Raw genomic sequence first — 57,671 nt, 5'->3', positions numbered from 1 at the left:
GGCGTGAGGCCTGGCGCCTCAAATGCGCGGCGCCCGAGAAGCTCTACGATGAAATGGCGAGCATGGCGGTGAAGATGCGCGCCAAGGGGCGCTCGTCTCAATAGGGCTGGATTGAGGAGCCGTCTGTAAGGCTTTTTACCTTGCGGTGTAGGGTCGGTCTATTTAAGACGGGTCTGATTGATAAGCGCCAAGGCCCGGAGCAGGCTCGGATTTTCCCTCGGTCTGGAGGATCGGAGCATGCTTGTAATGGGACGCGAAGTCGGCGAGGTGATCACCATCGGCGACAACATCCGCATCAAGGTGATGGCCGTCGAAGGCGGGGTGGTGCGCTTCGGCATCAGCGCTCCGCGTCAGGTGGCGGTGCACCGGGCGGAAATCCACAAGCGCATCAAGGATCAGGCGCTCGAACAGGAGCCGGCGTCCGGTCACTCGGCCTGATCGAGCAGCTCAGCGGGCACGTCGTGGCGTGCGAGCAACTGGCACTGCTGGCTTTCCATATCGAAGAGAATGAACGCCTGGCCTTTGGCCAAGGCCTGACGCACCCGTAGTACCCGGGTTTCCAGTGGCGTGTCGTCGCCATTGTCGGTGCCGTCACGGGTGACGAAATCTTCGATCAAGCGGGTGAGGGTGTCGGCTTCGAGTTGATCGTAGGGAATGAGCATGGTCACTGTCGGCTGAAAAGGGGATGGCTGCATGCTACTGGAAAGTCGCGTGTCGCAGTAATCGGCGGGTGATGCGAACAGGGCCGGCCGAGGCCGCCCCCGCAGGAGCGGCCCGGTTCGCCTGGGGTCAGAGTTTGTTGCCGAGCAAGCTGTCCACAGCGGGTACTGGAGTGTCGCTGCCCATCTGCGTGTCGTGCTCCAGTTGATGACTGAAACGCTCGAGCGAGGCATTGGCCGGCTGCGAGTCGCTGGCGAACACCGGTGGGCTCAGCAGGTAGGCCGACAACAGTCGGGTCAGCGCCGCCAGACTGTCGATGTGGGTGCGTTCGTAGCCATGGGTGGCATCGCAGCCGAAGGCGACCAGCGCGGTGCGGATGTCGTGCCCTGCGGTCACGGCCGAATGGGCATCGCTGAAATAGTAGCGGAACAGGTCGCGGCGCACGGGCAACTCGTTGTCCCCGGCCAGCTTCAATAGGTGGCGCGACAGGTGATAGTCGTAGGGCCCGGAGGAATCCTGCATGGCCACGCTCACCGCATGCTCGCTGGACGCTTGCCCCGGCGCTACCGGCGCGATATCGATACCGACGAACTCGCTCACATCCCAAGGCAAGGCGCCCGCGGCGCCCGAGCCGGTCTCTTCGGTGATGGTGAACAGCGGGTGGCAGTCGATCAGTGGCTGCTGGCCGCTTTCCACCACCGCCTTGAGTGCCGCCAGCAATGCTGCGACGCCGGCCTTGTCGTCCAGATGACGGGCGCTGATATGGCCACTGTCGGTGAACTCCGGCAGCGGATCGAACGCGACGAAGTCGCCGATACCGATACCCAACGCCTCGCAATCGGCGCGAGTGGTGCAGTAGGCGTCCAAGCGCACTTCGACGTGCTCCCAACTGACAGGCATCTGGTCGATCGCGGTATTGAAGGCGTGCCCGCTGGCCATCAAGGGCAGCACGCTGCCGCGAAACACACCGGTGTCGGTGAATACGCTGACCCGGCTGCCTTCGGCGAAGCGGCTGGACCAGTGGCCGACTGCCGAGAGTGCCAGGCGGCCGTTGTCTTGCACTTGGCGCACGCTGGCGCCGATGGTGTCCAGGTGCGCGGACACGGCGCGGTCGGGCGAGCTCTGGCGACCTTTGAGGGTGGCGCGGATGGTGCCGCGGCGGGTCAGCTCGAACGGAATGCCCAGTTCGTCCAGGCGTTCGGCGACGTAGCGCACGATGGTGTCGGTGAACCCGGTGGGGCTGGGAATGGCGAGCATCTCCAGCAGGACTTTCTTCAGGTAGTCCAAGTCAGGTTCGGGGAGGCGTTTGGACATGGGTACTCCTTGGTGTGTGCGATCGGTTCAGCGCGGCTGAGGCGCAGCGGCGCGATGCCGCTGCTACACGTTGTGGTGTATCCGCGATGAACCGCCATTGATTCAGGTCAGGGCCTGACTGTGCGGGAACAGCAGATCCACGAATCGCTCCGCAGTGGGCTGTGGTTCGTGGTTGGCGAGCCCGGCGCGTTCGTTGGCCTCGATGATGACGTAGTCCGGCTGCTGTGCATCGCGGACCATGAAGTCCAGGCCCACGACCGGGATTTCCAGGGCTCTGGCAGCACGCACGGCCGCGTCCGCCAGCACCGGGTGCAGACGCTCGGTGACGTCCTCCAGCGTGCCACCGGTGTGCAGGTTGGCGGTGCGGCGCACTGCCAGGCGCTGCCCGGCCGGCAGCACATCGGCCAGGCCCAGGCCTGCCGCACGCACCGTGCGTTCGGTTTCCTCGTCCATGGGAATGCGGCTCTCGCCGCCGGTGGCGGCCTGACGCCTGCGGCTCTGCGCCTCGATCAGCGCCTGGATGCTTTGCGTCCCATCGCCGATGATCTCGGCGGGATGGCGAATGGCTGCGGCCACCACCTCGAACCCAATCACCAGGATGCGCAGATCGAGTCCGGCGTGGAAGCTCTCCAACAACACTCGGCTGTCGAACTGACGCGCCTGTTCGACAGCCTGGGAAACCTCGTCGAACGCGCGCAAGTCGACGGCCACGCCCTGGCCCTGCTCACCGTCCACCGGCTTGACCACGAGTGAGCCGTGCTCTTCGAGAAACGCCAGGTTGTCGTCGGCACTGCCTGCCAGTTGCTGGGCGGGCACTTGCAGGCCCGCCGCGTGCAACACCTGGCGGGTCAGGCGTTTGTCCTGGCACAAGGTCATGGTCACCGCGCTGGTGAGGTCGCTCAGCGACTCGCGACAGCGCACCCGACGTCCACCCAGGCTCAGGGTGAACAGACCGGCGTTGGCGTCGTCTACCTGCACCTCGATGCCCCGGCGCAGTGCTTCGTTGACGATGATCTTGGCGTAGGGATTGAGCCCCACTTCAGGGCCTGGGCCGAGGAACAGCGCCTGGTTGATGCCGTTCTTGCGCTTGACGGCGAAGGTCGGCAGGTTGCGAAAGCCAAGCTTGTCGTAAAGCCGTTTGGCCTGGCGGTTGTCGTGCATCACGGACAAGTCCAGGTAGGCCAGGCCACGGCTCATGAAGTGCTCCACCAAGTGTCGCACCAGCACTTCGCCGACACCTGGGCGGCTGCACTGCGGTGAGACCGCCAGGCACCAGAGGCTACTGCCGTGTTCAGGGTCATCGAACGCCTTGCTGTGGTTCAGGCCCATGACGCTGCCGATCACCGCACCGGAGTCTTCGTCCTCGGCGATCCAATAGACCGGGCCGCCGAGATGGCGCGGGGTGAGCAGTTCGGGCACCACCGGCATCATGCCGCGCGCTTGGTACAGCGCATTGATCGCTTGCCAGTCCGCGTCGTTCTGCGCCCGACGGATACGAAAGCCGCGAAACACACGCTGGGCCGGGCGGTAGTCGCTGAACCACAGGCGCAAGGTGTCGGACGGGTCGAGAAACAACTGCTGCGGTGCCTGGGCCAACAACTGGTGAGGCGCCGCAACGTACAGGGCGATGTCGCGCTCGCCGGCTTGCTCTTCCAGCAGCGCCTGGGCCAGTTGCGCCGGGTCCGGGTAGGTGTGGCCGATCAGCAGCCTGCCCCAACCGCAGTGCACGGCGCGTGGCTGATCGTGCGGTTCGCTGCCATCTCCAGCCAGACGCGCCTGCAGGCGCTCGTAGGAGGGCGCCTGACCGCGCAGCAAGCGCTGTTCATAGGCACTTTGGGGTTTCATCGGATCAGATTCCTTGTTCGCTGAGCCACAGGTTCAGGGCTGCCAACTGCCACAGCTTCGAGCCGCGCAGTGGCGTGAGCTGACCCTGGGGGTTGCTCAGCAGGCGATCGAGCATCGCGGGGTTGAACAGGCCACGATCCTGGCTCGAGTCGGTGAGCAGTTCGCGTACCCAATTCAATGTGGCGCCTTCCAGGTGCTTGAGGCCCGGGACCGGGAAATAGCCCTTCTTGCGGTCGATCACTTCGTGCGGAATGACCCGCCGCGCGGCCTGCTTGAGCACCTGCTTACCGCCGTCTGGCAGCTTGAAGCGCGCCGGCACGCGCGCAGAGAGTTCCACCAGGCGGTAGTCGAGGAACGGCGTGCGCGCCTCCAGGCCCCAGGCCATGGTCATGTTGTCGACGCGCTTGACCGGATCGTCGACCAGCATCACCGTGCTGTCCAGGCGCAAGGCCTTGTCCACAGCATCCGGCGCGCCCGGGCGGGCGAAATGTTCACGGACGAAATCACCGGCCGCGTCGTTGTCCAGCAGCCAGGGCGCCTGCACCGTTTCGCGGTACTCGTCATGACTGCGGTCGAAGAAGGCATTGCGGTAGGCGCCGAAAGCGTCGCTGGCGCCATCGACCTGGGGATACCAGTGATAGCCGGCGAACAGCTCGTCGGCGCCCTGGCCGCTCTGTACCACCTTGCAGTGCTTGGCCACTTCCCGCGAGAGCAGGTAGAAGGCGATGCAGTCGTGGCTGACCATCGGCTCGCTCATGGCGCGGAAGGCGGCTGGCAGTTGATCGATGATCTCGTGCTCGGCAATGCGCAACTGGTGATGACGGGTGCCGTAGTGCCGGGCGATCAGGTCCGAATACTGGAATTCGTCGCCGCGCTCGCCGCCGGCGTCTTCGAAACCGATGGAGAAGGTCGACAGGTCCTCTACGCCCACTTCGCGCAGCAGGCCGACCAGCAAGCTCGAATCGACACCGCCGGAGAGCAGCACCCCGACATCGACTGCGGCGCGCTGGCGAATGGCGACCGCTTCGCGGGTGGCATCCAGTACGCGGGTGGTCCAGCCTTCCAGGTCGAGTTCGCGTTCATCGGGCTTGGGGCCGTACTGCAGTTGCCACCAGGTCTGGCGCTCTACCTCGCCGTGCCGGTCGACGCGCATCCAAGTGCCCGGTTCGAGCTTCTGCACGTTGGCCAGGAGGGTGCGCGGTGCTGGGACCACGGCATGGAAATTCAGGTAATGGTTGAGGGCCACTGGATCGAGCATCGGATCGATGTCGCCGCCTTTGAGCAGCGCGGGCAGCGTCGAGGCGAAGCGCAGGCGCTCGCCGTTGCGCGACAGGTACAGCGGTTTGACGCCCAGGCGATCGCGGGCCAGGAACAGGCGCTGGTTGTCGCGCTCCCAGATGGCCAGGGCGAACATGCCGTTGAGCTTGGGCAGCAGCGCCGCGCCCCAGGCGTGGTAACCCTTGAGCAGCACCTCGGTGTCGCCGTCGGACCAGAAGCTGTAACCCAGGTCCTGCAGTTCCTGGCGCAGTTCAGGGAAGTTGTAGATGGCGCCGTTGAACGCCAGCGACAGGCCCAGGGTGTTGTCGACCATCGGCTGCGCCGAGCCGTCGGACAGGTCCATGATCTTCAGTCGTCGGTGACCGAGGGCGATAGGCCCCTGACTGTGGAAGCCCCAGGCATCGGGGCCACGGGGCGCCAGATGGTGGGTGATGCGCTCCACCGCGGCGAGGTCCGCCGGGCGAGGGGCTTGGTCGAGGGGGGTGAAACGCAACTCTCCTGCTAATCCGCACATAAGTCCTTACCGGTTTTGCCGTTGGGGAAAAGTGCCCTCCCATGGGGCACCTTAAGGAACTGACCCAGGTGAATTAGCAGAGTTTTAGATCGATCCGTTATAAGCGACGAGTGGCGTTCGGCACTGAGGGCGGTTACTTCCCACGAATGAGCTTGCGCAAGGCGAAGCGGTTCGGGTGGCACGCTTCGGCCACAGCGCGCGGTAGCGGCAGGGGTTCACCGCTGGCCCAGGCGGCGATCAGCTCGCCGCTCAGGGGCGCGGTGATCAAGCCGCGAGAGCCATGGCCGGTGTTGACGTACAGGCCATCCAGCCAGGGGCAGTCGATGGCGGGGACCTGGCGAGCGTCCTTGGCCAGCACGGCATAGGTGTCGGCGAACGCGCCGGGATCGGCCAGGGGGCCGACGATCGGCAAGTAGTCGGGGCTGGTACAACGGAAGGCGGCACGCCCTTGCAAGCGGGTCGGATCCAGCTCGGCGGCGCCCAGGCGTTGCGCCAGGTCTGGGGAAATCGCCTGCAGCAGTGCCAGGTTGCTGGCGTGTTCGGCGGCCGTGGGGGCGAGGTCCTGGCTGTGGAAGTCGAAACTGGCGCCGAGGGTATGTTCGCCGTGACGCGCCGGGGCCACGTAGCCATCGGCACAGACCACGGTACTCAAGGATTGGCTGCGCGGGGTGAGCGGCACCCGGGTGATCTGTCCGCGAATGCGCTTGAGTGGCAGTTCGGCGCAGGCTGGGAACTGACGCACCTCGGCGGCACCGGCCAAGACCACCAGCGGTGCGCTGGCCAGCAACTGCTCGCCGTCCCAGGCCTGCCACAGGTCCGCGTCCCGGCGCAGTTCCAGCACGCTGCGGTGGGTCAGCAGGCGGATGCGTGGGTGCTGCAATTGCGCCTGGCACAACGCCGGCGGGTGCACCCAGCCGCCCTCGGGATAGAACAGGCCGCCACTGGCCAGGTCGATGCCCGCGATGGCCTGGGCCTGTTCGCGCTCGACCCCATGCAGCAAGCGGCTGTCGAAGGCGGCTGCAAGCTTGCCCTGACGCACGCGCTCCTTGGCATCGAAGGCCAGTTGCAGCACGCCACAGTCGTCCCAGTCGCGACCGCGTTGCAGCCGCTCGAGCCAGCGTCGGGTGTAACCGAAACCGGAAAGGATCATCTGCGACAGGGCTGTGCCATGGGCCGAGAGCTTGAGGTACAGCACGCCCTGCGGATTGCCGGACGCCTCGCGGGCTGGAGCGTCATGGCGCTCCAGCACCTCGACCTGCCAACCCCGCGCCGCCAGGCTGGCGGCACTGGCGCAGCCCGCCAGCCCAGCGCCGATCACCAGGGCTTGCCGAGGTCCTCGGACCGCAGCAGGACGGGCATACCAGGGCGCGGAGGGGGGCGCGGCGTGCGGATGGTCGGGCGTCCCGACGAACTCGCCGCCCATCACCTCCCATTTCTTGCCCAGCCCCGGCACCTTGCGCATGGCGAACCCGGCCGCCAGCAGACTGCGGCGTACCCACCCCGTGGTGGTGAAGGTGCCCAAAGTGGTACCCGGGTGTGAGAGGCGGGCCAGTTGTGCGAACAGCTCGGGCGTCCACATGTCCGGGTTCTTCGCCGGGGCGAAGCCATCGAGGAACCAGGCATCGACGCGCGCATCGAGCAGCGGTAGCTGCTGCAGGGCATCGCCGACCAACAAGGTCAGGGTGACGCGACCCTGATCGAAGCTGAACTGCTGAAAGCCCGGATGAATGGCCACGTACTGTGCCAGCAATGCGTCGCTGTAGGCCGACAGCTCCGGCCATAGCGCGGCGGCGCGGGCCAGGTCGGCGCGGGTCAGCGGATATTTCTCGACGCTGACGAAATGCAGGCGCGCTTCGGCCTGGGCAGTCTGATCGAACAACTGCCAGGCACAGAAGAAATTCATGCCGGTGCCGAAACCGGTCTCGCCGATCACCAGGCAGTCGTGCGCGCCCAATGCGCCAAAGCGCTGAGCCAGGTGGTTGCGTTCCAGGAACACGTACACCGTTTCATGCACGCCTTCGTTCTTGGAAAAGTAGACGTCGTCGTACTGCCGCGAATGGGGGCGGCCTTGCGCATCCCAGTCGATCTGGGCGTGCTGGAGAGGGGCGTTATCGGACATGGCCTCTGAGCGCTGCAAGCAGCGCGCTTCAAACTGCGGGAAAGCGCCAATAGTGGCACGCCGCGCTTTTTCTTGCAGCTTGCCGCTCGCAGCTTGTAGCTTAGGCCGGTCCAGTGAAGGAGCCCTCCATGTTCGAATCCGCGGAAATCGGTCACAGCATCGACAAGCACACCTATGACGCCGAGGTGCCCGCACTGCGCGAGGCCCTGCTCGAGGCGCAGTTCGAGCTCAAGCAGCAGGCGCGGCTGTCGGTCATCGTGTTGATCAATGGCATCGAGGGCGCTGGCAAGGGCGAGACGGTCAAGCTGCTCAACGAGTGGATGGATCCGCGGATGATCGAGGTGCGCACCTTCGACCAGCAGACCGACGAGGAGCTGGCCCGGCCCCCGGCCTGGCGCTACTGGCGTGCGCTGCCGCCCAAGGGGCGGATGGGCGTGTTCTTCGGCAACTGGTATAGCCAGATGATCCAGGGCCGGGTCCACGGTCAGTTCAAGGATGCGGTGCTCGACCAGGCCATCAATGGTGCCGAGCGTCTGGAGCAGATGCTCTGCGACGAAGGCACGGTGATCATCAAGTTCTGGTTCCACCTGTCCAAGAAACAGATGAAGGCCCGACTCAAGACCCTGCGCGACGATCCGCTGCACAGTTGGCGCATCAGCCCGCTGGATTGGCAGCAGTCGCAGACCTACGACCGCTTCGTGCGCTTCGGCGAGCGTGTGTTGCGCCGCACCAGCCGCGACTACGCGCCCTGGCATGTGATCGAAGGTGTCGACCCCAATTACCGTGCACTGGCCGTCGGGCGCATCCTGCTGGAAAGCCTGCAGGCGGCGCTGGCCAACGCCAAGAACACGCGCCAGGCCAACGTCGCGCCGCTGGGCCGCAGCATCGACCACATGAGCCTGCTGGGTGCGCTGGACCTGACCCGACGCCTGGACAAGCAGGACTACCAGGAGCAGCTGGTGGCCGAGCAGGCGCGTCTGGCCGGCCTGCTACGCCACAAGCGCATGCGCGAACACGCCTTGGTGGCCGTGTTCGAGGGCAATGACGCGGCAGGCAAGGGCGGTGCCATCCGCCGTGTCGCCGCCGCCCTGGATCCGCGCCAGTACCGCATCGTGCCGATCGCCGCACCCACCGAGGAGGAGCGCGCCCAGCCCTATCTGTGGCGCTTCTGGCGACACGTGCCGGCGCGCGGCAAGTTCACCGTTTTCGACCGTTCCTGGTATGGACGGGTGCTGGTGGAGCGCGTCGAAGGCTTCTGCAGCCCGGCCGACTGGATGCGCGCGTACGGCGAGATCAACGATTTCGAAGAGCAGTTGAGCAACGCCGGCGTGGTGGTGGTGAAGTTCTGGCTGGCAATCGATCAGCAGACGCAACTGGAGCGCTTCGAGGAACGCGAGCAGATCCCGTTCAAGCGCTACAAGATCACCGAAGAGGACTGGCGCAACCGCGACAAGTGGGATGTGTATGCCGAGGCGGTGGGTGACATGGTCGACCGCACCAGCACCGAGATCGCGCCCTGGACGTTGGTGGAAGCCAACGACAAGCGCTGGGCTCGGGTCAAGGTGCTGCGCACACTCAACGAAGCCCTGGAGGCTGCGTTCGCCAAGCACAAGAAATAGCGGCGAGCTTCAAGTTCCAAGCTTCAAGCGGCAAGTTCCAAGCTTCAAGCTATTGCCTGGCGTTGAGTGGCGGTGCACGCTGTGCCGCTTGCCGCTTGCCGCTTGCCGCTTGCCGCTTGCCGCTTGCCGCTTGCCGCTTGCCGCTTGCCGCTTGCCGCTGCTCCCTTATCGAGGACGCTATGCACACTTCTTCCGGGCGCTGGGTCCGCGGTTTTTCGCTGGCGCTGCTGACCGCGCTGCTCTGGGGCATTCTGCCGATCAAACTCAAGCAGGTCCTGCTGGTCATGGACCCGGTCACGGTCACCTGGTATCGCTTGCTCGTGTCTGGCGGGCTGTTGTTCGCCTGGCTGGCGGCCAGCCGGCGTTTGCCGGTGTTTCGGGGGCTGGGGCGCAAGCGGCTTGGGCTGGTGGTGGTGGCCGTTTGTGGGCTGATGGGCAATTACGTGTTGTACCTGGTCGGGCTCAAGCTGCTCAGTCCCGGCACGGCGCAACTGGTGGTGCAGTTGGGGCCGGTGCTGCTGCTGGTGGCCAGCGTTTTCGTCTTCAAAGAGCGTTTCAGTGTCGGCCAAGGGCTCGGTCTGCTAGTGCTGCTGGTCGGGTTCGGGCTGTTCTTCAACCAACGCCTGGAAGAGTTGCTGACATCGCTGGGTGCCTACACCACGGGGGTACTGACCATCCTCCTGGCCACCAGCATCTGGGTGTTCTATGCCCTGAGCCAGAAGCAACTGCTGACGGTCTGGCATTCGCAACAGGTGATGATGGTCATCTACCTGAGCTGCGCGGCGTTGCTGACGCCTTGGGTACAGCCTCTGGAAGCCTTGCAGTTGACGCCGGTGCAGGGCTGGCTGCTGCTGGCCTGCTGCTTGAACACCCTGGTGGCCTACGGTGCCTTCGCCGAGGCCCTGGCGCACTGGGAGGCTTCGCGGGTCAGTGCGACCTTGGCGCTGACGCCGCTGGTGACCTTCGTGGCGGTGGCTGGAGCGGCCTGGGTATGGCCTGACTACGTGCATGCCGAGGACATCAATGCGCTGGGTTACTTCGGCGCGGTGACCGTGGTCGTGGGGTCCGCGCTGGTGGCGTTGGGGCCGTCGTTGGTGGCAGGGTGGCGGGCCCGAGGGCGACGCCGACCGTCGTCCTGATCGCAGGCAACCGCACGATCCGGACGACGTCGACAGCGGATCAGCCCTTGCCGCCCGGTGCCAGCATGTTCTCCGGCCGTACCCACTGGTCGAACTCTTCATTGCTCAGGTACTGCAACTCCAGCGCCGCTTCGCGCAAGGTCTTGCCTTCGCTGTAGGCCTTCTTGGCGATTTCCGCCGACTTGTCATAGCCGATGTGCGGATTGAGCGCGGTCACCAGCATCAGCCCACGTTCGAGGTGCGCCGCCATCTGCTCGGCGTCCGGCTCGATACCGGCCACGCAGTGCTGCTGGAAGTTGCGGCAGCCGTCGGCCAGCAGTTCGATCGACTGCAGCAGGTTGTGGATGATCACCGGCTTGAACACGTTCAACTGCAGGTGCCCCTGGCTGGCGGCGAAACCGATGGTGGCGTCGTTGCCCAGCACTTGGCAGGCGAGCATCGACAGCGCTTCGCACTGAGTCGGATTGACCTTGCCTGGCATGATCGAGCTGCCTGGCTCGTTGGCCGGCAGACGGACCTCAGCGAGCCCCGCGCGTGGCCCGGAGCCGAGCAGGCGCAGGTCATTGGCGATCTTCATCAATGCCACGGCCAGCGTCTTCAGGGCGCCCGCCAGGCTGGTCAGCGGCTCGTGGCCGGCGAGGGCGGCGAATTTGTTCGGCGCGGTGACGAAGGGCAGGCCGGACAGCGCCGCCAGCTCGGCGGCGATGGCTTCTGCAAAGCCTTGGGGGGCATTCAGGCCGGTGCCCACGGCGGTGCCGCCCTGGGCCAGCTCGCAGACCGCCGGCAGGGTGGCGCGGATTGCGCGCTGGGCGTAGTCGAGCTGGGCGACGAAGGCCGACACTTCCTGGCCGAAGGTGATCGGCGTGGCGTCCATCATGTGCGTACGGCCAGTCTTGACCAGTTGCGAATGGCGCGCCGAGAGCTCCGCCAGTCCCGACGACAGTTCGGCGATGGCCGGCAGCAGTTGCGTCTGCACGGCCTGGGCGGCAGCGATGCTCATGGCGGTGGGGAAACAGTCGTTGGAGCTCTGCGAGCGGTTGACGTGGTCGTTCGGGTGCACCGGCAGCTTGCCGCCGCGGCCCTTGCCCGCCAGCTCGTTGGCCCGCCCGGCGATCACTTCGTTGACATTCATGTTGCTCTGGGTGCCGCTGCCGGTCTGCCACACGACCAAGGGGAACTGATCGTCGTGCTTGCCCGCCAGCACTTCGTCGGCCGCCTGCTCGATCAGCCGCGCGAGGTCGGCTGGCAGGTCGCCGTTGCGGTCATTGACCCGCGCCGCCGCTTTCTTGATCAGTGCCAGGGCATGCAGCACGGGCAAGGGCATGCGCTGCTGGCCGATGGCGAAGTTGACCCGCGAGCGCTGAGTCTGCGCGCCCCAGTAGGCCTGTTCAGGAACTTCGACCGGGCCCAGGCTGTCTGTCTCGATACGGCTCATGCTGCGTTCACTCCTTTGTAGAACGAAATCGCAGTTTAGGTCCTGTTTCGTCCGAGCGGTTCAATCGCTCGTCCTGCCACTTGAGCACAACGCCCGCTGCGGCGCAGAATGCTCGACTCCGAGGTATCCGCCTCACCCTTTCATGAAGGAATTGCAATGACCCGTCTTCGTGTCCTCTTTGCCGCCGTCGCCCTGGCCTGTGCCAGTGGCCAGGTCCTCGCCGCCACTCCAAGCCACAACGCCGCCGCCGAGAAGTTCCTGAGCCTGGCCAGTGCCGACAAGCTGGGCACTCCGGTCTACATGCAGGTTCAGCAGATGTTCGCCCAGCGCTTCGCCCAGACCAAAGCGCCGGACTCCAAGAAGCCGGTGCTGGCCAGCTACCAGGCCAAGGCCAATGCTGCGCTGGACAGCGCCATCGGCTGGAAGAAGCTCAAGCCGCAGATGGTCAATCTGTACACCGCGACCTTCACCGAGCAAGAGCTCAAGGACCTGGTCAAGTTCTACGAGTCGCCGCTGGGCAAGAAAGTCCTGCAGGAAATGCCGAAAGTCACCCAGCAATCGGCCCAGCTGACCCAGCAGAGCCTCGAGCCTGCCGTGCCGGTGGTCAACAAACTGCTGGACGACATGACCAAGGAGCTGGACCCGAACGCCGGCAAGGCCGCCGCGCCAGCGAAGAAGTGAGCCTGACGCGATGAGCATGCAGCAACGCATCGAACGCCAGTTGGCCGAGCTCGGCGACCTGCACTTGCAGGTGCTGAACGAGAGTCACATGCACAGTCGTGGGCAGGAGACGCATTACAAGGCGGTGCTGGTCAGCGAGCAGTTCGCTGGCTTGAACAGCGTCAAACGTCACCAGAAGGTCTACGCCACCATGGGTGAGCTGATGGGTGAAATCCATGCCCTGGCCATTCACACCTACACGCCGCAAGAGTGGGCGCAAGTGGGCGTGGCGCCGGCCTCTCCGCTGTGTGCAGGCGGCGGGCACTGAAACCTGCTTGTCGTTCTGGTAGAATCCGCGTCATCCGAGGGCCGCTTTGCGGCCCTCTGCTTTTTGTCAAACCCGGTCCGCCCCTTACGAGGGTGACCACCAGGAGAACATGAGTCATGTCCCAACCGATCGTCGTGGCGGCGCTGTACAAGTTCGTCACCCTGAATGACTTCGTCGAACTGCGTGAGCCCCTGCTCAAGGCCATGCTCGACAACGGCGTCAAAGGCACCTTGCTGCTGGCCCACGAAGGCATCAACGGCACCGTTTCGGCCACCCGCGAAGGCATCGATGGCCTGCTGGCCTGGCTGCGCAGCGATGCGCGCCTGGTGGATGTCGACCACAAGGAGTCCTACTGCGACGAGCAGCCGTTCTACCGCACCAAGGTCAAGCTCAAGAAAGAGATCGTCACCCTGGGCGTACCGGGTGTTGACCCGAACCGCCAGGTCGGCACTTACGTCGAGCCCAAGGACTGGAACGCGCTGATCAGCGACCCTGAAGTGCTGCTGATCGACACCCGCAACGACTATGAAGTGGCCATCGGCACGTTCAAGGGCGCCATCGACCCGAAGACCGAGACCTTCCGCGAGTTTCCCGAGTACATCAAGGCCAACTTCGACCCGAGCAAGCACAAGAAAGTGGCGATGTTCTGCACCGGTGGCATCCGTTGCGAGAAAGCCTCCAGCTATATGCTCGGCGAGGGTTTTGAAGAGGTCTATCATTTGAAAGGCGGCGTCCTGAAGTACTTCGAAGAAGTGCCTCAGGAGCAGAGCCTGTGGGATGGCGACTGCTTCGTCTTCGACAATCGGGTCACCGTGCGCCATGACCTGTCCGAGGGCGAGTACGACCAGTGCCACGCCTGCCGCCACCCGATCGACGCCAAGGATCGTGAGTCCGAACATTATTCGCCAGGGGTGAGCTGCCCGCACTGCTGGGACAGCCTCAGCGAGAAGACTCGGCGCAGTGCCATCGACCGGCAGAAGCAGATCGAGCTGGCCAAGGCGCGCAACTTGCCGCATCCGATCGGGCACAACTACAAAGCCGAGGTTTAAGGCATGACGGCACGCCTGCTCTACGTGATGGACCCGATGTGTTCCTGGTGCTGGGGCTTCGCGCCCGTGGCCCAGGCGCTGATCGCCCAGGCGCAGGACGCTGGGGTGCAGACGCAGTTGGTGGTCGGGGGGCTGCGCAGTGGCAGTAGCGCCCTGGATAGCGCGACCCGCCAGTACATCCTCGAGCATTGGCAAGCGGTGGCCGAGGCGACCGGTCAGCCGTTCCGCTTCGATGGCGCCATGCCCGACGGGTTCGTCTACGACACCGAGCCGGCCTGCCGTGCGCTGGTCGCCGCGCGTGGATTGCACGGCGCAGATGTCTGGACGCTGCTCGAACTGATTCAGCGCGCATTCTACGAACAGGCGCTGGATGTGACCCGTGCCCCGCAATTGGTGGATTTGGCCGAGCAGGCCGGCTACGCGCGCGAGGCCTTCGCGGCAGCGTTCTCCAGTGCCGATACCCGTGCCCAGACGGCGGCCGACTTTTCCTGGGTGCAGGACCTGGGCATCGCCGGCTTTCCGACGCTGCTGGCCGAACGCAAGGGACAACTGGCGCTGCTGACCAACGGCTACCAGCCGCTGGACAAGCTCGAACCGTTGCTGGGTCGCTGGCTGCAGCAGGCCGCCTGTGCTTGATCTTCCAGGGTCGCCAGACCCTGTGCCGGGGAAGCCCGGCGGTGCGTCGGATCGACTGAGCTGGGCGGAAATCCGTCGCCTGGCGCTGCATCACCGCAAGGCGCTGTGGACTGCCAACCTGGTGGCCGTCCTCGCCGCCGCCTGCAGCGTGCCGATTCCGCTGCTGTTGCCGCTGCTGGTCGACGAAGTGCTCCTGGGCCATGGCGATACCGCACTGAAGTGGATGAACCACTGGCTACCGACTTCCTGGCAGGTCGCAGGCGGCTACATCGGTCTGATGCTGCTGGCCACGTTCAGCTTGCGCCTGGCCTCGCTGGCGTTTGGCGTGATCCAGGCGCGGCAGTTCGCGCGGTTGGCCAAGGATATCGTCTACCGGCTGCGCGTGCGCCTGATCGAGCGCCTCAAGCGCATCTCGCTCAAGGAATATGAGAGCCTGGGCAGCGGCACGGTCACCACGCACCTGGTCACGGACTTGGACACGCTGGACAAGTTCGTCGGCGAAACCCTGAGCCGCTTCCTAGTGGCCATGCTGACTTTGACGGGAACCGCCGCCATCCTGCTGTGGATGCACTGGAAGCTGGCGCTGCTGATTCTGCTATTCAACCCGCTGGTGATCTATTTCACCGTGCAATTGGGTAAGCGGGTCAAGCACCTGAAGAAGCTGGAGAACGACAGTACGGGGCGTTTCACTCAGGCCTTGAGCGAGACCCTCGACGCCATCCAGGAAATCCGCGCCAGCAACCGCCAGGGCTATTTTTTAGGCCGCCTCGGCCTGCGCGCGCGGGAAGTGCGTGACTATGCGGTGGCCTCGCAGTGGAAGAGCGATGCCAGCGGCCGCGCCAGCGGCTTGCTGTTTCAGTTCGGTATCGACATCTTCCGCGCGGCCGCCATGCTCACGGTGCTGTTCTCGGATCTGTCCATCGGGCAGATGCTGGCGGTGTTCAGCTACCTGTGGTTCATGATCGGTCCGGTGGAGCAGTTGCTCAATCTGCAATATGCCTACTACGCCGCCGGTGGCGCGCTGAGCCGGCTGAACGAGCTATTGGCGCGTGAGGACGAGCCGGATTATCCCAGTGCCTGCGATCCGTTCAGCGGTCAGCAGACCGTGGGGATCGAGGTGCGCGACCTGCAGTTTTCCTATGCCGACGAGCCCGTGCTCGAGCACTTGAACCTGTCGATCGCGCCAGGCGAGAAGGTCGCCATCGTCGGTGCCAGCGGTGGCGGCAAGAGCACCTTGGTGCAGTTGTTGCTCGGGCTCTACAGCGCCCAGGCCGGGACCATCCGCTTCGGTGGCGCCAGTCTGCAGGAGATCGGCCTGGAAACCCTGCGCGAGCAGGTGGCTGTGGTGCTGCAGCATCCCTCGCTGTTCAACGACAGCGTGCGCGCCAACCTGACCATGGGGCGCGAATGCAGTGACGAGGCCTGTTGGCAGGCGCTGCGCATTGCGCAACTCGACGCCACCATCGCCGCTTTGCCGCAAGGGCTGGACGCCGTGGTCGGTCGTTCCGGGGTGCGCCTTTCCGGCGGTCAGCGCCAGCGTCTGGCGATTGCGCGCATGGTGCTGGCCGAGCCGAAGGTGGTGATTCTCGACGAAGCCACCTCGGCCCTCGATGCGGCGACCGAGTACAACCTGCATCAGGCCCTGGCACGGTTCCTCAGTGGTCGCACCACCCTGATCATTGCCCACCGCCTGTCGGCGGTGAAGCAGGCCGATCGCGTGCTGGTGTTCGACGGCGGTCGCGTGGCCGAGGACGGTGACCACCAGCAACTGATCGCCGAAGGCGGCCTGTACGCCAAGTTGTACGGCCACCTGCAGCAGACCTGAACGGCACCAAACCTACCCCCGTGATCGTGCGCGGTGCGTGTCTTGTGGCTTGTGGCTGGCCAATGGCCTACGCTGTGCTGGTCTGGGGCAATTAGTGCCATCTGTGCGGTGGGCAGGGACTACATGAAGGGAAATCGGACGCTCGAAGCGCCAAGGCTGCTGGGGATCATCTGGCCCTTCGTCGCTGTAGTGGTTTTCCAAGTGCTCTTGGGCAGCCTCAGTTTGTATTCGCTCTCGGCCATGCGTGCTTACGTGGCGGGCGAGAGCCTGTGGTCCAAGGCGCAGAAGGACGCCATCTATTTTCTCAGCCTGTACGCGCAAAACCGTGACGAGCAGGTGTTCCAGCGTTATCACCAGGCCATCGCCATCCCTCAGGGTGACCGTCAGTTGCGAGTCGCCCTCGATCAGCCCGTGCCGGATATAGAGGCTGCCCGTACCGGCATTCTGCAGGGCGGCAATCATCCCGATGACGTCAACCGGATCATCTGGTTCTACAAGAACTTCCGCCACATCAGCTACATGGAACGGGCCATCGACTACTGGAACACCGGTGACGACTACCTGCGACAGTTGGATGGGGTCGCGCGCGAGATGCACGCCGGTTTCACCCAAGGCAGCGCCAGTGAGGCCGAAGTGGCGCAATGGAAAGCACGCATCGTGACCATCAACGAGGGCGTCACGCCTGCTGCCAAGGCGTTCAGCAACGCGTTGGGGGAGGGGTCGCGGATGCTGCTGCGGGTGTTGATGGTCACCAACCTGCTCACCGCACTGTTTCTCATTACCCTGGCCTGGCGTCGTTCGGCACGCTTACTGTCGCAACGCCAGGCCTTTGCCAGTGCTCTGCAGATCGAGCGCGAGCGGGCGCAGACCACGCTCGAATCGATCGGCGATGCCGTGATTACCACCGATGTGGACGGCTGCATCCTCTACATGAACCCGGCCGCCGAGCAACTGACCCACTGGCAAGCCAGTCAAGGCCAGGGCTTGCCGCTGGCGGCACTGTTCAGCTTGCTCGACGAAAGCGCGGAGCAGGACAGTCGCACCTTGGTCGAGCAGGTGCTCAGCGGCAGTTTGAAGGGCGGCGCCGAACATGCGCGGCTGATCCAGCGCCTGGATGGCAGTACGGTTTCGGTCAACCTGGTCGGCTCGCCCATCCACACCGATGGGCAAATAAGCGGCATCGTGCTCGCCTTGCACGACATGACGCAGGAGCGGCAGTACATCGCCAATCTCTCGTGGCAGGCGACCCACGACGCCCTGACCGGGCTGGCCAACCGCCGCGAGTTCGAGTATCGCCTGGAACAGGCGCTCAACGCTCTGGCCCGCCAGTCCGGGCGCCACTCGTTGATGTTCCTCGACCTGGATCAATTCAAGCTGGTCAACGATACCTGCGGCCATGCGGCGGGCGACGAATTGCTGCGGCACATCTGCGCGGTCCTGCAGTCGGGGCTGCGTGAAGGCGACACCTTGGCCCGGCTGGGCGGCGATGAGTTCGGGGTGCTGCTGGAGAATTGCCGTCCTGAGCAGGCCGAGCGCATCGCCGAGCACCTGCGTCAGACTGTGCAGAGCCTGCATTTCGTCTGGAAAGAGCGGCCCTTCGTCACCACCGTGAGCATCGGCCTGGTGCACTTGGGCCAGTTGGCTGGCACGCTCGAGGCCTCGTTGCGCGCTGCCGACATGGCCTGCTACATGGCCAAGGAAAAGGGGCGAAACCGGGTTCAGGTGTACCACGCCGACGACAGCGAACTGTCCCTGCGTTTTGGCGAGATGGCCTGGATCCAGCGCCTGCATGTGGCCTTGGAGGAAAACCGCTTCTGCCTGTATGCCCAGGAGATCGTTCCCCTCAAATCTGGCGAGGACGCCGGACATCTGGAGATTCTGCTACGTCTGCACGACGAAAGCGGTCGGACTATTCTGCCCGACAGCTTCATTCCCGCCGCGGAGCGCTACGGTCTGATGTCGGCACTCGATCGCTGGGTGGTGCGCAATGTATTCCAGGTCATTCGTCAGGCGCTGGACGCCGGCAGCGACCAACCGTTGGCCATGTGCGCGATCAACCTCTCGGGTATCAGTATCGGCGACGACAAGTTTCTGGAGTGTCTGCAACGGCTGTTCGACGAGTTCCGCATTCCACCCCAGATGATTTGTTTCGAAATAACGGAAACCAGCGCTATCGCCAATTTGGGAAGCGCCATTCGCTTCATCAATGAATTGAAAGGTTTGGGCTGCAAGTTCTCTCTGGACGACTTCTGCGCCGGAATGTCGTCATTCGCCTATTTGAAACATTTGCCGGTAGACTTCCTCAAGATCGACGGAAGTTTCGTCAAGGACATGCTGGACGACCCCATCAATCGGGCCATGGTCGAGGTGATCAACCATATCGGTCATGTGATGGGCAAGAAAACCATCGCCGAGTTCGTCGAAACGCCACAGATCGAGCAGGCGCTGCAGGAAATTGGCGTCGACTACGCCCAGGGTTATCTGATCGAACGGCCACAGGTGTTCACCTGTGGCTGTCTGCAGCGGCAACGGATTGCAGCAAGGCCCCCAGTTCAGCGGGCGCCGGGGGCCTTCCGCTGACCACGCCAGTGCCCCGCATCATCACAAGGAATCAAGGAGCTGAGAGTGATAGACGCATTCGTAAGGATCGGACCACTGATGGACCCCAAGAGCTATCCTGCCTGGGCCCAGCGGATGATCGAGCAATGTTTCGAGAGCAAGCGTCGTGTGGTGGAGCACGAAATCTACCAGCGCTTGAGCGAAGGCACCTTGAGCAAGCAGACGATTCGTCAGTACCTGATCGGTGGCTGGCCAGTGGTCGAGCAGTTTTCCCTCTACATGGCGCACAACCTCACCAAGACCCGCTATGGCCGCCATCAAGGCGAAGACATGGCGCGTCGCTGGCTGATGCGCAACATTCGCGTCGAGCTCAATCATGCCGACCATTGGGTGAAATGGTGCAAGGCTCACGATGTCAGTCTCCACGACCTGCAGGGGCAGGACGTTCCGCCCGAGCTGAGCTTCCTGAACGACTGGTGCTGGCGCGTGTGCAGCACCGAGTCGCTGGCGATCGCCATGGCGGCGACCAACTACGCCATCGAGGGCGCCACCGGCGAATGGTCAGCGCTGGTCTATCCCGACACGCCCTATGCCCGCGGATTCATCGAGCGCGGTGACAAGGCGGCGATGCGCTGGCTCAAGCTGCATGCCCAGTACGACGACGAGCATCCTTGGGAAGCGTTGGAAATCATCTGCACGTTGGTGGGCGAACGTCCTTCGCAGGCGTTGCAGGACGAGTTGCGCAAAGCGATCTGCAAGAGTTACGACTGCATGTACCTGTTCCTGGAGCGTTGCCTGGCGATGGAGCCAGCCCAGCGCCAGGCCGTGCACAAACCGGCGTTGGCGTCGGGGGTGTAGATCGAGAGGCGCGCTGTGCACGGCGCCCCATCCTGGGCTCACTGGGCGTTGAAGGCCTGCCCGTTGACGCCCGTGCTGTCCGGCCCCATGAGGTACAGATAGACCGGCATGATCTGCTCGGGCAACGGGTTGTCCTGCGGATTCTCGCTCGGATAAGCCAGCGCACGCATCGCCGTGCGCGTGGCGCCGGGGTTGATGCTATTGGCGCGCACCGGCGCCACGCCTTCCAGTTCATCGGCCAGCGTCTGCATCAATCCTTCGGTGGCGAACTTCGACACGCCATAGGCGCCCCAATAGGCCCGGCCCTTGCGACCCACGCTCGAGGACGTGAACACCACCGATGCGTCCTCGGAGAGCTTGAGCAGCGGCAGCAAGGTGCTGGTGAGCATGAACGTAGCATTGACGTTGATGTGCATGACGCGCATGAAGTTGTCGCCGGACAATTGCTCCAGCGGGGTGCGCGGCCCGATGATCGAGGCGTTGTTGAGCAGCCCGTCAAGGCGCCCGAACTGCTCTTCCACCATCACGGCCAGCTCGTCGTATTGGTGCGGCAGGGCGGTTTCCAGGTTGAACGGAATGACCACCGGTTGCGGATGGCCGGCAGCCTCGATCTGGTCGTAGACCTCGTTGAGGTTGGCCTCGGTCTTGCCCAGCAACAGTACCGTGGCACCCAGCGCGGCATAGGCCTTGGCCGCTGCGGCGCCGATGCCGCGACCGGCACCGGTGACCAGAATGACACGGCCTTTGAGCAGGTCGGCACGTGGGGTGTAGTCGAACATGATGTGATCCCTGTCTGTGCCCCGGTAGTAGGGGCGTTGTCCGTCTTCTCAGCAACCGCACAGGGCGCTGTCGATCACCTTGCGCAGGTCCAGCGGATGGTCCACGACCACGTCCGCGCCCCAGTTGTTGGGGTTGTCCTCGGGGTGGATATAGCCATAGCGCACGGCGGCGGTCCGTGTGCCTGCATCGCGGCCAGATTCGATGTCGCGCAAATCGTCACCGACGAACAGCACGCTGGCCGGGTCCAGGCCAAGGGTCTTGCACGCCAGGATCAGCGGCTCTGGGTCAGGCTTGCTGCGGGTGACATGGTCGGGGCAGATCAACAGGGCCGAACGTTCGGCCAAGCCGAGTTGCTGCATGATCGGCTCGGCGAAGCGCACCGGTTTGTTGGTGACCACGCCCCACAGCAAGTTGCCTTTCTCGATGTCGCCCAGCAGCGTGTCCATGCCGTCGAACAGCTTGCTGTGTACCGCGCAATCACGCTGATAGCGCTCGAGAAACTCCAGGCGCAGGGCCTCGAAACCTTCTGCTTCGGGGTCCATGGCAAAGGTGGCGGCGACCATGGCCCGGGCGCCGCCGGAGATCACGCCTCGGATCAGTTCGTCGTCCACCGCCGGCAGGTCGCGCTCGGCGAGCATGGTCTGGCAGATGGCGATGAAGTCCGGTGCAGTGTCCAGCAAGGTGCCGTCCATGTCGAAGAGAACTGCTCGCAGGCGCATGTTCATTCCTCGCGCAGGGTCTGGATCATGTAGTTGACGTCGACGTCGCTGGCCAGTTTGTAGTGTTTGGTCAGCGGGTTATAGGTCAGGCCGATGATGTCCTTGACCTCCAGCCCGACCACACGGCACCAGGCGCCGAGCTCGGAAGGGCGGATGAACTTCTTGAAGTCATGGGTGCCGCGCGGCAGCATCTTGAGGATGTACTCGGCGCCGACGATCGCTAGCAGATAGGCCTTCGGGTTGCGGTTGATGGTCGAAAAGAACACCTGGCCGCCGGGTTTGACCAAACGCTGGCAGGCACGGATCACCGACGAAGGGTCTGGCACGTGCTCGAGCATTTCAAGGCAGGTGACCACATCGAACCGACCGGGCATCTCTTCGGCCAGCGCTTCGGCGGTGATCTGCCGGTAGTCCACTTCGACGCCGGACTCGAGCTGGTGCAGGCGCGCCACCGCCAGCGGTGCTTCGCCCATGTCGATCCCGGTGACCGTCGCGCCGCGCTGGGCCATGGCTTCGCTGAGAATGCCGCCGCCGCAGCCGACATCCAGTACGGTTTTTCCGGCGAGGCTGGCGCGCTCGTCGATCCAGTTGACCCGCAGCGGGTTGATTTCGTGCAGGGGCTTGAACTCGCTCTCGCGGTCCCACCAGCGGTGGGCCAGGGCCTCGAACTTGGCGATTTCGGCGCGGTCGACGTTGCTCATTGAACAGATCCTCTGAAAGCTTCGATAAAAGGTGTCTCAGGCGAGCAGCCTTGGCTGCCCGCCAGTCATGCTTGGCCGTCGCGAATACGCGCGCCCCACTCGCGGGCGCTGGCGATCAGCGCGGCCTCGTCCATTTGAGTCAGTCGGTGGTTCTCGACCAGGCGCTGGCCCGCCACCCAGACATCGCGCACGCAGTCGCGGCCCGTGGCGTAGATCAACTGTGAAACAGGATCATGCACCGGTTGCTGAGCCAGGCCCGAGAGGTCGAACACAGTGATGTCCGCTGCCTTGCCGACTTCCAGCGAGCCGATGCAGGCCTCCAGCCCCAGCGCCCGGGCGCCGTTGAGCGTGGCCATGCGCAAGGCGCGGTGGGCATCCAGGGCAGTGGCCGAACCGGCAATGGCTTTGGCCAGCAGGGCTGCGGTGCGGGCTTCGCCAAGCAGGTCGAGGGCATTGTTGCTGGCGGCGCCATCGGTACCCAGGGCGACGTTGACGCCGGCCTGCCACAGGCGCTCGACCGGACAGAAACCGCTGGCCAGTTTGAGATTGGAGTGTGGGCAATGCACCACGCTGGTGTTGCTTTCTACCAGCAGGGCCAGGTCGTCTTCGCTGACCTGGGTCATGTGCACGGCCTGCAGGCGCGGGCCAAGCAGGCCCAGACGGGCCAGGCGCGTCAGCGGGCGCTCGCCGTGTTCGGCTTCGCCACGTTGCACTTCATCGGCTGTTTCGTGGATGTGCATGTGCAACGGCGCATCCAGTTGGTCAGCGATGACGCGAATGTTTTCCAGGTTTTCGTCGTTGAGCGTATAAGGCGCGTGAGGGCCGAGGGCGAGGGTGATGCGCGGGTGATGGCGCACGTCGCCGAACAGCGCGATGGCCTGATGCAGGGCTTCGTCGGGGCTGCGCGCGCCGGGAACGGCGAAGTCCATCAAGGGCACGGCCACTTGCGCGCGCATACCACTGCGATGCACGCGGTCACAGGCTTCGCGCGGGAAAAAATACATGTCGGCGAAGCAGGTGATGCCGCCCTTGAGCTGTTCGGCAATGGCCAGGTCGGTGCCGTCTCGCACGAAAGCCTCATCGACCCAGCGCGCTTCAGCGGGCCAGATATGCGCGTGCAGCCAGGTCATCAGCGGCAGGTCGTCGGCCAGGCCGCGAAACAGGCTCATGGCAGCATGGCCGTGGGCATTGATCCACCCAGGGGTCAGCACGCAGTCGGGCAGTTCGAGCACCTCCCGTGCCTGCGGTGCCCGCTCGCGCGGCCCCAACCAGGCGATCAGACCATCGCGAATGCCAAGCGCGTGCCCCTCCAGCACCACCCCGGCCGGTTCCACAGGCACCAGCCAGGTGGGAACGAGCAGCAGGTCAACGGGCAAAGAGGCTGGCGGCATGCGCAGGGTCCGGGGTTTCTGACGATTTAACGCGCAGTATACCCGAGCGCTCGCGGCCTGGGCTCGCTATAATCGTCCGCTTTTGATCAGTCAACGGCGGGGAGAGGCGATGCGCGAGCGACTTATGGCGGCAGAGAAGGTGACCGGCATCCAGTGGCGTGATGGCACCTTGCACCTGCTCGACCAGCGTCTGCTGCCTGCCCGCGAGCAATGGCTGGAGTGTGCCGACGTCGCCTCCGTCGTGCAGGCGATTCGCGCCATGGCCGTGCGTGGGGCGGCGGCCATTGGTATCGCTGCAGCCTATGGGCTAGTTCTTGCCCTGCGCGAGCGCTTGGGCGAGGACGATTGGGAGCAGGCGCTGGAGGAGGATTTTCTCGAGCTGGCTGAAGCGCGTCCTACCGCTGCCAATCTTTTCTGGGCGCTGAACCGCATGCGTGAGCGCCTGCAGCGCCTGAGTCCCGAAGATGATCTGTTAGGGCTGATGGAGGCCGAGGCGGTGGCCATCCACGAAAGCGATCGTGAAGCCAACCTGACCATGGCCCAGCACGGCATCGAGCAGATCCGCCGCCATCAGGGTAGCGAGCAGACCTTGCTCACCTACGGCAATGCCGGCGCCCTGGCCAGTGGTGGCTTCGGTACGGCCCTGGGGGTGATCCATGCCGCCTACCTGGAAGGCATGGTCGAGCGGGTGTATGCCGGCGAAACCCGGCCGTGGCTGCAAGGCTCGCGGCTCACGGCCTGGGAGTTGGCGCATGAGGGCATCCCGGTCACCGTATGTGCCGACTCGGCGCTGGCACATCTGATGAAGACCAAAGGCATCACCTGGGTGGTGGTCGGCGCCGATTGCATCGCCGCCAATGGCGATGTGGCGAGCAAGATCGGTACCTATCAGATGGCGGTCGCGGCCATGCATCACGGCGTGCGCTTCATGGTCGTGGCATCGAGCACCAGCATCGACCTGAATTTGCCCAGTGGCGAAGACATTCCTCTGGAAGAGCGCGAGGCGGATGAGCTGCTTGAAGTGGCCGGCAAGCGAGTGGCGGCCGAGGTCGAAGTGTTCAATACCGTCTTCGATGTGACGCCCGCGGACCTGATCGACGTGATCGTGACCGAAAAGGGTATTGTCGAGCGTCCCGACACGGCCAAGATCGCCCAACTGATGTGTCGCAAACGCCTGCATTGAGTGCTGGAACGCCTGGCAGATCGGCACAGAATTACGCCCCAGTGGCATCCTGCCCTCTCTCCCACCGCGCAGCCGTTTGTGATACCATCCGGCAGTTTCCAAGGGTGCTGTTTGCGGTGCCCTTCATTGCGCAGATCCTGGGCTCAACTCATTGATTTGTCGTATGTCGCCCCTGCGTCGAACGCGGTGGCGGCGAGCTTCGTTCGTCCACCGATGGACATCACGAAGTTTCACCAGAAAAAGGAATCAGGCTTCTCATGGGCGAACTGGCCAAAGAAATCCTCCCGGTCAATATCGAAGACGAACTGAGACAGTCCTACCTCGACTACGCGATGAGCGTGATTGTCGGGCGAGCGCTGCCCGATGCGCGTGATGGCTTGAAGCCCGTGCATCGCCGCGTCCTGTTCGCAATGAGCGAACTGGGCAACGACTGGAACAAGCCGTACAAGAAGTCCGCCCGTGTGGTCGGTGACGTCATCGGTAAGTACCACCCGCACGGCGACACCGCCGTGTACGACACCATCGTACGCATGGCGCAGCCGTTCTCGCTGCGCTACCTGCTGGTCGACGGTCAAGGCAACTTCGGCTCGGTGGACGGCGACAACGCCGCCGCCATGCGTTACACCGAAGTGCGCATGACCAAGTTGGCCCACGAGCTGCTGGCCGACCTGCACAAGGAAACCGTCGACTGGGTCCCCAACTACGACGGCACCGAGCAGATCCCGGCGGTCATGCCGACCAAGATCCCCAACCTGCTGGTCAACGGTTCCAGCGGCATCGCCGTGGGCATGGCGACCAACATCCCGCCTCACAACCTGGGTGAGGTGATCGATGGCTGCCTGGCGCTGATCGACAATCCCGAGGTCACGGTCGACGAACTCATGCAGTTCATCCCGGGCCCGGACTTCCCGACCGCTGGCCTGATCAACGGTCGCCAGGGCATCATCGAGGCCTATCGCACCGGTCGTGGCCGCATCTACATGCGCGCCCGCTCGCAGATCGAAGACATCGACAAGGTCGGTGGCCGCCAGCAGATCGTCATCACCGAGCTGCCGTACCAGCTGAACAAGGCGCGTCTGATCGAGAAGATTGCCGAGCTGGTCAAGGAGAAGAAGCTCGAAGGCATCACCGAGCTGCGTGACGAGTCCGACAAGGACGGCATGCGCGTCGTCATCGAACTGCGTCGCGGCGAGGTGCCGGAGGTGGTGCTCAACAACCTCTATCAGCAGACCCAGCTGCAGAGCGTATTCGGCATCAACATCGTCGCCCTGATCGACGGCCGTCCGCGCCTGCTCAATCTCAAGGACCTGCTCGAAGCCTTCGTGCGTCACCGCCGTGAAGTGGTGACCCGGCGCACCGTGTTCGAGTTGCGCAAGGCACGCGAGCGTGGGCACATCCTCGAAGGTCAGGCGGTCGCGCTGTCCAACATCGACCCGGTCATCGCGCTGATCAAGGCCTCGCCAACGCCGTCGGAGGCCAAGGAAGCGCTGATCAGTACGCCCTGGGAGTCCAGCGCCGTGCAGGTCATGGTCGAGCGTGCTGGCGCCGACTCCTGCCGTCCAGAGGACCTTCCGGAGCAATATGGTCTGCGTGATGGCAAATACTGGCTGTCGCCCGAGCAGGCCCAGGCCATCCTCGAGCTGCGCCTGCACCGCCTGACCGGCCTGGAGCACGAGAAGCTGCTGGCCGAGTACCAGGAGATCCTCGAGCAGATCGGCGAGTTGATCCGCATCCTCAATAGCGCCCAGCGCTTGATGGAAGTGATCCGCGAAGAGCTGGAGGCGATTCGCGCCGAGTATGGCGATGTGCGTCGCACCGAGATCCTCGATGCCCGCCACGACCTCAACTACGGCGACATGATCCCCGAAGAAGAGCGTGTGGTGACCATTTCCCACGGCGGCTATGCCAAGACCCAGCCGCTGTCTGCCTACCAGGCGCAGCGCCGTGGTGGCAAGGGCAAGTCAGCGACCGGCGTGAAGGACGAGGACTACATCGAGCATCTGCTGGTTGCCAACAGTCACGCCACCCTCCTGCTGTTCTCCAGCAAGGGCAAGGTGTATTGGCTCAAGACCTACGATATTCCTGAAGCGTCCCGCGCGGCGCGCGGCCGTCCGATGGTCAACCTGCTGCCCCTGGAAGAGGGCGAGCGTATCACCGCCATGCTGCAGATCGACCTCGAAGCATTGCAGCAAAGCGATGAGCTCGACGAAGAGCTCGATGAGGCCGATGACGCCGTGCTCGAGGGCGAGGTGGTCGAGCCCGAAGAAGTCGACGAGGAAGAGGGTGACACGCCAGAGCTGGTCGCCGAGCCGACCGGCGCCTACATCTTCATGGCGACCGCCCTGGGGACCGTGAAGAAGACCCCGCTGGTGCAGTTCGCTCGTCCTCGCTCCAACGGTCTGATCGCCGTCAAGCTCAAGGAAGGCGACACCCTGATCGCCGCCGCGATCACCGATGGTGCCAAGGAAGTGATGATGTTCTCCAGTGCCGGCAAGGTGATCCGCTTCGCCGAAGGCGTGGTTCGCCAGATGGGCCGTACCGCTCGCGGTGTGCGCGGTATGCGTCTGGGCAAGGGCCAGGAGGTGATCTCCATGCTGATCCCCGAGTCCGGCGCGCAGATCCTCACCGCTTCCGAGCGCGGCTATGGCAAGCGCACGCCGCTGTCTAAGTTCCCGCGTCGCGGTCGCGGTGGTCAGGGCGTCATCGCCATGGGGACCAAGGGGCGCAACGGTCTGCTGATCGGGGCCATCCAGGTCCATGAGGGCGAGGAAATCATGCTGATTTCCGACCAGGGTACCTTGGTTCGTACGCGCGTCGGCGAGGTCTCCAGCCTGAGTCGCAACACGCAGGGTGTGACGCTGATCAAGCTGGCCAGCGACGAGACGCTGGTAGGTCTGGAGCGTATCCAGGAGCCTTCCGAAGACGAGCTCGACGACAGCGTCGAGTTGGGCGAGGAGGGCGTCGAGCTCGAAGGTGCAGATGACGATGCTGCGGGTGCTGAAGAGGCTCCGCAGGAGTAAGTAGACGCAAGACCCGAACGGGGCGACCAAGGTCGCCCCGTTCGACTGATTGCCCTTGGCAATGCCCGGTATTCAGGGGTCGCTTCTTGTGGGAGCGGCCTTGCGCCGCGCTAAGACCGCAAGGCGGCCTCGGCGTCGCCCATGCGAGCAACAGCGCGGCCCGCCAGTAACGATTTTGTTCTATTTGTCAGAGCGAGAGTGGATGTGAGCAAACGAGCCTTCAACTTCTGCGCAGGCCCTGCCGCGCTTCCCGACGCTGTCCTGCAGCGCGCCCAGGCCGAGATGCTGGATTGGCATGGCAAAGGCTTGTCGGTGATGGAGATGAGCCATCGCAGCGACGAATACGTCGCGATCGCCGAAAAGGCCGAGCAGGATCTGCGCGAACTGTTGTCCATCCCCTCGAACTACAAAGTGCTGTTCCTGCAGGGCGGTGCCAGCCAGCAGTTCGCCGAGATCCCGTTGAACCTGCTGCCGGAGAACGGCACCGCCGACTACATCGAGACCGGTATCTGGTCGAAGAAAGCCATCGAGGAAGGTCGCCGCTTTGGCACCATCAACGTGGCCGCCAGCGCCAAGCCTTACGATTACCTGGCCATTCCCGGGCAAAACGAGTGGCAATTGACCGCTAATGCTGCCTACGTCCACTACGCATCCAATGAAACCATCGGCGGACTGCAGTTCGACTGGGTGCCGCAGACGGGCGACGTACCGCTGGTGGTGGACATGTCTTCCGATATTCTCTCCCGGCCTATCGATGTGTCCCAGTTCGGACTTATCTATGCGGGCGCACAGAAGAACATCGGCCCGAGTGGTCTGGTGGTGGTGATCGTGCGAGAGGACCTGCTGGGTCGCGCCCGCAGCAGTTGCCCGACCATGCTCGACTACAAGATTTCAGCCGATAACGGTTCGATGTACAACACGCCGGCTACTTATTCCTGGTACCTGTCGGGCCTGGTCTTCGAGTGGCTCAAGGAGCAGGGCGGTGTCGAAGCCATGGAGCAGCGCAATCGGGCCAAGAAAGACCGTTTGTATGGCTTCATCGATGCCAGCGAGTTCTACACCAACCCCATCAGCCACAATGCCCGCTCGTGGATGAACGTGCCATTCCGCCTGGCTGACGAGCGTCTGGACAAAGCCTTCCTGGCCGGCGCCGATGCACGCGGTCTGCTCAACCTCAAAGGGCACCGTTCGGTTGGCGGCATGCGCGCTTCCATCTACAACGCCTTGGGTCTGGAGGCTGTCGAGGCCCTGGTGCAGTACATGGCTGAATTCGAGAAGGAGCACGCCTGATGGTCGAGCAGGAACTCAAGGCGCTGCGCGTACGCATCGACAGCCTCGACGAGAAAATCCTCGAGCTGATCAGCGAGCGCGCCCGCTGCGCCCAGGAAGTGGCCAAGGTCAAGACCGCCTCGCTCGCCGAAGGCGAGAAGCCGGTGTTTTACCGTCCCGAGCGTGAGGCTGCGGTGCTCAAGCGCGTGATGGAGCGCAACAGAGGACCACTGGGCAACGAGGAGATGGCGCGACTGTTCCGCGAAATCATGTCCTCCTGCCTGGCCTTGGAAGAGCCGCTGAAAGTGGCTTACCTCGGCCCTGAAGGTACTTTTACGCAAGCGGCGGCCATGAAGCATTTCGGCCACGCGGTCGTGAGTCGCCCCATGGCGGCCATCGACGAGGTGTTTCGAGAGGTGGCGGCCGGTGCCGTCAACTTCGGCGTGGTGCCCGTGGAAAACTCGACGGAGGGTGCGGTCAGCCATACCCTGGACAGTTTCCTCGAGCATGACATGGTGATCTGCGGTGAGGTGGAGCTGCGTATCCACCATCACCTGCTGGTGGGGGAGAACACCAAGACCGGCAGCATCACGCGCATCTACTCCCATGCGCAGTCGCTCGCTCAATGCCGCAAATGGTTGGACGCCCACTACCCGAACGTCGAGCGCGTGGCGGTCTCCAGCAATGCTGAGGCGGCCAAGCGTGTGAAGGGCGAATGGAATTCGGCGGCGATCGCCGGTGACATGGCAGCCAATCTCTACGGGCTGACCCGACTGGCTGAGAAAATCGAAGACCGTCCGGACAACTCCACGCGTTTTCTGATGATCGGCAGCCAGGAAGTGCCGCCGACCGGGGACGACAAGACCTCGATCATCGTCTCCATGAGCAACAAACCCGGTGCGCTGCACGAGTTGTTGGTGCCGTTCCACGATAACGGGATCGACCTGACCCGCATTGAGACGCGGCCTTCGCGCAGTGGCAAGTGGACCTACGTGTTCTTCATCGACTTCGTCGGCCACCATCGTGACCCATTGATCAAGGCCGTGCTGGAGCAGATCAGCCAGGAGGCTGTAGCCCTCAAGGTGCTTGGGTCTTATCCGAAGGCGGTGCTTTGACTCGAGGCTGTAGGGGTGTTGAGCGGCCCGCAACCCCCTCACAGTTCGTCCCGATTTCCAAACAAGGTTCGCACCCGTGGTAAATGCAGCAGAAAGCAAATCCGCGCCCATCGTCGATCGTCTGGTCGTCGTCGGTCTCGGCCTGATCGGTGGTTCGTTCGCCAAGGGCTTGCGTGAAAGCGGCCTGTGCCGCGAAGTGGTCGGCGTCGATCTGGATGCCGAATCGTGCAGGCAGGCGGTGGCGCTCGGCGTGGTCGATCGATGCGAAGACGATCTGGCCACCGCGTGCGTCGGTGCCGATGTGATCCAGCTTGCTGTCCCGATTCTCGCCATGGAGAAGCTTCTAGCACGCCTGGCTGTGCTGGAGCTTGGGGGGGCTGTAATTACCGATGTCGGCAGCGCCAAGGGCAATGTGGTGCGCGCTGCGCGGGCTGTGCTCGGCGAGCGTCTTCCTCGGTTCGTACCGGGCCACCCGATCGCGGGTTCCGAGCAGAGCGGTGTGGAGGCATCCAACGCGATGCTGTTCCGTCGGCACAAGGTCATCCTCACGCCCCTTGGCGAAACCGATGGCGCCGCCTTGGCATTGGTCGATCGGTTGTGGCGTGCGCTGGACGCTGACGTGGAACACATGCCGGTCGAGCGCCACGACGAAGTGCTGGCCGCCACCAGTCACTTGCCGCACCTGCTGGCTTTCGGTCTGGTGGACTCGCTGGCCAAACGCAATGAAAACCTCGATATCTTCCGGTACGCTGCCGGGGGCTTCCGCGATTTCACGAGAATCGCCGGCAGCGACCCGATCATGTGGCACGACATCTTCCTCGCCAACCGCGAGGCTGTCCTGCGCACGCTGGATACATTTCGCAGCGACCTCGACGCCTTGCGCGACGCGGTCGATGCAGGAGACGGGCACCAACTGCTGGGTGTGTTCACCCGTGCTCGAGTCGCCCGTGAGCATTTCAGTAAAATCCTGGCCCGCCGGGCCTATGTGGACGCTATGAACGCCAACGACCTGATTTTCCTGGCCCAACCTGGTGGCCGCCTGTCCGGACGGATTCGCGTACCGGGCGACAAATCCATCTCCCATCGCTCGATCATGCTGGGCTCCCTGGCCGAGGGTACCACTGAGGTCGAGGGTTTCCTCGAGGGCGAGGACGCTCTGGCAACCCTCCAGGCCTTCCGTGACATGGGGGTGGTCATCGAAGGTCCGCACCACGGCCGCGTGACCATTCACGGTGTCGGCCTGCAGGGGCTCAAGCCGCCGCCCGGTCCGATCTACCTGGGCAACTCGGGCACCTCGATGCGCCTGCTCTCCGGGCTGTTGGCTGGACAGTCATTCGACGTGACCATGACCGGCGATGCCTCGCTGTCCAAGCGCCCCATGAACCGCGTCGCCAAGCCGCTGCGGGAAATGGGGGCTGTGGTCGAGACGGGGCCTGAGGGACGTCCACCGCTGACCATTCGCGGCGGCCAGAAACTGAAGGCGCTGAACTACACGTTGCCGATGGCCAGCGCCCAAGTGAAGTCGTGCCTGTTGCTGGCTGGCCTGTACGCCGAAGGCACCACCACCGTCACCGAGCCCGCGCCAACCCGTGATCATACCGAGCGGATGCTGCGGGGCTTCGGTTATTCGGTGCACAGCGATGGTCCGGTAGCTTCGCTGCAAGCAGGCGGCACGCTGAAAGCCACTCGCATCGAAGTGCCCGGCGATATTTCGTCATCGGCCTTCTTCCTGGTGGCGGCATCCATTGCCGAAGGTTCTGAGTTGGTGCTGGAGCATGTCGGCATCAACCCGACCCGAACCGGCGTGATCGATATCCTGCGCCTGATGGGCGGCGACATCACTCTGGAAAACCAGCGTGAAGTTGGTGGCGAGCCGGTCGCTGACCTGCGCGTGCGCGGCGCGAAGCTCAAGGGCATCGACATTCCAGAGGCGTTGGTGCCGCTGGCCATCGATGAGTTCCCGGTGCTGTTCGTCGCCGCGGCCTGTGCCGAAGGGCGTACCGTGCTGCGCGGCGCCGAAGAACTGCGGGTCAAGGAATCCGACCGTATCCAGGTCATGGCCGATGGCTTGCAGGCGCTGGGCGTCAAGTGCGAGCCCACGCCGGATGGCATCATCATCGATGGCGGACCGATCGGTGGCGGCGAAGTCCATGGTCACGGTGATCACCGTATCGCCATGGCCTTCAGCGTCGCTTCACTGCGGGCCAGCGCGCCAATCCGCATTCATGACTGCGCCAACGTCGCCACATCGTTCCCGAACTTCCTGGCGCTGTGTGCCGAAGTGGGTATCCGCGTGGCACAAGAGGCGCAGTCGTGAATTCGCTGGCGCGGGTCATCACCATTGATGGACCCAGCGGCTCCGGCAAGGGTACCGTGGCTGGACTGCTGGCGCGTGAGCTGAGCTGGCGACTGCTCGATTCCGGGGCGCTGTATCGGTTGCTGGCATTCAACGCGACCAACCATGGCGTCGACCTGACCAACGAAGAACTGCTCAAGGCCTTGGCGGCCCACCTGGACGTGCAATTCATCGCGGCGGAACCCGGCAAGCTGCAGCAAATCATTCTCGAAGGCGAGGATGTCAGCCATGTCATCCGTACCGAGACGGTCGGGGCGGGTGCCTCCATGGTTGCCTCACTGCCGGCCGTTCGCGAAGCGCTGCTGCAGCGCCAACGTGCCTTCCGCGAAGCGCCGGGGTTGATTGCCGACGGTCGCGACATGGGCACCGTGGTATTTCCAGACGCACCGCTGAAAGTCTTCCTTACGGCCAGTGCCGAGGAACGAGCGCGTCGCCGTTACCTGCAGTTGAAGGGCAAGGGTGAAGATGTTAGTCTGTCAAGTCTGCTAGATGAGATTCGTGCGCGCGATGAGCGCGACACCCAACGCGCAGTGGCCCCGCTTAAGCCGGCGGCCGATGCCATCCAGTTGGACTCCACCGAATTGTCCATCGAGCAGGTGCTGCAACGGATCAGAAGCGAGATCGCCCTGCGCGATCTGCTCTGATCATCAGGAAAGCAGGCAGGGGCACCAGTCATCGTCCTGCCTGCTTTCCTTTACTTAAACGAAACCCACATTGTCTGGAATGTGGCGATGGGCGTCTGTTTCGCCCGAATCTACAGGAATTAAAATGAGCGAAAGCTTTGCAGAACTCTTTGAAGAAAGCCTGAAAACCCTCAATCTTCAGCCGGGTGCCATCATCACCGGTATCGTTGTCGACATCGACGGCGACTGGGTTACCGTACATGCCGGTCTGAAATCCGAGGGCGTCATCCCGCTCGAGCAGTTCTACAACGAAGCTGGCGAGCTGACCATCAAGGTCGGTGACGAAGTGCACGTTGCGCTGGACGCGGTCGAAGACGGCTTTGGCGAAACCAAGCTGTCCCGTGAAAAAGCCAAGCGCGCTGAGTGCTGGATTGTTCTGGAAGCAGCTTTCGCCGCCGAAGAAGTGGTCAAGGGCGTTATCAACGGTAAGGTTAAAGGCGGCTTCACTGTCGACGTTAACGGCATCCGTGCGTTCCTGCCGGGCTCCCTGGTTGATGTCCGCCCAGTGCGCGACACCACCCACCTGGAAGGCAAAGAGCTGGAATTCAAGGTCATCAAGCTGGACCAGAAGCGCAACAACGTTGTCGTTTCGCGTCGCAGCGTGCTGGAAGCCGAGAACTCCGCCGAGCGCGAAGCCCTGCTGGAAACCCTGCAGGAAGGCCAGCAAGTCAAAGGTATCGTCAAGAACCTCACCGACTACGGCGCATTCGTGGACCTGGGTGGCATCGACGGCCTGCTGCACATCACCGACATGGCGTGGAAGCGCATCAAGCACCCATCGGAAATCGTCAACGTTGGCGACGAAGTCGACGTGCGCGTTCTGAAGTTCGACCGTGAGCGTAACCGCGTTTCGCTGGGTCTGAAGCAAATGGGCGAAGATCCGTGGGTCGCTATCACTGCCCGTTACCCAGAAGGTACTCGCGTGCAAGCGCGCGTCACCAACCTGACCGACTACGGCTGCTTCGCTGAGCTGGAAGAGGGCGTTGAAGGTCTGGTACACGTTTCCGAAATGGACTGGACCAACAAGAACATCCACCCGTCGAAAGTCGTTCAGGTTGGCGACGAAGTGGAAGTCATGGTTCTGGACATCGACGAAGAGCGTCGTCGTATATCCCTGGGTATCAAGCAGTGCAAATCCAACCCATGGGAAGACTTCTCCGGCCAGTTCAACAAGGGTGACAAGATCACCGGTACCATCAAGTCGATCACCGACTTCGGTATCTTCATTGGTCTGGACGGCGGCATCGACGGTCTGGTTCACCTGTCCGACATCTCCTGGAACGAAACCGGCGAAGAAGCCGTACGTCGTTTCAAGAAGGGCGACGAACTGGAAACCGTCATCTTGTCGGTTGACCCAGAGCGCGAGCGCATCTCCCTGGGTATCAAGCAGCTGGAAGACGATCCGTTCTCCAACTTCGTTGCTGTCAACGACAAGGGTGCAATCGTCAAGGGCGTCGTGAAGGAAGTTGACGCCAAAGGCGCCATCGTCACCCTGGCCGATGACATCGAAGCTACTCTGAAGGCTTCCGAAATCAGCCGTGACCGCGTTGAAGATGCGCGTAACGTGCTGAAGGAAGGCGAAGAGATCGAAGCCAAGATCATCAGCGTTGACCGCAAGTCCCGCGTCATCAGCCTGTCCATCAAATCGAAGGACGATGCTGAAGAGCGCGAAGCTATCCAGAGCCTGAAAAACACCGCTCCGGAAGCTGCTGCCGATACCACCATGGCTGCGCTGCTGCGCGAAGCAATGGCCAAGCAGAACTGAGTTCTGTTTGATCGGTAAGAAAAAGGGCGACCCTCGGGTCGCCCTTTTTTTGTCAATTTTTTGTGCGAAATATGCTGTGCGGATCTCACTACCCTGATCGAGAGTGTGGGGTGATCTACGTACCAGATTCCTCGTCAACTGACGGGCTGGTTTCAAGGGTCTTGAGGTCGGATGCTGTAGGTGTGAACACCACTGTATAACGGCTCAGATCGCTCTCGTTGCGCTGGAAGTGAACTGCAATTCGCTTGCCCTGCCAGGTGATGGTTTTCATCTCATAAGATGCGCCGGTGCTAAGTTGCACTCGGCGGCTCAGGCTCGAGCCAGATTTTCCCAGGGTATCGGCCAGAAAGTCGGAAACCAGCTCTAAACTACTGGCGTTACCGGTCAGCGTGAGCTGGCCAATCGAGCCATCCTTCAGGTCGGCGAAAAGTTGGTATCCAGAGCTGATTGGAATGTAGGGCAGTCCGCGAATTTCGTAGCGTTCTGGCTCGGGTGTCTGATTCCAGCACAGATTGGGTTGGCGAGCAGTGGTGTCCATGCATTCCGGCAACTGAGACTTGAAATCACCAAAAAAAGGAACGCCTAGGAATTCCGATGGCTCGTTCTGCCACGAGTGGCCTTGTGCGGCCGCTACCTGAGCGCTCGCGCCTGCGGTGAGAAATAGGGTCGCAAAGGTGAGGTAAGGGAAGGGTATCCGCATAAAACAATCCTGATGAGTTCGACGCACAAGCAAGAAATGTTGTAGCAATCCACTTTTGCGACAATGCAAAGCGGATGCGTCCTACTCGCGATTATGTCAAATCCTACAAATCTTTGTGCGGCCTCTATCGGTTTTTTGCGTCGACTGCGCGCGGACGCATTTTTTGCGAAAGGGATTTGTTTTTTTCGTCAAGTCAAGACCCTATGCTGTTCAAATCTTTCGGAGCGTGCTACAAACTGGTTAGGCAACGATCTAGCTGCTTGATAACGAAGGGAAAAACATGACGAAGTCCGAGCTGATCGAACGTATAGTCACCCATCAGGGGCTGCTCTCGTCCAAGGACGTGGAGTTGGCCATCAAGACCATGCTCGAGCAGATGTCACAATGTCTGGCAACGGGCGATCGCATCGAGATTCGTGGCTTCGGGAGTTTTTCTCTCCACTATCGTGCGCCACGCGTGGGACGAAATCCCAAGACTGGGCAGTCGGTGGAGCTCGAAGGTAAGTTCGTGCCGCACTTCAAGCCAGGCAAAGAGCTGCGTGATCGGGTCAATGAAGAAGATTCGATGCATTCTTAGTCGATGAGGAAGCTTTTCAATGCGTAGTCTCAAGCGTGCCTTGTTGGTATCTCTGGTCGTTGTATTGGTCGCATTGGTGCTGTTCTTCGTGCTGGAGAATCAGCAGATGGTCTCATTGGTGCTATTTGGCTGGGCAGCGCCCTCCATGCCTGTTGCCGTGCCTGTGATTGGTGCGCTTGTTGTGGGTATGGCTATAGGGCCTTTTCTGACGATCTTCTCAACTCGCCTCCGTAAGCGGGAAGCAAGGCACTCCGCTCGACAGGTCCCACTCAAGGTTGATCGGAAAAATCCTACTGGCGTGCCCGAAGCTTCTTCGTAGTTTGGCGGTATCTTGATCGTTTAAGCTCAACGCTCCAAGCGCTGTGCTAAGGCTCATGTTCTCTTGGGCGGGTCGACAGACAATCCTCTCTAGGAGCCCTGGCGCAATCCCTGCCCCTGTTGTCTTAGTCGATTCCCATTTTCCCTTGCCGGGCGTGTGCGCCCAATGTCAAACCCATGCCTTGCTGGCGATGTAGGTGTAGGCTGGCGAGTGCTGTCAAAATTTCTGTGATGTTCTGCAAGAAAATCAGGAACTTCCTAGGCTTGGTTCACTCTATTGCCGATTGCTGCGAAGTGAGTTCGAGTGTGTAGCAAAGCGAAAAACAGCCGCTACGCTTGATTGTAGGGCGTTCAGGCTGGACGGGTGTCCAAGCATGACTCCTGTGCTGATTAAATCAGATGAACGAAGGAAAAAAAGAATAGATGCGCAATGAAAGCGAGCTTCCTGGTGGTGATGAGATTGATCTGGTTGAGCTTGCGCAGGGCGTGTGGCGGCAAAAACTCTGGGTCGCAATTGTCGCGGTCCCTATCATTGTCTTAGCACTGGCTTACGTGCTGCTTGCCTCTCCAGTCTATGAAGCGAAGCTGTATATTCGTGCCCCAACACAGGACGAAATTGCCCAGCTCAACTTTGGGCGTGGGGAGAGCACAGGGCTTCGACCCTTGAGTGCGAAGGATGTGTATAGCATTTATCTGAGCGCCCTGCAGTCTGAGGCTGTGCGCGACAAGTTCTTCCGTAAGACGTATTTGCCGACCCTGACCCAGCGCGAGCGTGAAGGATCTCGGGATGCATTGTATGCCGAGTTCAACACCAAGCTTGTAATCGCGCAAGCGGGCAGCGATATGCCGGATCGCTACGTGATCACTGCCGGTGTCGAAGATCCGCGGTTGGCTGCTATATGGGTGTCGACCTACGCCGAGATGGCCGCAGAAAGGGCAAAAAACGAGTTGCTCAGCGGAACGCGCAGCGATATTTCGATCATGGCCGATAACCTCGAGCAGCAAATTCGTGCTTCGCGTGCCAGTGCGAGTAATCAGCGCTCCGACCAAATCGCCCAGCTCAAGGAGGCATTGCGTATCGCGCATTCGATAGGTCTGGAAAAACCGCCGTTGATATCCAATACGCTATCTAACGAGGTCTCGGCTGGGATGGGCGGCGCTCTTGTATACATGCGCGGTAGCAAGGCCCTAGAGGCAGAGATTGCCAATCTGGAGTCGCGGGCTTCCAACGACCCCTATATTCCTGGTTTGCGCGAGCGGCAAGAAAAACTCAGTTTTCTACGCAAGCTGAAGATAGACCCTTCCCTGGTTGCCATGTACCAGCAGGATGGTGCGGTATCGCCGCCGGATAAACCTGTGAAGCCGCGCAAGGCCATTATCATGTTGATCGCGACTCTGCTGGGTGTTGGCCTCGGTGCTTGCGTGGCGGTAGGCCGTGATCTGTGGGTGAGGCGCAAATTTCGGGCTGGCTGAAATGTGCTAGTCGATGCTATCTCGAAGTCATTGTTGCGGCGTGCGTAAGGTGTAACAATGCGCGTCCCTCGCCGACGGCACGGATAGCTGGAGAAAGCCGCACGAAGCGCTTACCGGCCTGGCCTGCCTCGGGGTGATGACACTAATACCTTGCAGGCAGAACACAGTGAATATCGATTCCCGCGGTGCGTATGCGTCGGCTTCCAGCGAAATAGACCTTGCTGCTATTTTTCGTACCCTTTGGCGCAGGCGTTTGCTTATTATCGCTGTCGCTGGTGCTTGCGCGTTAGTCGGCTTGGCGTTGGCTTTTATCGTTCCCCCTGTGTACGAGGTCTCGACGACATTACGACCTGTAGAGCTCAATCAGCTGGACGCCTTGAATCGCTCGAAAATCTACACGCTGCCGCCAAGCGAGGCGTTGAAAAGAGTAGGAGCGCGACTGGACTCGTACGATGCTCGCTTGGCTTTTTTCCGTTCGAGACCTGACCTGATTGCGGCCTATCGTGATGAGGGGCAAAGCACTGAGCAAGCCTTCCAGGAATTCAACAATTCAGCGCTGACTCTGGCGGTCGCAGATGCCAAGAAAGCGGATCTTCTTAGCGAGTTCATCGCGTTGAAGATGCGTTATGAGAAGACCGTCGACGGTGCCGCTGTCCTGAACGACTTTGTAGACTACGCCGTAGAGCGCGAACGCCTACAGTTGTCTAGAGATATGCAGATTATCCTGGCCAACCGCTTGGTTGAAGTCAATGCGAAGCTTGACTCCGCATTATCTGAGTATCGTGCAGGTAACGAGGGGCGAATTGCGCGTCTTGAAGAAGACGACGCCGTGAAGCGTGCGCAGCTCAATGACGAGCTAAAGGCTCTGCGTGTTCAGTTGAAATTGCAGCGTGAAGCGCGTTTGGCTGAGTTGGATGAGGCCATCGCTATTGCCACCAGCCTGGGTCTGAAAAAGCCTTCGACGCCGTCGAGGATGGCAGAAGAGACGGCAGGGAATGGCAATATCATCAATACCGAGGTGAACGGTCGACCGGCACCCTTGTACTTCATGGGTACCGATGTGCTTTTAGCTGAGCGTGCTGCGCTGCGTAAGCGAACCTCAGACGACTTCGTCGAACCAAGAATTGGTCAGATACGCAAAGAGCTCATTCTGCTTTCTAACAACCGCAGTGTGGAAGCGATCAAGAGTCGTGGAAATGACCAGGCATTTCTTGAGGGAATCGAGGCGTTGAGAGTTGAGCGCGCACGCCTGCAGGCCATTGATACAAAGCTGCAGGGTTTGAGTCTTGTCAGTGTTGACCAGCGTGCGGTCGCGTCCAACAAACCGATCAAGCCACGTAAAGGTATTTGGGTTGGCGTTGGTCTGATCATTGGTTTGCTGATCGGTGTGGTTGCCGTATTGATGCGAGCTGCAATGAGTAACCCGCCTCGGCAAGCGCAGACGCTGCACGTGACGGCTACACCCTCTCCCGTATTGCCGGATGAACTCGGGCGTCGAAATGGTGTTCTTGTAACGGACGCATGACATCGCTAGTGCGAAGCTGGGTTGCATTGGGCTTGCCACTCTCTACGACGGAGCGCCTGCAGCCAGCTTTACCACACGGGCGTCGACGTTATACTGCCTGCTCCATCCGATAGCGCTCCTTTCAGAGGGTAGGTAGCTAGAGTCTTGGGGCAGATGCGTGCTGGCTACGTCATCCAGGCAGGCCATGGCAGATGCCTGCGATAAGAAAAATTGCTGTTTTCGGTAGCAGATCGAGTATCAGGTCAAGTACACAGGGATATCATTGAATGGCTTACCTCACCGAGGAACAGCTTCGAGCGATGGGTTTCAAGAAGCTGGGCAGGAATGTAAGGATCAGCGATAAAGCGGCTATTTACAACCCAGAGCAGATGGAGCTGGGCGATGATCTCAGGATTGATGATTTTTGCGTCATCTCCGGAAAAATCCGTTTTGGCCGTTTTATCCATGTCACGCCTATGTGCTTGGTGGCGGGAGGCGTTCCGGGCATTGTGCTGGACGACTTTTGCACCTTGGCGTATGGCGTGAAGGTGTTTTCGCAGTCTGATGATTACAGCGGTCAAACGCTGGTCAATTCGAATATCCCCAAGCAGTTCAAGAACGAGAAGTTCGCGGCCGTTCATCTTCACCGGCAAGTCATCGTCGGCGCGGGCGCGGTGATCATGCCGGGTGTCGATATCGCTGAGGGGTGCGCTATCGGAGCAATGGCCCTTGTTACTCGATCCACCGAGGCGTGGGGTATTTACGCCGGTGCGCCAGCGGTACGTTTGAAAGAGCGTAGCCGTGATTTGCTCAATCTGGAAAAACAGTTCATCGAAGAGTTTGAAAAATGATTCCATTCAACAAACCGCCCTACACGGGTAACGAAGATGTCCATGTGCTAGCCGCCATGCGCAGTGACAAGATTTCCGGCGACGGTGCCTATGGGCACCGCTGCCAAAAATGGTTCGAAGAACGCTTTTCCTGCAACAAGACCTTGCTGACACCTTCATGTACGCAAGCCTTGGAAATGGCTGCCATCCTGTTGGATATCCAGCCTGGCGATGAAGTTATCATGCCGAGCTATACCTTCGTCAGTACGGCGAACGCTTTCGTGCTGCGCGGAGCGACAATCGTATTCGTCGATGTGCGGCCCGATACGATGAATATTGACGAAGCCTTGATCGAATCGGCAATCACTGAACGCACACGCGCAATCGTTCCTGTTCACTACGCTGGCGTGGCGTGTGAAATGGACACCATCATGGCAATCGCTGGGCGTCATGGGCTACTCGTCGTCGAAGATGCCGCCCAAGGCATGATGTCGACATACAAAGGTAGGCCGCTCGGCACGATTGGCCATATGGGTGCTTTCAGCTTCCACGAAACCAAGAACTATACAAGTGGCGGTGAAGGTGGATTGCTGTTGATCAACGATCCGCAGTTCGTCAGTCGCGCCGAAATTATTCGAGAGAAGGGGACCAACCGGTCTCAATTTTTCCGCGGCATGGTAGATAAATATACCTGGATCGATGTGGGCAGCAGTTATCTGCCCAGTGAATTGCAGGCCGCTTATCTCTACGGTCAGCTAGAGAAGGCAGATGAAATAAACCAAGCACGTCTTTCCATCTGGAACCGCTACTATTTGGCGCTGACGCCTTATGCTGAGCGGGGCCTGATTGAGTTGCCGCAGTTGCCGGGTGACTGTGTGGCCAATGGGCATATGTTCTATCTCAAAGCCTCCGGGCTTGAGCAACGTACGCAGATACTTGAAATGCTGCGCGCCCGAGGCGTCGGAGCAGTATTCCATTATATCCCGCTTCATTCGGCGCCGGCGGGCCGCAGCTTGGGCCGTTTGCATGGGGAAGATGTGCATACCACCCGAGAAAGTGAGCGCCTGTTCCGTCTGCCCTTGTGGTTGGCCATGACGACAGAAGAAGTGGATGAAGTGATCCAGGCGGTCATTGACGCGATCGATGCCCAGTGAGTCAAGTGGTGATCTCAAGATGAGAAGAGTCGCGCGCAGCGGGTTGTTGTTGAGTGCGGCTCTGACTACCCTTGCTCAATTGTCCAAGATCGGCGTCGGTTTCCTGCTGCTCAAGCTGGTAGCGGTTTACCTCGGTGTTGAGGGCATGGGCCAGTTGGGCAATTTCATGAGTGCCGTATTGTTCTTGTCGCTTTTGGCGGGTGGAGGAATCCAGAACGGGGTCATCAAGTACGTGGCTGAATACAAAGCTCGTCCGCGAGAGTTGCTGCGTTTCTTGGCTGATGCACGATACTATTCATTGGTGTTTTGCAGCGTAATCGTGCTGATCGCAATTGTTTTTCAAGCGCCCTTGGCTCGATTCCTAATGGGTGATGAGAAATTTCAATGGCTGATCGTAGTCATGGGGTTGGCCCAATTTGGATTTGCCTTCAGCAATCTTGTGAATGGCACAGCTAATGGTTTGCACAAAACCAAGGTGTATGCCTCCATTCAGATTATCGGTAACTCGATCACGTTGCCGATCGCTTGGTGGCTGACCCGCCAATATGGGCTAGCGGGTGCAGCGCTGGCCATGTTGACGTTTTACCTTTCTTACACGTTGCCAGCCCTGTACTTTTACGCTCGCTCAAGACTTCGCCCTACCATTCGATGGCGCACATTCGAATGGCCACGCATGCGCAAGTTGTGCAGCTTCACGTTGATGGCGATTGTAGGCGCCCTGAGCGTGCCGGTCGTAGAGATCGTCGTTCGACAGTCCTTGACTGACAGTGTTGGCCTTGAGGCTGCCGGGTTATGGCAAGCCTCCATCAAGCTGTCCAGTGCGTACATGGGCTTCTTTGTCGTGTTCCTGGCGGCTTACTTCATGCCGATCGTCTCTGCTGAGCAAGATCGACAGCGGGTAGCGAACACCGTACGTAAGTTCATGCTTTTGGTGATGGGCCTGTTTTTCGTGGGTGCGTCGGTGCTTTACTTGATGCGGGGGTTTTTCATTCCGCTTTTGCTCTCACAAGAATTTTCTGGGCTCACGAGCTATATACAGTACCAGTTGATTGGTGACTTTTTACGTATTTCGACCTATGTGATCGGTTTCGTCGTGGTAGCGAAAGCAGCCACGCGCCTGTATGTGATGGTGGAGATAGGCCAAGGTCTGCTGTTCTGCTCCTTAAGTGTGCTCGCGCTGCATCAAGGTTGGGGGCTGCAAGGCGTGTTCATTGCCCATGTCGTGATGAATGTCATTTACTTTTTGAGCTCTGTCACGGGCTTTTATATTTATTCAAGAAGGACCGCTCGATGCTGACAGCAACTGTCGTTGTTTCTTGTTACAGGCAGGAAGAGTACATCGAAGAATGTCTCGATAGCATCCTCAATCAAGAGATTAACTTTCCTTGCGAAATCATCGTTTCCGATGATTGCTCGCCAGATAATACTCAGGCCGTTATTCGTCGCTATGCGGATGCCCACCCTGGACGACTCACACTGCTTTTGCGCGAAAAAAATGTCGGCGCAGCACTCAACTATCATGGCGTTCATGCCATGGCCAAAGGTGATGTCGTTTTCCATTTCGATGGTGACGATGTCATGATGCCTGGAAAGTTGCAGGAACAATACGACCTGTTTGTCGAGCATTCAGACGTCAACATCGTGTTCCACAAAGCCATCTACTTCTCCGATGATCGGAGCTACCAGTCGATGACGGTGTACCCAGGAGAACAAGCGCCTTATCACACATTCTTTACATTGTCTGAACTGGCTCGCTGGGGCGCGACCTGTGTGCACAGCTCCTACGCCTACCGCCGATCCTCTCGTCAGGCGAGCATCGACCGGGAGTTCATGGAGTGGTTCTTTGCCATGGACTCGTTGATTCGCGGGGGGCGCGGCGTTTACATCAACAAGCCGTTGGTCATGTACCGCTGCAATCCTGGTAATGGTTCCTACTTGTCGACGGTGGCGGGTAGAAAAAAAGCGTATTCGATTTATTTTGGCGACATCGCCCATTATTTCGAAAAACATAATGAGCTGCGAACTGATCTTTATGCCAACTTCCTGGTTACCCTGTTGGCCATGGCGCGATCGACCAAGTCAGTGTTCCGGACATCACTGATGTTCGCTATCAGGCATGTCGGGTACTTTAGGCTGTCAAAGTTTCTGGAAACGGTACGTGTTCGTAAGACGGTAGGGCCCAGGGATAGAGTGCGGTAAGTCACAAAGGTATCGGTTATGCTTTATCTGACGTTGTATGACGACGTTTTCTTTGTGGTGCTTACGCTGTTATTGACCTTCGCGGCGGTGAAGTTTCGCCTGAGAAATATACCTAATTATCATTTGGTCGCCTTTTTCGAAGCGTTTCTCATCTTGCTGGTTACGCTGCTGGCCTCGTGGTTCATTAGTACTCGGCCTGCCGAAATCGAGGGTGATACGTCTGTCTACTTGGATTTCTACGAGACGGTTGTCAATGGAACGGGGCATCCGTTCGCAATCTTCGAGCCCGGCTTCGCAGTCATCACGCTCTTCCTGTCCGAAATGGGATTGGATCTGCGCGTTTTATTCTTTGTGGTGCCGCTGCTGCTGAGTTTGAGTTATCACCGTCTCGCTGTACGAGTGTTCGGCATTCGCTCATCAATGACAGTCATGGTGTTCGCCTGCATCCTGATCTACCCGTTTTTTCTTTCTCTGACGGCCAACGTCATTCGTCAGGGGCTGGCAATGGCACTCGTGCTGCTGGCTATCTCCAGGCTGTTAGGTGGGCAGAAATGGCGGCCTCGCCTGCTGGCGTTGGTGTCCTTGGTGTTTCACAAATCAACGGTCATCCTTCTGCCGTGGGTGTTTTTCAGGCGGACAACTGCCAAATTACCTGTCTCACTGTTGCTGCTGGTTTGGATCTTGGTGTCGGCATGCTCGGTGTTCGGGATTTTCAAATCCTTGGCAACATTGCTATTTGACCAGCTGGCCGCGATGGGCGTATCAATCAATTATGGTGATACCTCAGCCATTGATTACCAAACAGGCTTCAGGCTGAGTTTCTGGCTGTTCTCATCCTGTTCGATCTTCTTCCTTTTGTGCATGAAGGCTGTGGGTTTTACCGATCGGCGCATGATGATGTTGTTCAAGATGTCGGCTTACTTTGGCATCGTTCACATTCTGACGTTCGACGTTGCCTACAATGATCGATTCGGCCTGTACGTCTGGATGCTGTATCCGATACAGGCATTCTACTTGGCTCGCTGCGTCTTGGTGCGCCTTAGTCGGGCTACCACTTACGACAGAGCGCCAGTCCGCCTGCCTTATGAGTAGTAGTTCAATCTGACTTGCGGGCAATCTCGTTTACACGAGATTGCCCTTGTCTTGGCTGTGTTCGAACTGTCTGCGCAAGGACAGCGATCGAGCGTCAACCCGCCGGATGGTTTTCCTCAAGCCACGCCTGGAACATCAGGATGTTCCAAAGATGGTAGGCCCAGTTTTTCGCCCCGCTCAGATGTTCTTGCCATTTTTGCTGAATGGGTCCGGGGTGGAAGTACCCTTCCTTGCGCAATCGTTGTTCGTCGAGCAATGCCTGCGCCCAATCGCGAAGTGGCCCGCGTAGCCATTCGTCGATTGGAATGCCGAAGCCCATCTTGGGGCGATCGATCAGTTCTTGCGGAACGTGGCGATACAAGACTTGGCGAAGTATCCACTTGCCGACCCCGTCCCGTTGCTTCAAGGCATGGGGCAGTTGCCAGGCAAATTCCACTACGCGGTGGTCCAGCATGGGGACACGAGACTCGAGCGATGTGGCCATCGATGCCCGATCGACTTTGGCCAAGATGTCGTCAGGAAGATAGGTGAGCAAGTCCAGGGCCATCATTCTCTCCACGGGCTCGAGACTGCTCAGGTCCGGCATTGCGCCAGTCAAAATCGTAGCGGGTTCCGCGCCGCCTATGACGATGTACGCAGGATCCGACCACTGAGAGACCAGGCCGTAATAAAGAGCTTCCACGGAAGTGGAGTTGAGTACGCCAGCACCTTTGTGCAGGTGATCGCCGATGCGTGGGCTCGAGCCGGGTAGCCAGCCGGCCAAGCGGCTCCAGGTAGCCGGGGAGAGCGCGGTGATCGAGCGTGAAAGCGCGGTTCTCACAGGTTGTGGCAGTTTGGAAATCTTGCCCCAGGTATTCGCTGTGACGTTGTAGCGCCGATACCCGCTGAACAACTCATCCCCTGCGTCGCCCGACAACGAAACGGTTACATGCTGGCGCGCCAGTTGCGAGACGAGATAGGTGGGGATCTGCGACGAATCGGAGAAGGGCTCGTCGTACATGGTCGGCAGTTGAGGAATAACTGCCATGGCTTGTTCCGGTGTTACGTAGAGTTCGGTGTGTTGCGTTCCCAGGTGTTTCGCGACAGCCTTGGCGTGCTCTGCCTCGTTGTAGCCCTTCTCGTGGAAGCCGATGGTAAAGGTACTGATCGGCCGGGACGACTGGGACTGCATCAAGGCAACGATCGTCGATGAGTCGATGCCGCCTGAAAGGAAAGCGCCCAGCGGAACGTCAGCCATCATCTGCAAAGAGACTGCGGACTTGAGCAGTGTCTCCAACTGCTCGACCGCCTCTTCTGGTGCGAGGCTGCGCTGCCGTTGCGAAGTGCCCTCGGCCATGACGCTGGCAGCGGACCAGTACTCGGTGATGACAGGCTCAGGATGCTCGGGCGAAATCCTCAGCAGGCAGCCAGGCTGCAGTTTGTAGATGTTTTCATAAATGGAGTGAGGGGCGGGAATGTAGTTGTGGCGCACGTACAGCGCCAATGCGGGTCTGCTGATGGCGGCCGCAAAGGCCGAGTGAGCTCGCAGTGCCTTGAGCTCCGAGCCAAACAGGAACACGGTGTTGCCTTGACCTTGCTGGCAGCCGTAGTACAGCGGCTTTTCGCCGAGCCGATCTCGCGCCAGGATCAGTTGGCGATCGTGCGTGTCCCACAGCGCGATGGCAAACATGCCGATGGCCGCTTTCAGTGTCGCCTCGATGCCCCAGGTCTCGAAGCCGGCCAGCAGCGTCTCGGTGTCGGAGTGGCCGCGCCAGGAGGCCGTTCTGCCCTCGCTTTCCAGGCGCTGGCGCAGCTCCAGGTGATTGTAGATCTCGCCATTGAACGCCATGACGAAGCGCCCTGATTCCGAGGGCATCGGTTGATGCCCGGCCGGCGAGAGGTCGACGATGGCCAAACGTCGATGGGCGAGACCCAGGCCGACGACCGGATCGACCCACAGCCCCTCATCGTCCGGGCCGCGATGAACGATGGTGTCCGCCATCCGTTTGCTTTCCAGAAGCAGCGCTGCTTCGGACGACTGTCCTGTCAGATTGAAATGTCCTGCAAGTCCACACATAAGAGTAATCGCGTCAAGGTCAAGTATTGGGTAGATGAGAGCGCTGTATCGAGGCCCTGCTTGGAGAATCAGTCACAGCGCGGCTGGGTCGTGGGCTGGAGGATTCGATGCTTAAGCGGGCACCGAAGTGCCCAGTCGGAATTCTTGGACATCGAACAACGTGCGCTCCCTTCCCTGATCGGTAAATCCTGTGTCCAGCACGTGCATGACTCAGCGAACAAGGCTCTGGGCCGGCGGGTCGGTAGTCTGGTTGCACAGAATCACAATGATGTCGATGTCAAGTCGTGCGGCTGGGCGAAATCAGGCAAGGTTAGCAGGTTCATCATCGGCGCTGAAAGCGCGGATCGTATTGGCGACGGCGATCTTTAACCCAGTCGTATCGGGTTGATGAGATATCGTGTGGTCCATAGAACGTCCTGCGCTGGCGTCTGTCATATGGCCACCTGCCATGGATGATCCACCTCATTCATGTATTGACCCCAGTTACAACTGAAGGGCCAATGCGCGATTGTTGGTGTGGCCGGGGGTATTCACGTCTAGGGAAGGCAGCAGGTATGGGGTAGAATGCACGCCCAGTGATACCTGACGACGTGGGATATCGCGCTCGCGCAACACACGCGAAGGCGCAGTCATGTCACCGGCGCGGTTGCGATCACAGGCGTATATCAGAATCACTCAGGGAGGCGGCGGCTGATGGGTCGCCAACCCGAATGGAAGCAGGGGAGTGACGGAGCCTGTTCCATACAGTTTTTTTCCGTGACATTACTTGGGATAAGGCATGTTTTCTCTAGAGAATATTAAGCTGGCTGTTATCGGCCTTGGCTACGTCGGTCTGCCACTGGCGGTCGAGTTTGGTAAAAAGCGCTCGGTGGTTGGCTTCGATATTAGTCGGCCGCGTATCGAAGCGCTTGCCAAAGGTACCGATTCCACGCTTGAAGTCAGCGATGAGGAGCTTGCCGAAGCTTCAGGGCTGCGTTTCACCACTCAAGTCGATGAATTGAAAAGCTGTAACGTCTTTATCGTTACCGTGCCCACGCCGATCGACGCGTACAACCAGCCTGACCTGACCCCGCTGATCAAGGCCTCCGAAACCATCGGTTCGATTCTGAAGGCCGGCGATATCGTCATCTACGAATCCACTGTCTACCCTGGTGCGACCGAAGAGGATTGCGTGCCGGTGTTGGAGCGGGTATCGGGCCTGGTCTTCAACAAAGACTTCTTCGCCGGTTACAGCCCTGAGCGGATCAACCCAGGCGATAAAGAACACCGTGTAGCGACCATCAAGAAAGTCACTTCCGGCTCCAATGAAGAAGTGGCTGAACTGGTCGACTCGCTGTACCGAGAAATCATTATCGCCGGCACCCACAAGGCGAGCAGCATCAAGGTCGCCGAGGCTGCCAAGGTTATCGAGAATACCCAGCGGGATCTGAATATCGCCCTGATCAACGAATTGGCGCTGATCTTCAACAAGCTGGGGATCGATACCGAAGCGGTGCTCCAGGCTGCGGGTACCAAGTGGAACTTCCTGCCGTTCCGTCCGGGTCTTGTCGGTGGGCACTGCATCGGTGTCGACCCTTACTACCTGACGCACAAGGCACAAAGCATCGGCTATCACCCCGAGATCATTCTCGCCGGTCGCCGCCTGAACGATGGCATGGCCGCCTATGTCGCTTCGCAACTGGTGAAGGCGATGGTCAAGCGTCGCATCCATGTGGACGGTGCTCGCGTTCTGATCATGGGCCTGACCTTCAAGGAAAACTGCCCGGATCTGCGCAACACCAAGATCGTCGATATCGTCACCGAGCTGCAGGAATACAACATCCAGGTCGACGTCTTCGATCCATGGGTCAGCGCTGAAGAGGCGCAGCACGAATACGGCATCACGCCGGTCGCTGCACCGGACGCTGCTGCGTACGACGGCATCGTGCTGGCCGTGGCTCACCAGCAGTTCAAGGCAATGGGCGAAAGCCAGCTCCGCGCCTTGGGCAAGGACGCGCACGTGCTGTACGACCTCAAGTACCTGCTGCCAGCCACCTCCTCGGACCTGCGCCTGTAAACAGGGGGAGGTCATGACCTCCCCGATCCCCTCGAAGTGGTGACGCTATATGACTGCATACGAACAACTCATCGAATCCTTGCCGAAAACGCCGCGGACCTGGCTGGTCACGGGCGTGGCGGGCTTCATCGGCTCCAACCTGCTGGAAACGCTGCTCAAACTCGGCCAGCGCGTTGTCGGCCTCGACAACTTTGCCACCGGCCATCAGCGCAATCTGGACGAAGTGCAAGGTTCGGTGAGCGCCGAGCAATGGGCTGCCTTCAGATTCATCGAAGGTGACATTCGCAAGCTCGAGGATTGCGCCAAGGCCTGTGTGGGCGTCGATCATGTGCTTCACCAGGCGGCCTTGGGTTCGGTGCCGCGTTCGATCAACGATCCGATCACCACCAACGGCACCAACATCGATGGTTTCCTGAACATGTTGGTGGCCGCGCGAGACGAAGGCGTCAAGAGCTTCGTGTATGCCGCGAGCAGTTCCACCTATGGTGACCATCCTGGGTTGCCCAAGGTCGAGGACGTGATCGGCAAGCCGCTGTCCCCTTACGCCGTGACCAAGCTGGTCAACGAAATCTATGCCGACGTATTCGCCCGGACCTATGGTTTCAAGACCGTCGGCTTGCGTTATTTCAACGTCTTCGGCAAGCGCCAGGATCCCAACGGCGCCTATGCGGCCGTCATTCCCAAGTGGGCGGCGGCGATGATCGAGGGCGAGCCGGTCTATATCAACGGCGACGGTGAAACCAGCCGGGATTTCTGCTTCATCGAAAACACCGTGCAGGCCAACCTGCTGGCGGCTACCACCGATCGGGAAGAGGCCACGAATCAGGTCTATAACGTTGCCGTCAGTGGACGCACGAGCCTGAACCAGTTGTTCGCGGCGCTGCGTGATGCGCTGGCAGCCAACGACATTCAGTATCCCCACGATCCGGTCTATCGCGACTTCCGGGCGGGGGATGTCCGGCATTCGCAGGCCGATATCGGCAAGGCTCGGACGCTGTTGGGCTACGACCCAGGTTTCGACATTGCGGACGGTATCGCCAAAGCCATGCCTTGGTATGTTCGTTTTCTAAAATGATGGATGGCCAACGAGCAGGGTTGGGCGTGCTCAGTTCAGCACTCCACCGCCTCGTGGGTTTGAAGAAGGATGATGCGTGAAAATGAAAATTCTGGTGACCGGCGGCGCAGGCTTTATCGGATCTGCGGTGGTACGCCATGTGATCGAACACACCGAGGACAGCGTCGTCAACCTCGACAAGCTGACCTACGCGGGCAATCTCGAGTCCCTCGACGCGATTTCGGGTAATGACCGCTATCGCTTCGAGCAGGTCGACATTTGTGACCGTGCGGCTGTGGATCAGGTGCTGGCCCGGCATCAGCCGGATGTCATCATGCACCTGGCGGCCGAATCCCACGTGGACCGCTCGATCGATGGCCCTTCTGATTTCATCCAGACCAACATCGTCGGTACCTACACGCTTCTCGAGGCGGCGCGTGCCTACTGGTCGGGGTTGAGCGCCGAGGGCAAAGCGCGTTTCAAGTTCCACCACATCTCCACTGACGAAGTCTACGGTGACCTGGAAGGCCCGACCGATCTGTTCACCGAACAGACGCCGTACGCGCCTAGCTCGCCGTACTCTGCCAGCAAGGCCAGCTCCGACCACCTGGTCCGGGCCTGGCATCGCACCTACGGCTTGCCGGTCGTGGTGACCAACTGCTCCAACAATTACGGCCCGTTCCATTTCCCCGAGAAACTCATCCCGCTGATGATCCTCAATGCCCTGGAGGGCAAGGCGCTTCCGGTGTATGGCAGCGGCGCCCAGGTGCGTGACTGGTTGTACGTGGATGATCATGCGCGCGCGTTGTATACCGTCGTCACTCAGGGTGGCATAGGGCAGACCTACAACATCGGTGGACACAACGAGCGCCGCAACCTGGATGTGGTGCACGCCATCTGCAGCCTGCTCGACGAACTGCGACCGGTCGACAAGAACCCTGCCGTGTCGGGCATCACTCGCTATGCCGACTTGATCAAACACGTCGCCGACCGCCCAGGCCACGACCTGCGCTACGCCATCGATGCGTCCAAGATCGAAGCGGATCTGGGCTGGAAGCCCCAGGAAACCTTCGAATCCGGTATTCGCAAGACGGTCTCCTGGTATCTGGACAATCTGCAGTGGTGCCAGCGGGTTCAGGACGGCAGCTATCAACGTGAGCGCCTGGGCGCACAAGTTTCTGAAGGAACATCGGTATGAAGGGAATTGTGTTGGCGGGCGGATCGGGCACTCGGCTCTATCCGATCACCAAGGGTGTGTCCAAGCAGTTGCTGCCCATTTACGACAAGCCGATGATCTACTATCCGCTGTCGGTACTCATGCTGGCCGGCATCCGGGATATTCTGCTCATCAGTACCCCTGATGACATTGGCGGTTACCGTCGGCTGCTGGGTGACGGTAGCGACCTGGGTATCAACCTGACCTATGCTGAGCAGCCTTCGCCGGACGGGTTGGCACAAGCGTTCATCATTGGCGAGTCGTTCATCGGTTCCGATTCGGTGTGCTTGATCCTGGGTGACAACATCTTTTATGGCCAGGGCTTCACGCCGGTTCTGCAGAGAGCGACCGGTCGGACCTCAGGGGCTACCGTTTTCGGTTACAAGGTCAAGGATCCCGAGCGCTTCGGTGTCGTGGAGTTCAACAGCGACAAACGGGCTGTTTCGATCGAAGAGAAGCCAGCGCATCCCAAGTCAAACTATGCGGTGACCGGCCTGTATTTCTATGACAACGATGTCGTCGAAATGGCAAAGCAGGTAAAGCCCTCTGCACGCGGCGAGCTGGAGATCACCAGCATCAACCAGGCTTACCTGGAGCGTGGGGACTTGCATGTGGAGTTGCTGGGGCGCGGGTTTGCCTGGCTGGACACCGGTACCCACGAAAGTCTGCTCGAAGCTGGACATTTCGTCGAAACCATTGAAAAGCGCCAGGGCAACAAGATCGCCTGTCTTGAAGAAATTGCGTATCACAATGGTTGGCTCAGCGCGGACGATGTTCGGCGGATCGGTGTGTCGCTCAGCAAGAACAGCTATGGGCAGTATCTCCTTTCGCTGGTCGACCACTGAAAAGCGGTTGCGCCTTGCCCGTGGTCAATAAAGGTCGCGGGCGCAAAGGACCACGTGTTGATGGATAAACAATAAATTATGAAGCCGATTTTATTAATGATCGTGAATGACGCGGCTTTCTTTCTGTCGCATCGCCTTCCGATCGCCGAAGGGGCCAGAAACGAAGGCTACGACGTTCACGTGGCCACTCAAGCCGGCCCGTCCGTGGCCAAGATCCAGTCGCTCGGCTTCACATTCCACGAACTGAAGATCACCCGTAGCGGCAAGAATCCGCTCGGGGAGTTGCTCAGCCTGGTCAATATCGTGAAATTGTGCTGGAGCGTGCGCCCTGATGTGCTTCATCTGGTCACGATCAAGCCGGTGCTGTATGGCGGTATTGCAGCGCGTCTGTCTCCGGTCAAGGGCGTGCTGGCGGCTATCTCGGGACTGGGTTTCATCTTCATGAAACAGGGTAGAAAGGCGGCTTTGATCAGGGGTGTGGTGTCGACACTGTATCGACTGGCGCTCGGCAAGCGTAACGTGCGCGTGGTGTTCCAGAACCCCGATGACCAACAGGCACTCATCGATCTGGGCGCAGTCACGGCGCAAAAGAGCGTCCTGATCAAAGGGTCGGGCGTGGACCTCGACCTGTACCAATGCGATGAGGAGCCGGCAGGGCCTGTGGTGGTGACCCTGGCCGCAAGGCTGCTCAAGGACAAAGGTGTCCTGGAGTTCGTCGACGCGGCGCAAATCCTGCGTGGACGTGGTGTCGAGGCCGTATTCCAACTGGTGGGTGATCCAGATCCTGGCAACCCGACCAGTATCGATCCGGCCCAGTTGCAGACGTGGGCTGCGGGCGACTTGATCCAGTGCCTGGGGTATCGATCCGATATCGCCAACGTGTTCAGGGCGTCGAATATCGTCGTGCTGCCCTCGTATCGAGAAGGTTTGCCAAAAGTTTTGATCGAAGCCGCTGCCTGTGGCAGAGCGGTGGTGACCACCAACGTCCCAGGTTGCCGTGACGCCATCGTGGCCGATGTCACGGGCTTGCTGGTGCCTGTACGTGATTCCCAGTCGTTGGCCGATGCGATTCAACGTCTGGTCGAGGACGCAGCGCTGCGTCGGTCGATGGGCTTGGCGGGCCGAGCGTTCGCGGAGCAGACCTTCGCCATCCAGCAGGTCGTTGGCAAGCATATGGAAATCTACAGCACATTGAGGAGTCAGGCCTGATGCAACGACAAGTGCTGGTGACAGGCGCTACGGGGTTCGTGGGTTCCCGTGTGGTTTCGACCCAGGCGCGTGATCCTGGTTTACGCGTGCTGGCGGGTGTTCGCAAGACACCCCCCGCGCTGGCCCAGGGGGTGCACGCATTCATGATGCCATCGCTTGAAGAAAGCGATTTCCAGGCATCGCTGCAGGGTATCGATTATGTGGTTCATTGCGCCGCACGTGTGCATGTCATGAACGATCAGTCGACCGACCCGCTCAGCGACTATCGCAAGATCAATGTCGAAGGGACGCTGGCGCTTGCGCGACGAGCCGCTCAAGACGGAGTCAAGCGATTCGTCTTCCTCAGCTCCATCAAGGTCAATGGCGAAACGACCAATCATAGAGCGCCCTACACCGCGGACGAAGTGCCAACGCCAGTGGATCCCTATGGTATTTCCAAACTCGAAGCTGAGCGGGCCTTGCTGGCGCTCGCACAGTCCACGGGCATGGAAGTGGTCATCGTCCGCCCTGTGCTGGTGTACGGCCCGCATGTGAAAGCCAACTTCCAATCCATGATGAAGTGGCTGAAAGCCGGGATCCCGTTGCCTCTCGGGGCGATCAAGAACAAGCGCAGCATGGTCGCCCTGGACAATCTGGTGGATTTGATTCGTGTGTGCCTCATCCATCCCGCAGCGGCCGGGCAGGTGTTTTTGGCCAGCGATGACCAAGACCTTTCGACCACTGAGTTACTGAAGAAAACCAGTACTGCACTGGGCGTCAGTGCCAAGCTGTTGCCCGTGCCTGCCGGTTTGATCAAGACCGCAGCGTCTCTGGTGCGTCGTCCCGGTATCGCAGCTCGACTGTGCGACTCGCTTCAGGTCGACATCATCAAGACCAAACGCTTGCTCGAATGGACGCCTCCTCTGAGCGTCGACCAGGCGTTGAAACTTACAGCCCACGCATATCTTGAATCGGAACGCTAGCCTCAATGATTCTTTGGACGTTGTTTCCTGCAGTACTGCTGGTTGCCCTGGTGATGACCGGCGGGTTGCGCCGTTACGCACTGGCTCGCAGCATCATCGATATTCCCAATGAGCGGAGTTCCCACAGCGTGCCCACGCCGCGTGGCGGGGGCGTGGCGATCGTCGTCGCGTTCCTCTTGTCACTGCCTGTGTTCGCCAGCCAGTCGTTGCTGCCGGGCAACTTGATCTGGGCGCTAGTGGGTACTGGTTCAATGATTGCGCTGCTGGGTTTCCTGGACGATCACGGCCACGTCGCCGCTCGCTGGCGGCTGCTGGGGCACTTCCTGGGCAGCGCCTGGGCGCTGTTCTGCCTGGGCGGAATTCCGCCTCTGCATGCCTTCGGTCTGGACATCGATCTCGGTGGGTTCGGCTATGTACTGGCGCTGTTCTACTTTGTCTGGTTGCTCAACCTGTACAACTTCATGGACGGCATCGATGGTTTGGCCAGCGTCGAGGCGATCTGTGTGTGCCTGGGGGGCGTTGTTCTCTATGTGATCAGCCATCATTTCGAGCAGTCCTATGCGGCGTTGGCATTGGCCTGTGCGGTGGCAGGTTTCCTGTTCTGGAACTTCCCGCCGGCGCGCATCTTCATGGGCGATGCCGGTAGCGGGTTCCTGGGTGTAGCATTGGCCATTCTGTCGCTCCAGGCCGCCTGGGTGGACTCGGCACTCTTCGCAGGCTGGTTGATCTTGCTCGGGGTCTTCGTCGTCGATGCCACCGTAACGCTGATTTGCCGCCTGCTGCGGGGCGAAAAAGTCTACGAAGCGCACCGCAGCCATGCCTACCAACACGCCTCCCGGCAGTTGGGCAGCCACAAGCCTGTCACGATGGCGGTACTCTTGATCAACGTGCTCTGGCTCTTTCCGTTGGCGTGCATGGCCGTCTCGGGCTGGCTCGATGGCGGGGTGGCACTGGTCATTGCCTACCTGCCCCTGGTACTGCTGGCCATCAAGTTCAGATCGGGTATGCCGGGTTAACATTCAAGCGCAGGCCTTCCATCAGGGGGCTGCAGCAAAGGCCGCAGCCGTCTCGGAAATGCCCGAGCAGAGGAATTAGAGATGCATATGGATAGACTGAGAAAGCGGATGGTTTCACTGCCGCGTAAACATAAGCGCGCGATACAGGTCACCGCGGACTTGGTTGTAGTGTGGTTGGCACTGTGGTTGGCTTTCGTCGTTCGCATGGGGTTGGATGAGCTGGTCAATCCTGTGGTAACGCATTGGTGGCTATTTGTCGCTGCCTCCATCGTCACCATCCCGATCTTCATCCGGTTCGGGATGTACCGTGCGGTGATGCGTTATTTCGGTAACGATGCCCTGATCACCATCTTCAAGGCAGTGAGCCTGTCTTCGCTGTTGTTGGCATTGGTCGTGTATTGGTATGGAAACCACACCGTGGTGGTTCCACGGTCGATCATTTTCAACTATTGGTGGTTGAGCTTGCTGATGATCGGTGGCGGGCGCTTGCTGATGCGTCAGTATTTCCTCGGCGACTGGTATGCCGCTCGGCAACATGTACCCTTTGCCCGTCGTGATAATGGCTTGCCCAAAGTCGCGATCTATGGCGCCGGCGCTGCTGGCAACCAGCTCCTTGCAGCGCTGCGCATGGGGCGTACGATGCAGCCGGTGGCATTCATCGATGACGACGAGTCCTTGACCGATCGGACGATTTCCGGCTTGCAGGTGTTCAAAGGCTCTGATATCGAGCGCATGCTCAACGTCACCTCCGCCGAAGAGGTGTTGCTGGCGATTCCCTCGGCCAGTCGCTCCCGACGCCGAGAAGTGCTCAGCGCATTGGAACAGTACCCTGTGCACGTACGCAGTGTCCCAAGCGTCGTGGACTTGGCGCGTGGCGCGGTTAAAGTGGATGACATCCAGGAAGTCGATATCGCCGACCTGTTGGGGCGTGACGCAGTGCCTGCGCAACCCGATCTGCTCGCTCGTTGCATCAGCGGGAAGGTAGTGATGGTGACCGGCGCGGGTGGCTCGATCGGCTCTGAGTTGTGCCGGCAGATCCTGATGCTCGAACCCAAGTGCCTGCTGTTGTTCGAGCACAGCGAATTCAATCTCTACAGCATTCACAGTGAACTCGAACAACGCATCACTCGCCAGGCGCTGCCGGTACGCCTGGTGCCGTTCCTCGGATCGATACGTCACTACAAGCACCTGTTCGATACCATGAGTACGTGGAAAGTCGATACGGTGTATCACGCGGCGGCCTACAAACATGTGCCCATGGTCGAGCACAACATCTCCGAAGGCGTCGCCAACAATGTGATGGGGACCCTTAACACCGCCCAGGCTGCGCTGCAGGCCAATGTGGAAAACTTCGTCCTCATTTCCACTGACAAGGCTGTTCGTCCAACCAACGTCATGGGTAGCACCAAGCGTTTGGCCGAAATGATCTTGCAGGCGCTGAGCAAAGAAGTCGCACCGGTGTTCTACGGTGATGGTGCGAATGTCGCCAGGGTCAATAAAACACGTTTCACGATGGTGCGTTTCGGCAATGTGCTCGGCTCTTCTGGCTCGGTCATTCCGCTGTTCCATCACCAAATCAAGACGGGTGGCCCGCTGACGGTCACGCACCCTAAGATCACCCGTTACTTCATGACCATTCCCGAGGCGGCTCAGTTGGTGATTCAGGCCGGCTCCATGGGGCAGGGCGGCGATGTGTTCGTGCTGGATATGGGCGAACCGGTCAAGATTGCCGCGCTGGCTGAAAAGATGGTTCATCTTTCCGGGCTGACTGTCCGCTCCGAAAGCAATCCTCATGGCGACATTGCCATTGAGTTCACCGGTCTGCGGCCGGGTGAAAAGTTGTATGAGGAGTTATTGATCGGCGATAACGTTTCACCCACGTCTCATCCGATGATCATGACGGCCAGCGAAGACTTTCTGCAGTGGGGGCAACTTAAAGAGCAATTGAATCAGCTCCTCCAGGCATTGGCGGTCGATGACTTTGCTCGGGTCCGTCAGTCGCTGCGGGAGATGGTGAGTGGCTATTCGCCAGAAGGCGACATTGTTGACTGGGTTTATCAGCAGCGTCGGCAAGACATGTAGGTAAATGTACGGCTGACAGTGATCTAGCTGTCAGTTGTTTCTAGATCACGTTTGAGAAAATCGTTCGGACGAATGAACGTGATCAATTCTGTTACGGTTTAATCATTCGCCGCACCTGGGCGAATGCGCTGAGACTGGCTACGTTAAAAAGGGCAGCCAAGGAATTAGCTGCCCTTAAATGCGAAATGTACCAACGCACAGGAGTGCACTCATGCGCAATAAACTGATCAGAAGTCTTCTACTGCCACTTTTCCTGAGCCTGTCTGTCTCGGTCAGCGCTGCCCCTAGCGCCTCTACACCTGTATCGCCTTCCACGAGCGAAGTGTCGACCTCCGCAGTTACCCTGAACCTCAATACGGCGGACTCCGCAACCTTGCAAAAGGAGCTCTCCGGCATTGGCAAAGCCAAGGCGGAGGCCATCGTGGCCTATCGCGAGGCACACGGCGCATTCCAGACCGTGGACGAGTTGCTGGAAGTCAAAGGTATCGGAAGTACGCTCATCGAACGT

The 57,671-nt window shown here is 60.6% G+C and carries 48 protein-coding genes (2 of these 48 only partly in view); 36 read left to right on the top strand and 12 right to left on the bottom strand.

Annotated features, from left to right (window positions below):
* Positions 1-104, top strand: partial view of an SDR family oxidoreductase gene (locus tag Q6A47_RS05225; RefSeq protein ID WP_116888725.1) — the end only. The gene continues 709 nt to the left of window position 1, outside the view; 104 of the gene's 813 nt are visible here — the last part of the coding sequence; its start codon lies beyond the left edge, outside the window; the stop codon is at positions 102-104.
* A gap of 133 nt (positions 105-237) precedes the next feature.
* On the top strand, positions 238-438 hold the full coding sequence (gene csrA / locus Q6A47_RS05220) for a carbon storage regulator CsrA (protein WP_029611960.1): 201 nt from the start codon (positions 238-240) through the stop codon (positions 436-438).
* Here the strand turns inward: csrA and Q6A47_RS05215 are convergent.
* The 5 genes from Q6A47_RS05215 to mnmC all read right to left on the bottom strand — a co-directional run bounded on the left by Q6A47_RS05215 (position 426) and on the right by mnmC (position 7,730).
* Positions 426-662 carry a YheU family protein gene (locus Q6A47_RS05215; RefSeq protein WP_029611959.1) on the bottom strand — a complete coding sequence of 79 codons (237 nt, stop codon included), beginning with the start codon at positions 660-662 and terminating at the stop codon, positions 426-428. The genes csrA and Q6A47_RS05215 overlap by 13 nt on opposite strands.
* Positions 663-789: 127 nt before the next feature.
* Entirely contained in the window at positions 790-1,974 is a 1,185-nt protein-coding gene (locus tag Q6A47_RS05210) for an osmoprotectant NAGGN system M42 family peptidase (RefSeq protein WP_304483365.1), read from the bottom strand.
* 102 nt (positions 1,975-2,076) lie between these two features.
* Positions 2,077-3,819, bottom strand: coding sequence for an N-acetylglutaminylglutamine synthetase (ngg, locus tag Q6A47_RS05205; protein WP_304483364.1), 1,743 nt, complete (start codon positions 3,817-3,819; stop codon positions 2,077-2,079).
* Positions 3,820-3,823: 4 nt separating this feature from the next.
* Positions 3,824-5,611 carry an N-acetylglutaminylglutamine amidotransferase gene (locus Q6A47_RS05200; RefSeq protein ID WP_304483363.1) on the bottom strand — a complete coding sequence of 596 codons (1,788 nt, stop codon included), beginning with the start codon at positions 5,609-5,611 and terminating at the stop codon, positions 3,824-3,826.
* 133 nt (positions 5,612-5,744) lie between these two features.
* On the bottom strand, positions 5,745-7,730 hold the full coding sequence (gene mnmC / locus Q6A47_RS05195) for a bifunctional tRNA (5-methylaminomethyl-2-thiouridine)(34)-methyltransferase MnmC2/FAD-dependent 5-carboxymethylaminomethyl-2-thiouridine(34) oxidoreductase MnmC1 (RefSeq protein WP_304483362.1): 1,986 nt from the start codon (positions 7,728-7,730) through the stop codon (positions 5,745-5,747).
* Positions 7,731-7,858: 128 nt separating this feature from the next.
* On the opposite strand from mnmC, the gene pap reads away from it, so the two are divergent.
* Positions 7,859-9,349: a polyphosphate:AMP phosphotransferase gene (pap, locus tag Q6A47_RS05190; protein ID WP_039579299.1), complete on the top strand. Its 1,491-nt coding sequence runs from the start codon at positions 7,859-7,861 to the stop codon at positions 9,347-9,349.
* 179 nt (positions 9,350-9,528) lie between these two features.
* Positions 9,529-10,488 carry a DMT family transporter gene (locus Q6A47_RS05185; RefSeq protein ID WP_029611957.1) on the top strand — a complete coding sequence of 320 codons (960 nt, stop codon included), beginning with the start codon at positions 9,529-9,531 and terminating at the stop codon, positions 10,486-10,488.
* Positions 10,489-10,528: 40 nt separating this feature from the next.
* On the opposite strand, the gene Q6A47_RS05180 is transcribed toward Q6A47_RS05185, so the two are convergent.
* Positions 10,529-11,923, bottom strand: a complete 1,395-nt coding sequence (locus Q6A47_RS05180; RefSeq protein ID WP_039579297.1) for a class II fumarate hydratase — start codon at positions 11,921-11,923, stop codon at positions 10,529-10,531.
* Between the two features lie 156 nt (positions 11,924-12,079).
* Here Q6A47_RS05180 and Q6A47_RS05175 point away from each other — a divergent pair, with 156 nt between their 5' ends.
* The 7 genes from Q6A47_RS05175 (at position 12,080) to Q6A47_RS05145 (ending at position 19,838) form a co-directional block, all read left to right on the top strand.
* Entirely contained in the window at positions 12,080-12,604 is a 525-nt protein-coding gene (locus tag Q6A47_RS05175) for a DUF2059 domain-containing protein (RefSeq protein ID WP_039579296.1), read from the top strand.
* Positions 12,605-12,614: 10 nt separating this feature from the next.
* Positions 12,615-12,911, top strand: coding sequence for a BolA family protein (locus Q6A47_RS05170; RefSeq protein WP_304483357.1), 297 nt, complete (start codon positions 12,615-12,617; stop codon positions 12,909-12,911).
* A gap of 116 nt (positions 12,912-13,027) precedes the next feature.
* Entirely contained in the window at positions 13,028-13,960 is a 933-nt protein-coding gene (gene trhO, locus Q6A47_RS05165; RefSeq protein WP_029611954.1) for an oxygen-dependent tRNA uridine(34) hydroxylase TrhO, read from the top strand.
* A 3-nt stretch (positions 13,961-13,963) separates the two neighbouring features.
* Complete coding sequence (locus tag Q6A47_RS05160; RefSeq protein ID WP_304483354.1) at positions 13,964-14,596, top strand: DsbA family protein; 633 nt, start codon at positions 13,964-13,966, stop codon at positions 14,594-14,596.
* Entirely contained in the window at positions 14,589-16,421 is a 1,833-nt protein-coding gene (locus Q6A47_RS05155; protein WP_039579290.1) for an ABC transporter ATP-binding protein, read from the top strand. The genes Q6A47_RS05160 and Q6A47_RS05155 overlap by 8 nt, the downstream gene beginning before the upstream one ends.
* Before the next feature lie 123 nt (positions 16,422-16,544).
* Positions 16,545-19,001, top strand: coding sequence for an EAL domain-containing protein (locus tag Q6A47_RS05150; protein ID WP_304483352.1), 2,457 nt, complete (start codon positions 16,545-16,547; stop codon positions 18,999-19,001).
* Positions 19,002-19,046: 45 nt separating this feature from the next.
* Positions 19,047-19,838 carry an iron-containing redox enzyme family protein gene (locus Q6A47_RS05145; RefSeq protein ID WP_039579284.1) on the top strand — a complete coding sequence of 264 codons (792 nt, stop codon included), beginning with the start codon at positions 19,047-19,049 and terminating at the stop codon, positions 19,836-19,838.
* 38 nt (positions 19,839-19,876) lie between these two features.
* Here Q6A47_RS05145 and Q6A47_RS05140 read toward each other — a convergent pair whose 3' ends face one another.
* From Q6A47_RS05140 to Q6A47_RS05125, 4 genes are all read right to left on the bottom strand, one after another.
* The gene (locus tag Q6A47_RS05140; protein ID WP_116888721.1) at positions 19,877-20,617 is read right to left on the bottom strand and encodes a YciK family oxidoreductase; all 741 of its coding nucleotides are present in this window, start codon (positions 20,615-20,617) and stop codon (positions 19,877-19,879) included.
* Positions 20,618-20,665: 48 nt separating this feature from the next.
* Positions 20,666-21,337 (bottom strand): N-acetylmuramic acid 6-phosphate phosphatase MupP, encoded by a 672-nt coding sequence (gene mupP, locus Q6A47_RS05135; RefSeq protein WP_295481143.1) that lies wholly within the window; start codon positions 21,335-21,337, stop codon positions 20,666-20,668.
* Between the two features lie 2 nt (positions 21,338-21,339).
* The gene (ubiG, locus tag Q6A47_RS05130; RefSeq protein WP_304483350.1) at positions 21,340-22,038 is read right to left on the bottom strand and encodes a bifunctional 2-polyprenyl-6-hydroxyphenol methylase/3-demethylubiquinol 3-O-methyltransferase UbiG; all 699 of its coding nucleotides are present in this window, start codon (positions 22,036-22,038) and stop codon (positions 21,340-21,342) included.
* Positions 22,039-22,103: 65 nt separating this feature from the next.
* A complete protein-coding gene (locus tag Q6A47_RS05125) occupies positions 22,104-23,429 on the bottom strand; it encodes a TRZ/ATZ family hydrolase (RefSeq protein WP_304483347.1) in 1,326 nt (441 codons plus the stop codon).
* A 109-nt stretch (positions 23,430-23,538) separates the two neighbouring features.
* Here Q6A47_RS05125 and mtnA point away from each other — a divergent pair, with 109 nt between their 5' ends.
* From mtnA to rpsA, 7 genes are all read left to right on the top strand, one after another.
* A complete protein-coding gene (mtnA, locus tag Q6A47_RS05120) occupies positions 23,539-24,612 on the top strand; it encodes an S-methyl-5-thioribose-1-phosphate isomerase (RefSeq protein WP_304483345.1) in 1,074 nt (357 codons plus the stop codon).
* A gap of 257 nt (positions 24,613-24,869) precedes the next feature.
* Positions 24,870-27,632 carry a DNA gyrase subunit A gene (gene gyrA, locus Q6A47_RS05115; protein ID WP_039579271.1) on the top strand — a complete coding sequence of 921 codons (2,763 nt, stop codon included), beginning with the start codon at positions 24,870-24,872 and terminating at the stop codon, positions 27,630-27,632.
* A 204-nt stretch (positions 27,633-27,836) separates the two neighbouring features.
* Positions 27,837-28,922, top strand: a complete 1,086-nt coding sequence (gene serC, locus Q6A47_RS05110; RefSeq protein ID WP_039579268.1) for a 3-phosphoserine/phosphohydroxythreonine transaminase — start codon at positions 27,837-27,839, stop codon at positions 28,920-28,922.
* On the top strand, positions 28,922-30,016 hold the full coding sequence (pheA, locus tag Q6A47_RS05105) for a prephenate dehydratase (RefSeq protein WP_029613713.1): 1,095 nt from the start codon (positions 28,922-28,924) through the stop codon (positions 30,014-30,016). Before serC ends, pheA begins: the two co-directional genes overlap by 1 nt.
* A 109-nt stretch (positions 30,017-30,125) precedes the next feature.
* Positions 30,126-32,333: a bifunctional prephenate dehydrogenase/3-phosphoshikimate 1-carboxyvinyltransferase gene (locus tag Q6A47_RS05100; protein WP_304483516.1), complete on the top strand. Its 2,208-nt coding sequence runs from the start codon at positions 30,126-30,128 to the stop codon at positions 32,331-32,333.
* Positions 32,330-33,016, top strand: coding sequence for a (d)CMP kinase (gene cmk / locus Q6A47_RS05095; protein ID WP_304483340.1), 687 nt, complete (start codon positions 32,330-32,332; stop codon positions 33,014-33,016). Before Q6A47_RS05100 ends, cmk begins: the two co-directional genes overlap by 4 nt.
* Positions 33,017-33,140: 124 nt before the next feature.
* A complete protein-coding gene (gene rpsA / locus Q6A47_RS05090) occupies positions 33,141-34,820 on the top strand; it encodes a 30S ribosomal protein S1 (protein ID WP_029613715.1) in 1,680 nt (559 codons plus the stop codon).
* Between the two features lie 115 nt (positions 34,821-34,935).
* On the opposite strand, the gene Q6A47_RS05085 is transcribed toward rpsA, so the two are convergent.
* Positions 34,936-35,520, bottom strand: a complete 585-nt coding sequence (locus tag Q6A47_RS05085; RefSeq protein ID WP_029613716.1) for a hypothetical protein — start codon at positions 35,518-35,520, stop codon at positions 34,936-34,938.
* Positions 35,521-35,800: 280 nt separating this feature from the next.
* Between Q6A47_RS05085 and ihfB the strand changes: the two genes are divergently transcribed.
* From ihfB to Q6A47_RS05040, 9 genes are all read left to right on the top strand, one after another.
* On the top strand, positions 35,801-36,097 hold the full coding sequence (gene ihfB, locus Q6A47_RS05080; RefSeq protein ID WP_029613717.1) for an integration host factor subunit beta: 297 nt from the start codon (positions 35,801-35,803) through the stop codon (positions 36,095-36,097).
* Positions 36,098-36,116: 19 nt separating this feature from the next.
* On the top strand, positions 36,117-36,416 hold the full coding sequence (locus tag Q6A47_RS05075) for a LapA family protein (RefSeq protein WP_029613718.1): 300 nt from the start codon (positions 36,117-36,119) through the stop codon (positions 36,414-36,416).
* 422 nt (positions 36,417-36,838) lie between these two features.
* Positions 36,839-37,888 carry an LPS O-antigen chain length determinant protein WzzB gene (locus Q6A47_RS05070; RefSeq protein ID WP_039579265.1) on the top strand — a complete coding sequence of 350 codons (1,050 nt, stop codon included), beginning with the start codon at positions 36,839-36,841 and terminating at the stop codon, positions 37,886-37,888.
* Between the two features lie 166 nt (positions 37,889-38,054).
* Complete coding sequence (locus Q6A47_RS05065) at positions 38,055-39,413, top strand: Wzz/FepE/Etk N-terminal domain-containing protein (RefSeq protein WP_304483338.1); 1,359 nt, start codon at positions 38,055-38,057, stop codon at positions 39,411-39,413.
* A 266-nt stretch (positions 39,414-39,679) separates the two neighbouring features.
* Positions 39,680-40,243, top strand: a complete 564-nt coding sequence (locus Q6A47_RS05060; RefSeq protein ID WP_029613720.1) for an acyltransferase — start codon at positions 39,680-39,682, stop codon at positions 40,241-40,243.
* Positions 40,240-41,376 carry a dTDP-4-amino-4,6-dideoxygalactose transaminase gene (gene rffA / locus Q6A47_RS05055; RefSeq protein WP_029613721.1) on the top strand — a complete coding sequence of 379 codons (1,137 nt, stop codon included), beginning with the start codon at positions 40,240-40,242 and terminating at the stop codon, positions 41,374-41,376. The genes Q6A47_RS05060 and rffA overlap by 4 nt, the downstream gene beginning before the upstream one ends.
* A 19-nt stretch (positions 41,377-41,395) precedes the next feature.
* Complete coding sequence (locus tag Q6A47_RS05050; RefSeq protein WP_080754810.1) at positions 41,396-42,673, top strand: O-antigen translocase; 1,278 nt, start codon at positions 41,396-41,398, stop codon at positions 42,671-42,673.
* The gene (locus Q6A47_RS05045) at positions 42,667-43,575 is read left to right on the top strand and encodes a glycosyltransferase (protein WP_029613723.1); all 909 of its coding nucleotides are present in this window, start codon (positions 42,667-42,669) and stop codon (positions 43,573-43,575) included. Before Q6A47_RS05050 ends, Q6A47_RS05045 begins: the two co-directional genes overlap by 7 nt.
* Positions 43,576-43,593: 18 nt before the next feature.
* On the top strand, positions 43,594-44,667 hold the full coding sequence (locus Q6A47_RS05040; RefSeq protein ID WP_039579258.1) for an EpsG family protein: 1,074 nt from the start codon (positions 43,594-43,596) through the stop codon (positions 44,665-44,667).
* A gap of 94 nt (positions 44,668-44,761) precedes the next feature.
* On the opposite strand, the gene asnB is transcribed toward Q6A47_RS05040, so the two are convergent.
* On the bottom strand, positions 44,762-46,723 hold the full coding sequence (gene asnB, locus Q6A47_RS05035; RefSeq protein ID WP_039579241.1) for an asparagine synthase (glutamine-hydrolyzing): 1,962 nt from the start codon (positions 46,721-46,723) through the stop codon (positions 44,762-44,764).
* A 778-nt stretch (positions 46,724-47,501) separates the two neighbouring features.
* Here asnB and tviB point away from each other — a divergent pair.
* From tviB to Q6A47_RS04990, 9 genes are all read left to right on the top strand, one after another.
* A complete protein-coding gene (tviB, locus tag Q6A47_RS05030) occupies positions 47,502-48,779 on the top strand; it encodes a Vi polysaccharide biosynthesis UDP-N-acetylglucosamine C-6 dehydrogenase TviB (RefSeq protein ID WP_304483336.1) in 1,278 nt (425 codons plus the stop codon).
* Positions 48,780-48,828: 49 nt separating this feature from the next.
* On the top strand, positions 48,829-49,854 hold the full coding sequence (locus tag Q6A47_RS05025) for an NAD-dependent epimerase/dehydratase family protein (RefSeq protein ID WP_039579236.1): 1,026 nt from the start codon (positions 48,829-48,831) through the stop codon (positions 49,852-49,854).
* A gap of 82 nt (positions 49,855-49,936) precedes the next feature.
* Positions 49,937-51,031 (top strand): dTDP-glucose 4,6-dehydratase, encoded by a 1,095-nt coding sequence (gene rfbB / locus Q6A47_RS05020; RefSeq protein ID WP_304483514.1) that lies wholly within the window; start codon positions 49,937-49,939, stop codon positions 51,029-51,031.
* A complete protein-coding gene (rfbA, locus tag Q6A47_RS05015) occupies positions 51,028-51,894 on the top strand; it encodes a glucose-1-phosphate thymidylyltransferase RfbA (protein WP_029613730.1) in 867 nt (288 codons plus the stop codon). Before rfbB ends, rfbA begins: the two co-directional genes overlap by 4 nt.
* Positions 51,895-51,972: 78 nt before the next feature.
* On the top strand, positions 51,973-53,103 hold the full coding sequence (locus tag Q6A47_RS05010) for a glycosyltransferase family 4 protein (RefSeq protein ID WP_116888716.1): 1,131 nt from the start codon (positions 51,973-51,975) through the stop codon (positions 53,101-53,103).
* A complete protein-coding gene (locus tag Q6A47_RS05005) occupies positions 53,103-54,065 on the top strand; it encodes a UDP-glucose 4-epimerase family protein (RefSeq protein ID WP_304483333.1) in 963 nt (320 codons plus the stop codon). Before Q6A47_RS05010 ends, Q6A47_RS05005 begins: the two co-directional genes overlap by 1 nt.
* A 5-nt stretch (positions 54,066-54,070) precedes the next feature.
* Positions 54,071-55,081, top strand: coding sequence for an MraY family glycosyltransferase (locus Q6A47_RS05000; protein ID WP_304483331.1), 1,011 nt, complete (start codon positions 54,071-54,073; stop codon positions 55,079-55,081).
* Positions 55,082-55,168: 87 nt separating this feature from the next.
* Positions 55,169-57,163, top strand: a complete 1,995-nt coding sequence (locus Q6A47_RS04995; protein ID WP_029613733.1) for a polysaccharide biosynthesis protein — start codon at positions 55,169-55,171, stop codon at positions 57,161-57,163.
* 211 nt (positions 57,164-57,374) lie between these two features.
* Positions 57,375-57,671 carry the 5' portion of a ComEA family DNA-binding protein gene (locus Q6A47_RS04990; protein ID WP_039579228.1) on the top strand. 27 nt of this gene lie beyond the right edge of the window, so the window shows 297 of its 324 coding nt (coding positions 1-297); the start codon lies at positions 57,375-57,377; its stop codon lies beyond the right edge, outside the window.

Source organism: Pseudomonas boreofloridensis, from assembly GCF_030580795.1.
In the GTDB taxonomy this organism is placed as follows: Bacteria; Pseudomonadota; Gammaproteobacteria; order Pseudomonadales; family Pseudomonadaceae; genus Aquipseudomonas; species Aquipseudomonas boreofloridensis.
This window is presented reverse-complemented; position numbering and strand designations above follow the sequence as displayed.

Excerpts from the sequence above, each read along its gene's own strand:
- csrA (WP_029611960.1), top strand. The coding sequence starts at position 238 with ATGCTTGTAATGGGACGCGAAGTCGGCGAGGTGATCACCATCGGCGAC.
- Q6A47_RS05215 (WP_029611959.1), bottom strand. The coding sequence starts at position 662 with ATGCTCATTCCCTACGATCAACTCGAAGCCGACACCCTCACCCGCTTG.
- Q6A47_RS05210 (WP_304483365.1), bottom strand. The coding sequence starts at position 1,974 with ATGTCCAAACGCCTCCCCGAACCTGACTTGGACTACCTGAAGAAAGTC.
- ngg (WP_304483364.1), bottom strand. The coding sequence starts at position 3,819 with ATGAAACCCCAAAGTGCCTATGAACAGCGCTTGCTGCGCGGTCAGGCG.
- Q6A47_RS05200 (WP_304483363.1), bottom strand. The coding sequence starts at position 5,611 with ATGTGCGGATTAGCAGGAGAGTTGCGTTTCACCCCCCTCGACCAAGCC.
- mnmC (WP_304483362.1), bottom strand. The coding sequence starts at position 7,730 with ATGTCCGATAACGCCCCTCTCCAGCACGCCCAGATCGACTGGGATGCG.
- pap (WP_039579299.1), top strand. The coding sequence starts at position 7,859 with ATGTTCGAATCCGCGGAAATCGGTCACAGCATCGACAAGCACACCTAT.
- Q6A47_RS05185 (WP_029611957.1), top strand. The coding sequence starts at position 9,529 with ATGCACACTTCTTCCGGGCGCTGGGTCCGCGGTTTTTCGCTGGCGCTG.
- Q6A47_RS05180 (WP_039579297.1), bottom strand. The coding sequence starts at position 11,923 with ATGAGCCGTATCGAGACAGACAGCCTGGGCCCGGTCGAAGTTCCTGAA.
- Q6A47_RS05175 (WP_039579296.1), top strand. The coding sequence starts at position 12,080 with ATGACCCGTCTTCGTGTCCTCTTTGCCGCCGTCGCCCTGGCCTGTGCC.
- Q6A47_RS05170 (WP_304483357.1), top strand. The coding sequence starts at position 12,615 with ATGAGCATGCAGCAACGCATCGAACGCCAGTTGGCCGAGCTCGGCGAC.
- trhO (WP_029611954.1), top strand. The coding sequence starts at position 13,028 with ATGTCCCAACCGATCGTCGTGGCGGCGCTGTACAAGTTCGTCACCCTG.
- Q6A47_RS05160 (WP_304483354.1), top strand. The coding sequence starts at position 13,964 with ATGACGGCACGCCTGCTCTACGTGATGGACCCGATGTGTTCCTGGTGC.
- Q6A47_RS05150 (WP_304483352.1), top strand. The coding sequence starts at position 16,545 with ATGAAGGGAAATCGGACGCTCGAAGCGCCAAGGCTGCTGGGGATCATC.
- Q6A47_RS05140 (WP_116888721.1), bottom strand. The coding sequence starts at position 20,617 with ATGTTCGACTACACCCCACGTGCCGACCTGCTCAAAGGCCGTGTCATT.
- mupP (WP_295481143.1), bottom strand. The coding sequence starts at position 21,337 with ATGCGCCTGCGAGCAGTTCTCTTCGACATGGACGGCACCTTGCTGGAC.
- ubiG (WP_304483350.1), bottom strand. The coding sequence starts at position 22,038 with ATGAGCAACGTCGACCGCGCCGAAATCGCCAAGTTCGAGGCCCTGGCC.
- Q6A47_RS05125 (WP_304483347.1), bottom strand. The coding sequence starts at position 23,429 with ATGCCGCCAGCCTCTTTGCCCGTTGACCTGCTGCTCGTTCCCACCTGG.
- mtnA (WP_304483345.1), top strand. The coding sequence starts at position 23,539 with ATGCGCGAGCGACTTATGGCGGCAGAGAAGGTGACCGGCATCCAGTGG.
- gyrA (WP_039579271.1), top strand. The coding sequence starts at position 24,870 with ATGGGCGAACTGGCCAAAGAAATCCTCCCGGTCAATATCGAAGACGAA.
- pheA (WP_029613713.1), top strand. The coding sequence starts at position 28,922 with ATGGTCGAGCAGGAACTCAAGGCGCTGCGCGTACGCATCGACAGCCTC.
- rpsA (WP_029613715.1), top strand. The coding sequence starts at position 33,141 with ATGAGCGAAAGCTTTGCAGAACTCTTTGAAGAAAGCCTGAAAACCCTC.
- Q6A47_RS05085 (WP_029613716.1), bottom strand. The coding sequence starts at position 35,520 with ATGCGGATACCCTTCCCTTACCTCACCTTTGCGACCCTATTTCTCACC.
- ihfB (WP_029613717.1), top strand. The coding sequence starts at position 35,801 with ATGACGAAGTCCGAGCTGATCGAACGTATAGTCACCCATCAGGGGCTG.
- Q6A47_RS05075 (WP_029613718.1), top strand. The coding sequence starts at position 36,117 with ATGCGTAGTCTCAAGCGTGCCTTGTTGGTATCTCTGGTCGTTGTATTG.
- Q6A47_RS05070 (WP_039579265.1), top strand. The coding sequence starts at position 36,839 with ATGCGCAATGAAAGCGAGCTTCCTGGTGGTGATGAGATTGATCTGGTT.
- Q6A47_RS05060 (WP_029613720.1), top strand. The coding sequence starts at position 39,680 with ATGGCTTACCTCACCGAGGAACAGCTTCGAGCGATGGGTTTCAAGAAG.
- rffA (WP_029613721.1), top strand. The coding sequence starts at position 40,240 with ATGATTCCATTCAACAAACCGCCCTACACGGGTAACGAAGATGTCCAT.
- Q6A47_RS05050 (WP_080754810.1), top strand. The coding sequence starts at position 41,396 with ATGAGAAGAGTCGCGCGCAGCGGGTTGTTGTTGAGTGCGGCTCTGACT.
- Q6A47_RS05045 (WP_029613723.1), top strand. The coding sequence starts at position 42,667 with ATGCTGACAGCAACTGTCGTTGTTTCTTGTTACAGGCAGGAAGAGTAC.
- Q6A47_RS05040 (WP_039579258.1), top strand. The coding sequence starts at position 43,594 with ATGCTTTATCTGACGTTGTATGACGACGTTTTCTTTGTGGTGCTTACG.
- asnB (WP_039579241.1), bottom strand. The coding sequence starts at position 46,723 with ATGTGTGGACTTGCAGGACATTTCAATCTGACAGGACAGTCGTCCGAA.
- tviB (WP_304483336.1), top strand. The coding sequence starts at position 47,502 with ATGTTTTCTCTAGAGAATATTAAGCTGGCTGTTATCGGCCTTGGCTAC.
- Q6A47_RS05025 (WP_039579236.1), top strand. The coding sequence starts at position 48,829 with ATGACTGCATACGAACAACTCATCGAATCCTTGCCGAAAACGCCGCGG.
- rfbB (WP_304483514.1), top strand. The coding sequence starts at position 49,937 with ATGAAAATTCTGGTGACCGGCGGCGCAGGCTTTATCGGATCTGCGGTG.
- rfbA (WP_029613730.1), top strand. The coding sequence starts at position 51,028 with ATGAAGGGAATTGTGTTGGCGGGCGGATCGGGCACTCGGCTCTATCCG.
- Q6A47_RS05010 (WP_116888716.1), top strand. The coding sequence starts at position 51,973 with ATGAAGCCGATTTTATTAATGATCGTGAATGACGCGGCTTTCTTTCTG.
- Q6A47_RS05005 (WP_304483333.1), top strand. The coding sequence starts at position 53,103 with ATGCAACGACAAGTGCTGGTGACAGGCGCTACGGGGTTCGTGGGTTCC.
- Q6A47_RS05000 (WP_304483331.1), top strand. The coding sequence starts at position 54,071 with ATGATTCTTTGGACGTTGTTTCCTGCAGTACTGCTGGTTGCCCTGGTG.
- Q6A47_RS04995 (WP_029613733.1), top strand. The coding sequence starts at position 55,169 with ATGGATAGACTGAGAAAGCGGATGGTTTCACTGCCGCGTAAACATAAG.